Source organism: Amycolatopsis sp. NPDC003676 (genome assembly GCF_053587275.1).
In genome coordinates, this window is the sequence record NZ_JBSFNS010000072.1 from 1 (window position 1) to 42561 (window position 42561).

43 protein-coding genes and 1 pseudogene are annotated in these 42561 nt (G+C 70.7%); 10 read left to right on the forward strand and 34 right to left on the reverse strand.

What is annotated here, in order from left to right; translation table 11 throughout:
* Positions 1 to 126: 126 nt before the first annotated feature.
* The 12 genes from metK to pyrR all read right to left on the reverse strand — a co-directional run bounded on the left by metK (position 127) and on the right by pyrR (position 12594).
* On the reverse strand, positions 127 to 1329 hold the full coding sequence (gene metK, locus ACWDNU_RS31100; RefSeq protein WP_182890437.1) for a methionine adenosyltransferase: 1203 nt from the start codon (positions 1327 to 1329) through the stop codon (positions 127 to 129).
* 89 nt (positions 1330 to 1418) lie between these two features.
* Positions 1419 to 2651 carry a bifunctional phosphopantothenoylcysteine decarboxylase/phosphopantothenate--cysteine ligase CoaBC gene (gene coaBC, locus ACWDNU_RS31105; RefSeq protein WP_449671502.1) on the reverse strand — a complete coding sequence of 411 codons (1233 nt, stop codon included), beginning with the start codon at positions 2649 to 2651 and terminating at the stop codon, positions 1419 to 1421.
* The gene (gene rpoZ / locus ACWDNU_RS31110) at positions 2644 to 2913 is read right to left on the reverse strand and encodes a DNA-directed RNA polymerase subunit omega (RefSeq protein WP_020658117.1); all 270 of its coding nucleotides are present in this window, start codon (positions 2911 to 2913) and stop codon (positions 2644 to 2646) included. The genes coaBC and rpoZ overlap by 8 nt, the downstream gene beginning before the upstream one ends.
* Positions 2910 to 3581 carry a guanylate kinase gene (gmk, locus tag ACWDNU_RS31115; protein ID WP_370938768.1) on the reverse strand — a complete coding sequence of 224 codons (672 nt, stop codon included), beginning with the start codon at positions 3579 to 3581 and terminating at the stop codon, positions 2910 to 2912. The genes rpoZ and gmk overlap by 4 nt, the downstream gene beginning before the upstream one ends.
* Complete coding sequence (mihF, locus tag ACWDNU_RS31120; protein ID WP_003096398.1) at positions 3578 to 3895, reverse strand: integration host factor, actinobacterial type; 318 nt, start codon at positions 3893 to 3895, stop codon at positions 3578 to 3580. The genes gmk and mihF overlap by 4 nt, the downstream gene beginning before the upstream one ends.
* Before the next feature lie 107 nt (positions 3896 to 4002).
* On the reverse strand, positions 4003 to 4845 hold the full coding sequence (gene pyrF / locus ACWDNU_RS31125) for an orotidine-5'-phosphate decarboxylase (RefSeq protein ID WP_449671503.1): 843 nt from the start codon (positions 4843 to 4845) through the stop codon (positions 4003 to 4005).
* Positions 4842 to 8159, reverse strand: coding sequence for a carbamoyl-phosphate synthase large subunit (gene carB, locus ACWDNU_RS31130; protein ID WP_449671504.1), 3318 nt, complete (start codon positions 8157 to 8159; stop codon positions 4842 to 4844). Before carB ends, pyrF begins: the two co-directional genes overlap by 4 nt.
* Positions 8159 to 9331 carry a glutamine-hydrolyzing carbamoyl-phosphate synthase small subunit gene (carA, locus tag ACWDNU_RS31135; protein WP_370938772.1) on the reverse strand — a complete coding sequence of 391 codons (1173 nt, stop codon included), beginning with the start codon at positions 9329 to 9331 and terminating at the stop codon, positions 8159 to 8161. The genes carB and carA overlap by 1 nt, the downstream gene beginning before the upstream one ends.
* The gene (locus ACWDNU_RS31140; protein ID WP_370938773.1) at positions 9283 to 9786 is read right to left on the reverse strand and encodes a PH-like domain-containing protein; all 504 of its coding nucleotides are present in this window, start codon (positions 9784 to 9786) and stop codon (positions 9283 to 9285) included. The genes carA and ACWDNU_RS31140 overlap by 49 nt, the downstream gene beginning before the upstream one ends.
* Positions 9786 to 11072, reverse strand: a complete 1287-nt coding sequence (locus ACWDNU_RS31145; RefSeq protein WP_449671505.1) for a dihydroorotase — start codon at positions 11070 to 11072, stop codon at positions 9786 to 9788. The genes ACWDNU_RS31140 and ACWDNU_RS31145 overlap by 1 nt, the downstream gene beginning before the upstream one ends.
* Positions 11069 to 12001 (reverse strand): aspartate carbamoyltransferase catalytic subunit, encoded by a 933-nt coding sequence (locus ACWDNU_RS31150; protein ID WP_449671506.1) that lies wholly within the window; start codon positions 11999 to 12001, stop codon positions 11069 to 11071. Before ACWDNU_RS31150 ends, ACWDNU_RS31145 begins: the two co-directional genes overlap by 4 nt.
* A complete protein-coding gene (gene pyrR / locus ACWDNU_RS31155; RefSeq protein WP_101434583.1) occupies positions 11998 to 12594 on the reverse strand; it encodes a bifunctional pyr operon transcriptional regulator/uracil phosphoribosyltransferase PyrR in 597 nt (198 codons plus the stop codon). Before pyrR ends, ACWDNU_RS31150 begins: the two co-directional genes overlap by 4 nt.
* A 260-nt stretch (positions 12595 to 12854) precedes the next feature.
* Between pyrR and bldD the strand changes: the two genes are divergently transcribed.
* On the forward strand, positions 12855 to 13343 hold the full coding sequence (gene bldD, locus ACWDNU_RS31160) for a transcriptional regulator BldD (protein ID WP_003096372.1): 489 nt from the start codon (positions 12855 to 12857) through the stop codon (positions 13341 to 13343).
* 881 nt (positions 13344 to 14224) lie between these two features.
* Here bldD and nusB read toward each other — a convergent pair.
* Genes nusB through ACWDNU_RS31175 form a run of 3 tightly spaced genes read right to left on the reverse strand, consistent with a single transcriptional unit; the run spans position 14225 to position 16387 of the window.
* Positions 14225 to 14683: a transcription antitermination factor NusB gene (gene nusB, locus ACWDNU_RS31165; protein ID WP_344267335.1), complete on the reverse strand. Its 459-nt coding sequence runs from the start codon at positions 14681 to 14683 to the stop codon at positions 14225 to 14227.
* On the reverse strand, positions 14683 to 15246 hold the full coding sequence (gene efp / locus ACWDNU_RS31170) for an elongation factor P (RefSeq protein WP_370938777.1): 564 nt from the start codon (positions 15244 to 15246) through the stop codon (positions 14683 to 14685). The genes nusB and efp overlap by 1 nt, the downstream gene beginning before the upstream one ends.
* 43 nt (positions 15247 to 15289) lie before the next feature.
* Complete coding sequence (locus ACWDNU_RS31175) at positions 15290 to 16387, reverse strand: M24 family metallopeptidase (RefSeq protein WP_449671507.1); 1098 nt, start codon at positions 16385 to 16387, stop codon at positions 15290 to 15292.
* A gap of 94 nt (positions 16388 to 16481) precedes the next feature.
* Here ACWDNU_RS31175 and ACWDNU_RS31180 point away from each other — a divergent pair, with 94 nt between their 5' ends.
* Positions 16482 to 17087, forward strand: a complete 606-nt coding sequence (locus tag ACWDNU_RS31180) for a B-4DMT family transporter (protein WP_449671508.1) — start codon at positions 16482 to 16484, stop codon at positions 17085 to 17087.
* On the opposite strand, the gene ACWDNU_RS31185 is transcribed toward ACWDNU_RS31180, so the two are convergent.
* From ACWDNU_RS31185 to ACWDNU_RS31215, 7 genes are all read right to left on the reverse strand, one after another.
* Positions 17011 to 18501 carry a beta-xylosidase gene (locus ACWDNU_RS31185; protein WP_449671523.1) on the reverse strand — a complete coding sequence of 497 codons (1491 nt, stop codon included), beginning with the start codon at positions 18499 to 18501 and terminating at the stop codon, positions 17011 to 17013. The two genes, ACWDNU_RS31180 and ACWDNU_RS31185, sit on opposite strands and share 77 nt — an antisense overlap.
* 427 nt (positions 18502 to 18928) lie before the next feature.
* Entirely contained in the window at positions 18929 to 19360 is a 432-nt protein-coding gene (aroQ, locus tag ACWDNU_RS31190; protein ID WP_449671509.1) for a type II 3-dehydroquinate dehydratase, read from the reverse strand.
* Positions 19357 to 20472 carry a 3-dehydroquinate synthase gene (aroB, locus tag ACWDNU_RS31195; RefSeq protein WP_449671510.1) on the reverse strand — a complete coding sequence of 372 codons (1116 nt, stop codon included), beginning with the start codon at positions 20470 to 20472 and terminating at the stop codon, positions 19357 to 19359. Before aroB ends, aroQ begins: the two co-directional genes overlap by 4 nt.
* Positions 20473 to 20606: 134 nt before the next feature.
* A complete protein-coding gene (locus tag ACWDNU_RS31200) occupies positions 20607 to 21131 on the reverse strand; it encodes a shikimate kinase (RefSeq protein WP_370938782.1) in 525 nt (174 codons plus the stop codon).
* Positions 21128 to 22315, reverse strand: coding sequence for a chorismate synthase (gene aroC, locus ACWDNU_RS31205; protein WP_370938783.1), 1188 nt, complete (start codon positions 22313 to 22315; stop codon positions 21128 to 21130). The genes ACWDNU_RS31200 and aroC overlap by 4 nt, the downstream gene beginning before the upstream one ends.
* A 49-nt stretch (positions 22316 to 22364) precedes the next feature.
* On the reverse strand, positions 22365 to 23198 hold the full coding sequence (locus ACWDNU_RS31210) for a prepilin peptidase (protein WP_449671511.1): 834 nt from the start codon (positions 23196 to 23198) through the stop codon (positions 22365 to 22367).
* A 251-nt stretch (positions 23199 to 23449) separates the two neighbouring features.
* Positions 23450 to 24400 (reverse strand): AraC family transcriptional regulator, encoded by a 951-nt coding sequence (locus tag ACWDNU_RS31215; protein WP_449671512.1) that lies wholly within the window; start codon positions 24398 to 24400, stop codon positions 23450 to 23452.
* 82 nt (positions 24401 to 24482) lie between these two features.
* Here ACWDNU_RS31215 and ACWDNU_RS31220 point away from each other — a divergent pair, with 82 nt between their 5' ends.
* A complete protein-coding gene (locus ACWDNU_RS31220; RefSeq protein WP_449671513.1) occupies positions 24483 to 24899 on the forward strand; it encodes a pyridoxamine 5'-phosphate oxidase family protein in 417 nt (138 codons plus the stop codon).
* Here ACWDNU_RS31220 and ACWDNU_RS31225 read toward each other — a convergent pair.
* A complete protein-coding gene (locus ACWDNU_RS31225; protein WP_449671514.1) occupies positions 24887 to 25273 on the reverse strand; it encodes a hypothetical protein in 387 nt (128 codons plus the stop codon). The two genes, ACWDNU_RS31220 and ACWDNU_RS31225, sit on opposite strands and share 13 nt — an antisense overlap.
* 101 nt (positions 25274 to 25374) lie before the next feature.
* Between ACWDNU_RS31225 and ACWDNU_RS31230 the strand changes: the two genes are divergently transcribed.
* Positions 25375 to 25800, forward strand: a complete 426-nt coding sequence (locus tag ACWDNU_RS31230; RefSeq protein ID WP_449671515.1) for a Rieske (2Fe-2S) protein — start codon at positions 25375 to 25377, stop codon at positions 25798 to 25800.
* Between the two features lie 49 nt (positions 25801 to 25849).
* Here the strand turns inward: ACWDNU_RS31230 and ACWDNU_RS31235 are convergent, their stop codons facing one another.
* Together ACWDNU_RS31235 and ACWDNU_RS31240 are read right to left on the reverse strand one after the other, a co-directional pair.
* Positions 25850 to 26305 (reverse strand): PTS sugar transporter subunit IIA, encoded by a 456-nt coding sequence (locus ACWDNU_RS31235; protein ID WP_037818962.1) that lies wholly within the window; start codon positions 26303 to 26305, stop codon positions 25850 to 25852.
* Entirely contained in the window at positions 26302 to 26538 is a 237-nt protein-coding gene (locus ACWDNU_RS31240; RefSeq protein ID WP_344267364.1) for a PTS glucose/sucrose transporter subunit IIB, read from the reverse strand. Before ACWDNU_RS31240 ends, ACWDNU_RS31235 begins: the two co-directional genes overlap by 4 nt.
* Before the next feature lie 243 nt (positions 26539 to 26781).
* Here ACWDNU_RS31240 and ACWDNU_RS31245 point away from each other — a divergent pair, with 243 nt between their 5' ends.
* The 5 genes from ACWDNU_RS31245 (at position 26782) to ACWDNU_RS31265 (ending at position 31542) form a co-directional block, all read left to right on the forward strand.
* Positions 26782 to 27579: a GntR family transcriptional regulator gene (locus ACWDNU_RS31245; RefSeq protein ID WP_370938789.1), complete on the forward strand. Its 798-nt coding sequence runs from the start codon at positions 26782 to 26784 to the stop codon at positions 27577 to 27579.
* A complete protein-coding gene (locus tag ACWDNU_RS31250) occupies positions 27576 to 28814 on the forward strand; it encodes a PTS transporter subunit EIIC (protein ID WP_370938790.1) in 1239 nt (412 codons plus the stop codon). The genes ACWDNU_RS31245 and ACWDNU_RS31250 overlap by 4 nt, the downstream gene beginning before the upstream one ends.
* Positions 28815 to 28842: 28 nt before the next feature.
* Positions 28843 to 29112 carry an HPr family phosphocarrier protein gene (locus ACWDNU_RS31255; RefSeq protein ID WP_033291653.1) on the forward strand — a complete coding sequence of 90 codons (270 nt, stop codon included), beginning with the start codon at positions 28843 to 28845 and terminating at the stop codon, positions 29110 to 29112.
* A gap of 124 nt (positions 29113 to 29236) precedes the next feature.
* Positions 29237 to 30052, forward strand: a complete 816-nt coding sequence (locus tag ACWDNU_RS31260; RefSeq protein WP_449671516.1) for a serine hydrolase domain-containing protein — start codon at positions 29237 to 29239, stop codon at positions 30050 to 30052.
* On the forward strand, positions 30049 to 31542 hold the full coding sequence (locus ACWDNU_RS31265) for an alpha/beta hydrolase (RefSeq protein WP_449671517.1): 1494 nt from the start codon (positions 30049 to 30051) through the stop codon (positions 31540 to 31542). The genes ACWDNU_RS31260 and ACWDNU_RS31265 overlap by 4 nt, the downstream gene beginning before the upstream one ends.
* Here ACWDNU_RS31265 and ACWDNU_RS31270 read toward each other — a convergent pair.
* From ACWDNU_RS31270 to ACWDNU_RS31305, 8 genes and pseudogenes are all read right to left on the reverse strand, one after another.
* Entirely contained in the window at positions 31539 to 32480 is a 942-nt protein-coding gene (locus ACWDNU_RS31270) for a D-2-hydroxyacid dehydrogenase family protein (protein WP_449671518.1), read from the reverse strand. The genes ACWDNU_RS31265 and ACWDNU_RS31270 overlap by 4 nt on opposite strands.
* Before the next feature lie 25 nt (positions 32481 to 32505).
* Positions 32506 to 33069: pseudogene (locus ACWDNU_RS31275) on the reverse strand (GrpB family protein); the annotation flags it as partial.
* Positions 33070 to 33112: 43 nt separating this feature from the next.
* Positions 33113 to 33979, reverse strand: coding sequence for a shikimate dehydrogenase (locus tag ACWDNU_RS31280; protein WP_449671519.1), 867 nt, complete (start codon positions 33977 to 33979; stop codon positions 33113 to 33115).
* Positions 33966 to 36314: an endolytic transglycosylase MltG gene (mltG, locus tag ACWDNU_RS31285; RefSeq protein ID WP_449671520.1), complete on the reverse strand. Its 2349-nt coding sequence runs from the start codon at positions 36312 to 36314 to the stop codon at positions 33966 to 33968. The genes ACWDNU_RS31280 and mltG overlap by 14 nt, the downstream gene beginning before the upstream one ends.
* Entirely contained in the window at positions 36311 to 36811 is a 501-nt protein-coding gene (ruvX, locus tag ACWDNU_RS31290; protein ID WP_370938796.1) for a Holliday junction resolvase RuvX, read from the reverse strand. The genes mltG and ruvX overlap by 4 nt, the downstream gene beginning before the upstream one ends.
* A complete protein-coding gene (alaS, locus tag ACWDNU_RS31295) occupies positions 36801 to 39464 on the reverse strand; it encodes an alanine--tRNA ligase (protein ID WP_449671521.1) in 2664 nt (887 codons plus the stop codon). Before alaS ends, ruvX begins: the two co-directional genes overlap by 11 nt.
* Before the next feature lie 79 nt (positions 39465 to 39543).
* Complete coding sequence (locus tag ACWDNU_RS31300) at positions 39544 to 39846, reverse strand: hypothetical protein (RefSeq protein WP_370938798.1); 303 nt, start codon at positions 39844 to 39846, stop codon at positions 39544 to 39546.
* Positions 39843 to 40238, reverse strand: a complete 396-nt coding sequence (locus tag ACWDNU_RS31305; RefSeq protein ID WP_406629516.1) for a DUF948 domain-containing protein — start codon at positions 40236 to 40238, stop codon at positions 39843 to 39845. The genes ACWDNU_RS31300 and ACWDNU_RS31305 overlap by 4 nt, the downstream gene beginning before the upstream one ends.
* Positions 40239 to 40393: 155 nt before the next feature.
* On the opposite strand from ACWDNU_RS31305, the gene ACWDNU_RS31310 reads away from it, so the two are divergent.
* Positions 40394 to 41305, forward strand: coding sequence for a hypothetical protein (locus tag ACWDNU_RS31310; protein WP_370938800.1), 912 nt, complete (start codon positions 40394 to 40396; stop codon positions 41303 to 41305).
* On the opposite strand, the gene ACWDNU_RS31315 is transcribed toward ACWDNU_RS31310, so the two are convergent.
* On the reverse strand, positions 41289 to 42146 hold the full coding sequence (locus ACWDNU_RS31315) for an NAD(P)-dependent oxidoreductase (RefSeq protein ID WP_449671522.1): 858 nt from the start codon (positions 42144 to 42146) through the stop codon (positions 41289 to 41291). The genes ACWDNU_RS31310 and ACWDNU_RS31315 overlap by 17 nt on opposite strands.
* Between the last annotated feature and the right edge of the window lie 415 nt (positions 42147 to 42561).

Genomic DNA, 42561 nt, shown 5'->3' on the forward strand with positions numbered 1-42561 from the left:
AATCGGCCTGCGGGTCGATCAGACGCTGACCCAGGACGCCACGGGCACGCTCGTGATGCAGGAGCTGGAGGCGCCCTTCAGGGAATTAGATTCCCTCAAGGGGCCCTTCACGGACCAAAGAACGGATCAGGCGCCGGCCAGGGAGCGCAGGGCGTCCGCGCGGGCGGTGCTTTCCCAGGGGAGGTTCAGGTCCGGGCGGCCGAAGTGGCCATATGCCGCCGTCGGGGCGTAGATCGGGCGCAGGAGGTCCAGGTCGCGGATGATCGCGGCGGGACGCAGGTCGAAGACCTCGCTGATGGCCGACTGGATCTTGGTCGGGTCGACCGTTTCGGTGCCGAAGGTCTCGACGAACAGGCCCACGGGAGCGGCCTTGCCGATCGCGTACGCCACCTGCACCTCGACCCGTCCGGCAAGCCCGGCCGCGACCACGTTCTTGGCCACCCAGCGCATCGCGTACGCGGCGGAGCGGTCCACCTTGGACGGGTCCTTGCCGGAGAACGCGCCGCCGCCGTGGCGGGCCATGCCGCCGTAGGTGTCGACGATGATTTTGCGGCCGGTGAGGCCCGCGTCGCCCATCGGGCCGCCGATCACGAAGCGTCCGGTGGGGTTCACCAGGAGGCGGGTGCTGTCGGTGTCGAGGCCCAGTTCGGCCAGCTCCGGCTCGACGACGTGCTTCTTCACGTCGACGCCCAGCATTTGCTCCAGGTCGATGCCGTCCGCGTGCTGGGTGGAGACCACGACGGTGTCGAGCCGCACCGGCTGTTCGCCCGCGTACTCGATGGTGACCTGGGTCTTGCCGTCGGGACGCAGGTACGGCAGCACGCCGTCCTTGCGGACCGCGGTCAGCCGGCGCGAGAGGCGGTGTGCGAGGGCGATCGGGAGCGGCATCAGCTCGGGCGTGTCCGAGCAGGCGTAGCCGAACATCAGGCCCTGGTCGCCCGCGCCCTGGCGGTTGATCTCGTCCTCGTCCGATTCCACGCGCGACTCGTACGCCGTGTCGACGCCCTGGGCGATGTCGGGCGACTGCGACCCGATCGCCACGTTCACGCCGCAGGAGTTGCCGTCGAAGCCCTTGGCCGACGAGTCGTAGCCGATGCGCAGGATGACGTCCCGCACGATGGTGGGGATGTCCGCGTACGCCTCGGTCGTCACCTCGCCCGCGACGTGCACCTGGCCCGTCGTGATCAGGGTCTCGACGGCGACCCGGCTGCGCGGGTCCTTGGTCAGCAGGCCGTCGAGGATCGAGTCGCTGATGGCGTCACAGATCTTGTCGGGGTGGCCCTCAGTCACGGATTCCGACGTGAACAGCCTTTTCGTGGACGCAGACACGACCTCGTCACTTCCCTCGGTCAAGCGGTGGCGCCCCACCGGATTTCAGGCGCTCCTGGCACAGCCCACCCTACCCAGCGGGCCTGTAGCTAAAGTCGACGTTCGATCAACGCTGTTACGGCATCCCACAATGTGGCCGCCAGCCGGGCCTTGGCACCCTGCGGAATGACCTGCTCAGTGCCGTCCGACGCGAGCAGCCAGCCCGAATTGTCCTCGGTGCCGAAGGCTTTTCCGTCGCCGACCGCGTTGACCACGAGCAGATCCGCGCCCTTGCGGCGAAGCTTGGCGCGGGCGTGGTCGAGGACACTGCCGTTCTCGTCGCCGGTTTCCGCGGCGAAGCCCACGACGATCTGCCCGGAACGCCGTCCTCGCACCACTTCGGCGAGGATGTCGGCGTTGCGGTCGAGCGTGATGACCGGGTCCGGGCTGTCATCGGACTTCTTGATCTTGTGGTCGGCCAGCGTCGCGGGCCGGAAATCCGCGACCGCGGCGGCCATCACGACGACATCCGCGTCCGCAGCGGCGGAATGCACTGCTTTGCGCATTTCTTCCGCGGTAGACACGCGCTGCAGCGTCGCGCCCGCCGGGGCGGGAAGTTCGTCGGTGTGCCCAGCTACCAGCGTGACCTCGGCACCGCGTTGCGCGGCGACCCGGGCGAGGGCGAAGCCCTGTTTGCCCGACGAGCGGTTGCCGAGAAAACGGACCGGGTCGAGCGGTTCGCGGGTACCGCCCGCGGAGATCACCACGCGGAGGCCTTCGAGGTCTCGCGGCAACGCCTTCGGTTCGGCGAGCAGCAAGCGGGCCAGGTCGACGATCTCGGCCGGGTCGGCGAGCCGTCCCTTGCCGGTGTCGACGCCCGTGAGCCGACCCGCCGCCGGTTCGGTGACGACCATGCCGCGCGAGCGCAGCAGCGCCACGTTGTCGCGGGTGGCCGGGTGCTCCCACATCTCGGTGTGCATCGCCGGGAAGAAGGCGACCGGGCACCGGGCGGTGAGCAGGGTGTTCGTCAGAAGGTCGTCGGCGAGCCCGTGCGCGGCCTTGGCCAGCAGGTTCGCGGTCGCCGGGACGACCAGCACGAGGTCGGCCTCTTTGCCGACCCGCACGTGCTGCACCTCGGGCACCTCGGTGAAAACCCCGGTGTGCACCGGGTTCCCGGACAGCGCCTCGAAGGTCGCCGCGCCGACGAAGTTCAGCGCGGCCTCGGTGGGCACGACGCGGACGTCGTGCCCGGATTCGGTGAGGCCCCGCAGGACCTCGCACGCCTTGTAGGCGGCGATGCCGCCGCCCACGCCCAGGACGACCCTGGGCTTGGCGTCATTCACCCTCGGTGTGCTCGAGCAGCCCGCCGTGGATCTCGCGCAGCGCGATCGACAGCGGCTTCTCGCGGGGGCCGGGCTCGACCAGCGGGCCGACGTATTCCAGCAGGCCCTCGCCCAGCTGCGCGTAGTAGTCGTTGATCTGCCGGGCCCGCTTGGCCGAGTAGATCACCAGCGCGTACTTCGAGGAGACCTTTTCGAGCAGGTCGTCGATCGGCGGGTTGGTGATGCCTTCGAGCTCTTCCAGCGTCGCCTGTTGCACAGTCACTCGTGGTGCTCCGTATCGTCACATCGAGCGGCGGCAGAATCGCCACCGCCGGTAATCAAGTCTAGCAACCGCCGCGCGGCGACCTCGACGTCGGCGTTCACGACCCGCTCGTCGAACTCCCCCGCCGCGGCCAGTTCGCGTTCCGCCTCCGCCAGCCGGGCGGCCACGGCGGCCTCGGTCTCGGTGCCGCGTCCGGTGAGCCGGCCGACCAGTTCTTCCCAGGACGGCGGCATCAGCATGACCAGCCGCGCTTCCGGCATCGCGGCCCGGACCTGCCGGGCGCCCTGGAGTTCGATCTCCAGTACCGCCGGACGGCCGTCGGCCAACGCCTTCTCCACCGGCTCGCGCGGCGTGCCGTACCGGTTGCCCGCGAACTCGGCCCATTCCAGCAGCCGGTTCCCGGCCACCATCCGGTCGAATTCGGCGGAATCCACGAAGTGGTAATGGTTTCCGTCGACCTCGCCCGGCCGCGGCGCCCGCGTCGTCACCGAAACGCTGAAGTACAGGTTCGGCTCGAGCAGGCGCAGCTGTCCCACCACACTCGACTTCCCGACGCCGGAAGGGCCGGAGACGACCGTGAGCCGGGGGCGGGAGATGTCTCCTGCCACCGGCTCACTGCCGCGGTCGGCGCCCCGGGTCACCGGGTAGTCCTGACCGACGCCGCTCACTCGCCGCTGAACTCGGCCAGCAGCGCCTTGCGCTGCCGGTCGCCGAGCCCGCGGAGCCTGCGGCTGGGGGCGATCTCCAGTCGTTCCATCGTCTGCTGGGCGCGCACCTTGCCGACGCCGGGGAGCGCCTCGAGCAAGGCCGAAACCTTCATCTTGCCGAGGACTTCGTTCTCCTCGGCCTGCTTCAGCACGTCGACCAGAGTGGTACCGCCCCGCTTCAGCCGCTCCTTCAGCTCAGCACGGATGCGGCGGGCGGCGGCGGCCTTCTCCAGCGCCGCAGCACGCTGTTCCTCTGTCAGCTGGGGAAGTGCCACGTTTTCCTCCGGTAGTTCTCACATCTGGGTGGGTGACGCGACGGTACCCACCCCTGAGCAGGGGCCACAATGCGGGGGTGGCTGGTGGAGCGCGATTCCGGGGCCTGCTATTGGCCTTTTTCGCGGAGTCCCGCCAACCGGCCGTTCACCTCTTGGGCCGCACGGCGTAACGCCGCCGTGTCCGGGCCGTGGCGCAGCAGGTCGCGCGACGAGGCCGGGAGCAGGCCTGGGAGCCCCTCGCCGAAGACTGCCCGCAAATCCGCCTCAGTTGCCCCCTGCGCCCCGAAACCGGGTGCGAGCACCGGTCCGTTGAGCCGGCTCAGGTCGACTTCCCCAGGAGCCACAGTGGCCCCTACGACCACGCCGACGTCGCCGTACGGCTCAGCACCCGCATTGTGGTCCGCAGCAGCGTCTACGACGCTCTGAGCGACCGTACGGCCGTCTTCGAGCCGCGCGCGCTGCAACGCGTTCGCTTCCGGGTTGGACGTGCGCGCGAGAACGAAGAGCCCGTTGCCCGCTTCGCGCGCCGCCGCGACAGCCGCGTCGAGCGCGCCGAAGCCGAGGTACGGCGACACCGTGGCCGCGTCGGCGGTGAAAGCCGCCTTCTCGGCCACGTACGCCGCCGTGTAGGCCGCCATGGTGGAACCGATGTCCCCGCGCTTCACGTCCAGCAGGACGAGCGCTCCGGCGTCGTGGGCGACGTCCACGACGCGTTCGAGCACCGCCACTCCGGCGGGCCCGAACGCTTCGAAGAACGCCGACTGCGGCTTCACGATCGCCGCCACCTCGCCCAGCGCCTCCGCGGCGCTGAGCGCGAAGCGTTCGAGCCCGCTCGCGTCGAGCGGCAGGCCCCACGCCTCGATCAAGCCCGGATGCGGGTCGATCCCGGCGCACAGCGGCCCGCGCGCGGCCACCGCTTCGGCCAGCCGAGCCCCGAACCGCGCGGTCACGACGTCGCCTTCAAGGCCGCCTGGAGGTCCTGCAGGCTGCGCACGCCGATGTCGCCGCGGATAAGCGCTTCGATGCCGTGCACGGCCGCCGCGGCACCCTGAACCGTGGTGACACACGGAATATCGCGCGAAACCGCGGCAGTCCGGATTTCGTAACCGTCCACGCGCGGTCCGCTGTTTCCGTACGGCGTGTTGATCACCATGTTGACCTCGCCGGCGAGGATCACGTCGACGATGTTCGGCTCGCCGGTTCCCGGGTCCGGCTCGGAGTGCTTGCGCACGACCGAACAGGCAACCCCGTTGCGCCGCAACACTTCCGCGGTGCCGGAGGTGGCGAGGATTTCGAAGCCGAGGTCGGCCAGCCGCTTCACCGGGAACACGAGCGAACGCTTGTCGCGGTTGGCGACGGAGACGAAAACCCGTCCCGAGGTGGGAAGGGATCCGTAGGCGCCGCTTTGGGATTTCGCGAATGCTTTCCCGAAGGAGGTGTCGACGCCCATGACCTCGCCGGTGGATTTCATTTCCGGGCCGAGCAGCGAGTCGACGCCGTGTCCTTCCGGCGTGCGGAACCGGTGGAAGGGCAGCACGGCTTCCTTGACCGCGACCGGCGAGTCGGCGGGCATGCGGCCGCCGTCGCCCTCGGCGGGCAGGACGCCGCTGGCGCGCAGGTCCTTGATCGTCGAGCCGGTCATCACCAGCGCCGCGGCCTTCGCCAGCGGGACGGCGGTGGCCTTGGAGACGAACGGGACGGTGCGCGAGGCGCGCGGGTTGGCTTCCAGGACGTAGAGCACGTCGTCCTTGAGCGCGTACTGCACGTTGAGCAGGCCGCGGACGCCGACGCCGCGCGCGATGGCCTCGGTGGAGCGGCGGACCGCGTCGAGGTCCTGCGCGCCGAGGGTGATCGGCGGCAGGGCGCAGGAGGAGTCGCCGGAGTGGATCCCGGCTTCCTCGATGTGCTCCATGACGCCGCCGAGGTAGAGGTCCTCGCCGTCGAACAGCGCGTCGACGTCGATCTCGATGGCGTCGTCCAGGAACCGGTCCACGAGCACCGGGTGCTCGGGGGTGACCTCGGTGGCGCGGCGGATGTAGCCGGCGAGGGATTCCTCGTCGTAGACGATCTCCATGCCGCGCCCGCCCAGCACGTAGGAGGGGCGGACCAGCACCGGGTAGCCGATCTCGTCGGCGATCCGCTTCGCGCCCTCGAACGAGGTCGCCGTGCCGTACTTCGGCGCGGGCAGCCCGGCCTCGGTCAGCACCTCGCCGAACGCGCCGCGGTCCTCGGCCAGGTCGATCGCCTCCGGCGGCGTCCCGACGACCGGGACCCCGGCGTCGGCCAGCCGCTGCGCGAGGCCGAGCGGGGTCTGCCCGCCCAGCTGCACGATCACGCCGGCGACCGTGCCGGACTGCTGCTCGGCGTGCACGACCTCGAGCACGTCCTCGAACGACAGCGGCTCGAAGTACAGCCGGTCGCTCGTGTCGTAGTCCGTGGACACGGTTTCCGGGTTGCAGTTGACCATCACGGCCTCGAACCCGGCCTCGCGCAACGCGATCGCCGCGTGCACGCAGGAGTAGTCGAACTCGATGCCCTGCCCGATCCGGTTCGGCCCGGAGCCGAGGATCAGCACCTTCGGCTTGTCGCCCTGCGCCGCGACCTCGGAGACGGCCGCGGGGTCGGTCTCGTAGGCCGAGTAGTGGTAGGGCGTCTTCGCCGCGAACTCCGCCGCGCAGGTGTCGACCGTCTTGAACACCGGCCGCACGCCCAGCCGGTGCCGCAGCGCCCGCACGCCGTCCTCGCCCGCGAGTTCCGGGCGCAGCGCGGCGATCTGGCGGTCCGACAGGCCGGTGCGCTTCGCCCGCCGCAGCAGGTCGCCGTCGAGCACCGGGGCGTCGCGGACCTCGGCGCCGACCTCGCCGATCAGCGCGATCTGGTCGATGAACCACGGGTCGATGCCGGAAGCCTCGTGCACCTGCTCGACCGTCGCGCCGAGCCGCAGCGCCAGTTCCACCTCGTAGAGGCGGCCTTCGTGCGGCGTGCGCAGCGAGTCCAAAGTGGACTCGACGGTCGCGCCCTCGGGGTCGGGCAGCGTCCAGAACCCGGTCGCCTTCGTCTCGATCGACCGCATCGCCTTCCCGAGCGCCTCGGGGAAACTGCGGCCGAACGACATCGCCTCGCCGACGCTCTTCATCGTCGTGGTCAGCGTGGGGTCCGCGCCGGGGAACTTCTCGAACGCGAACCGCGGCACCTTCACCACGACGTAGTCCAGCGTCGGCTCGAACGCCGCCGGGGTCTCGCCGGTGATGTCGTTGCGGATCTCGTCCAGCGTGTAGCCGATGGCCAGCTTCGCCGCGATCTTCGCGATCGGGAAACCGGTCGCCTTCGACGCCAGCGCACTGCTTCGCGACACGCGCGGGTTCATCTCGATCACGACCATCCGGCCGTCGGCCGGGTTGAACGCGAACTGGATGTTGCAGCCGCCGGTGTCCACGCCGACCTCGCGCAGCACCGCGATGCCGACGTCGCGCATGACCTGGAACTCGCGGTCGGTCAGCGTCATCGTCGGGGCGACGGTGACCGAGTCGCCGGTGTGCACGCCCATCGCGTCCACGTTCTCGATCGAGCACACGACCACGACGTTGTCGTGCTTGTCGCGCATCAGCTCGAGCTCGTACTCCTTCCAGCCGAGCACGCTCTCCTCGATCAGCACCTCGGTGACCGGGGACTCGGTGAGCCCGGTCGAGGCCAGCCGCTCCAGGTCCTCGGGCGTGTGCGCCATGCCGGAGCCGAGGCCGCCCATCGTGAACGACGGCCGGATGACCACCGGCAGGCCCAGTTCCTCGACCGTCGCGCGGACCTCGTCCATGTCGTGGCACACCCGCGAGCGCGGCACGTCCGCGCCGACCGTGCGCACGATGTCCTTGAACTTCTGCCGGTCCTCGCCGCGCTGGATCGCGTCGATGTCCGCGCCGATCAGCTCGACGCCGTACTTTTCCAGCACGCCGCGCTCGTGCAGCGCCACCGCGCAGTTCAGCGCGGTCTGCCCGCCCAGCGTCGCCAGGATCGCGTCCGGGCGCTCCGCCGCGATGACCTTCTCCACGAAGTCCGGCGTCACCGGCTCGATGTAGGTCGCGTCCGCGAACTCCGGGTCCGTCATGATCGTCGCCGGGTTCGAGTTCACCAGGGACACGCGCAGACCCTCGCTGCGCAGCACCCGGCAGGCCTGCGTGCCCGAGTAGTCGAACTCGGCCGCCTGCCCGATCACGATCGGCCCGGAGCCGATCACCAGCACGTGCTGGATGTCAGTCCTCTTCGGCATCAGGCCTTCTTCTCCATCAAGTCAACGAATTCGTCGAACAGCGGCGCGGCGTCGTGCGGACCCGCTGCCGCTTCGGGGTGGTACTGCACGGAAAACGCGGGCACGTCGAACGCGCGCACGCCCTCGACGGTGTCGTCGTTCGGGCAGTAGTGGCTGATTTGCGCGGCCCCGTAAGGGGAATCGAAGCGCTGGCCCGGCTCGCCTTCGAGGGCGAAACCGTGGTTCTGCGCGGTGATCGCGACCCGGCCGGTCGCCACGTCGATCACCGGGATGTTGATGCCCCGGTGCCCGTAGCGCATCTTGTAGGTGCCCAAACCCAAGGCGCGGCCGAGGATCTGGTTGCCGAAACAAATCCCGAACAGCGGAATCCGCTGCTCCAGAACGGTTTTCGTCAACGCCGTCGCGTGCGCGGTCGTCGCCGGGTCGCCCGGGCCGTTGGACAGGAACACTCCGTCCGGCTCCAGCGCCAGCAGTTCCTCCGCGCTCGTGCTCGAGGGCAGCACGTGCACCTCGATGCCCCGCTGCGTCATCAGCCGCGGCGTGTTCGACTTGATCCCCAGGTCCAGCGCCGCGACCCGGAACCGCCGTTCGCCTTGCGCCGCAACGACATACGGGTTGTCCGTGGAGACCTCGCCCGCGAGGTCCGCGCCCTTCATCGGCGGGCTCGCCAGGACCTGTTCGACCATCTGCTCGTCGCTGCCCAGCGCGTCGCCGGAGAAGACGCCCGCGCGCATCGCGCCCTGCTCGCGCAGATGCCGCGTCAGCGTCCGGGTGTCCACTTCGGAAATCCCGACCACGCCCTGGCGGACCAGTTCGTCGTCCAGCGTGCGCTTCGCCCGCCAGCTCGACGGCGTGCGCGCGGGATCCCGCACCACGTAACCGGAAACCCAGATCCGGGCCGATTCGTCGTCCTCGTCGTTCCAGCCCGTGTTGCCGATCTGCGGCGCCGTCTGCACCACGATCTGGCGGTGGTAGGACGGATCCGTCAGCGTTTCCTGGTAACCCGTCATGCCGGTGCAGAACACCGCCTCGCCGAGGGTCCGCCCGCGCGCGCCGTACGCCGCGCCGCGGAACACCCGGCCGTCTTCGAGAACCAGGGCGGCGGGGCCGCGAGTGCCGGTGCTCACTGGGCACCTCCCTTGATGTCGTGATCGGAAAGTTCGTTGATCCATTGCGGATAGTCGTCCAGGTCGTCACCCCGGAATCCGGTGTCCAGCTCGACGTCGCCGAGCCGCCAGGTGATCACCAGCAGCACATCGGTGCCGGTGACCTTCCCGGCGAGCCGGGAGTCGCGGCGGATCCCGGTGATCGAGGAGCGCGGGATCCAGAAGTCCGGCAGCCCGCCGCGTTCCACCGCGATCCCGTCCGGGTGCAGCCGCCAGACCGCTCCGGAACGCGGGCCCGCGCCTCGCGTGACGACGCGGTCCTGCCAGTTGCCCGCGGTCGTGGTGCCCACGCACACGCCGACGGACTCCAGCTGGAACTCGCCGGGCTCGGCCGGGATCTCCGGGAACGGCGCGATCCGCGCGCTCTGCGAACGCGCCTTGCGCCGCCAGCCCATCCACATGCCCCACAGGCACAGCAGGAAGAAGACGACGATCCCCAGCGTCAGCAGCAGCCGCTCCATCAGCAGATCTTCCCCTCGCGCGCGGTGATCCGCCCGCGCAGCAGGGTCGCCGTCACCACGCCGGGCAACCGCATTCCCTCGTACGGGGTGTTGGCCGCGATGCTGGCCAGCTCGGCCCCGCGCACGGTCCATTCGGCGTCCGGGTCGACCAGCGTCAAGTTCGCCGGTTCGCCCACCTCGATCGGACGGCCGTGCCCGGCGAGGTTCCCGACCTCCGCGGGCCGCTCGCTCATGACGCGGGCGACGCCGCGCCAGTCGAGCAGGCCGGTCTTGACCATCGTCTCGACGACCACCGACAGCGCGGTCTGCAGGCCGAGCATGCCCGGCCGGGCCGCGGCCCATTCGGTGTCCTTGTCCTGCGGGGCGTGCGGCGCGTGGTCGGTCGCGACGCAGTCCACCACGCCCTCGGCCAGCGCGGCGCGCAGCTTCTCCGCGTCGCCGCCGGTGCGCAGCGGCGGGTTGACCTTATTGACCGGGTCGTAGGTCTCCAGCCGGTCGTCGGTCAGCAGCAGGTGGTGCGGCGTGACCTCGGCCGACACCTTCGTGCCGCGTTCCTTCGCCCAGCGCAGGACGTCGACGGTGCCTGCGGTGGAGACGTGGCAGACGTGCAGCCGCGCGTTCGCGTGCAGTGCCAGCAGGCAATCGCGCGCGACGATCGACTCCTCCGCCGACGCCGGCCAGCCCGGGTAACCGAGGCGCGACGCCTGCTCGCCCTCGTGCGCCTGCGCGCCGACGGTGAGCCGCGGTTCCTCGGCGTGCTGGGCGATCACGGCGTCGAGCGCGGTCGAGTACTCCAGCGCGCGGCGCATCAGCAGCGGATCCGCGACGCACACGCCGTCGTCGGAGAAGACCCGCACCGCCGCGGTGCCCTTCGCCATCGTGCCCAGTTCGGCGAGCTTCTCGCCCTTGAGCCCGACGGTGACCGCGCCGACCGGGTGGACGTCGACCAGGCCGACTTCCTGCCCGCGCCGCCACACGTGGTCGGTGACGAGTGCGTTGTCGGCGACCGGATCGGTGTTGGCCATGGCGAACACGGCGGTGTAGCCGCCCAGCGCGGCGGCGGCGGAACCGCTGTCGATGGTTTCGGTGTCTTCGCGGCCCGGCTCGCGCAGGTGCGTGTGCAGGTCGACGAACCCGGGCAGCAGGACCTGGCCCTCGGCGTCGAGTATCTCGGCGCCGTCGGGAACCCGAAACCCGCCGATCGCGGCAATCACACCGTCTTCGATCAGGATGTCGGCCGGCTCGCCCTCGCCGTACGGGCGGGCACCCTTGATCACGATGCTCACGCGGCAGCTCCTTCACTGGCCAGGAGGTGGTAGAGGACCGCCATGCGCACGTGGACGCCGTTGCGGACCTGTTCGGTAATGGCTGAGGAGGGGGAATCCGCGACCGCGGAGGCGATCTCCATGCCGCGCAGCATCGGACCGGGGTGCAGCACGACAGCGTGGTCTGGCAGCAGCGCCTGACGGCGCGCGGAGAGCCCGTAAGAGATCGAATATTCGCGCGCGGAAGGGAAGAACCCGCCGTGCATGCGTTCAGCTTGAACGCGGAGCATCATCACCGCGTCGACCGCGGGCAGCTCGGCGTCGAGGTCGTGCGACACCGTGACCGGCAGCTTCTCCACGCCGACCGGCAGCAGCGTCGGCGGCGCGACGAGCACCACCTCGGCGCCGAGAGTGCTGAGCAGGTGGATGTTCGACCGCGCGACCCGGCTGTGCAGGACGTCGCCGACGATCGCGATCCGCCGGTCCTTCAACGAACCGAGGCGCTCGCGCAAGGTCGCCGCGTCGAGCAGCGCCTGGGTCGGGTGCTCATGCGTGCCGTCGCCCGCGTTGACCACCGCGGTGCCCGGACCGGCGAGCCAGCCCGACAGCCGGTGCGCGGCGCCCGAAGCGGGGTGCCGGATGATCACGCAGTCGGCGCCCGCGGCGGCCAGGGTGAGCGCGGTGTCCCGCAGCGATTCGCCCTTGTTCACCGAGGAGCTGGACGCCGAGACGTTGATCACGTCCGCGCTCATCCACTTCCCGGCGATCTCGAACGACACCCGGGTGCGCGTGGAGTTTTCGTAGAACAGCGTGATGACGGTGCGGCCGCGCAGCGTCGGCAGCTTCTTCACCTCGCGGCCGAGCAGCGTGTGCTTCAGCTCGTCGGCGGTGTCGAGCACGGCGGTCGCGGTGTCCGCGTCGAGCCCGTCGGTGGCGAGCAGGTGCTTCACCGGGTTTCTCCTTCCGGCGCGCGCAGCAGCACCGCGTCCCGGCCGTCGGTTTCGGACAACAGCACGGAGACGCCCTCGGCGCGCGCGGTGGGCACGTTCTTGCCGACGTAGTCGGCGCGGATCGGCAGCTCGCGGTGGCCGCGGTCGACGAGCACGGCGAGCTGGACGGCACGCGGGCGGCCGTGGTCGCGCAAGGCGTCGAGGGCGGCGCGGATGGTGCGGCCGGAGAACAGGACGTCGTCGACGAGGATGACGACCCGGTTGTCGATCCCGTCCGGCGGCAGCTGCGTCTGCTCGAGAGCGCGCGGCGGACGGCGGCGGAGATCGTCGCGGTAAAGGGTGACGTCGAGGGCGCCGTGCGGGGGCGCGACCCCGGCGAACTCGCCGATCTTCTCGGCGAGGCGCGCGGCCAGCGGAGTGCCGCGCGTGGGGATGCCGAGCAGCACCGGGTACTGCTCCGGCGGACCGGCTCCGAGAGCGGTCTTCTCGATGACCTGGTGGGCCATCCTCGCGATCGTGCGCGCGACATCACCGGCGGACAGCAGCTCGCGCTCTCCCGCCGGCTCCGCCGCGCCACGCGGACGTGACGACAAGGCGGACCTCCTTCCCCGCCTCTCTGGACGGGTCCTTAAAGGACGTCGGCAACCGGCTGCTGCCGGAAACCGCACCGACAGTAGCAGGACCGGTCAATCAGTCTTCCGGGTGGTACGCGCACGGCCGCCACCTGCGCGGACCGACCTTCTGCTTGACCTGGTGACAACTATGCGTAACCATTACTCTGAGTATTCGACTCGAGGAGTCCCCGGCCCGGTCCTCCCGGCCGGCGCGGGGTGAGGAAACGGAGAACCACCAGATGGGCGATTACGCCAAGGCGCTCGGGGCCAAGCTCCGCGGGATCCGCCAGCAGCAAGGCCTGTCCCTGCACGGGGTCGAGCAGAAGTCCGGCGGCCGCTGGAAGGCCGTCGTGGTCGGCTCGTACGAGCGCGGCGACCGGGCGGTCACCGTCCAGAAGCTGGCCGAGCTGGCGGACTTCTACGGCGTCCCGGTGGTCGAACTGCTGCCGGAGGGCCGCGTCCCGTCCGGAGCCGAGCCCGCCACGAAGATCGTGATCAACCTGGAGCGGCTCCAGCAGCTGCCCGCGGAGAAGGTCGGCCCGCTCGCCCGGTACGCGGCCACCATCCAGAGCCAGCGCGGCGACTACAACGGCAAGGTGCTCTCCATCCGCACCGAGGACCTGCGCTCGCTCGCCATCATCTACGACATGACCCCCGGCGAGCTCACCGAGCAGCTCATCGACTGGGGCGTCCTCCCGCCGGAAGCCCGGCCGTCCAAAGAGGACTGAGGACCGATGGCGGCAGCGGCCGTGCACGACGCGGCGGGCTTCCCGCACCCGGGGAACCGGGAACGCCCGCCGCGCTTCGGGTGAGGCCGGAGCTGCCGATTTACCGGTTCCGGACCTGCTGAAGTTGCGGTTCCGGAGCCGCCGAAGTCCTGGTCCTGAAGCCACCACAGTTCCGGTTCTGGAGCTGGAGCCCCCGAAATCCCGTTTCTGAAGCCGCCGGGTCCCGGCTCTTCCGCCGCCGCGCTCGACCGGGTTGACCTCGGGTGATCCGAGCCGATCTCGACCGCGGCCGCGGTGACGTGCCTTGTTCGCCGTGCGGCGGACCCGCCTGAAGTTCTCCGTTTTCGCCGCCGGAAATCGAACCCGTCCACGTTTCCGGCGCGTTTTCCGTTCCGAGCCGCACCGCCGGGGACTGTTTCCTCGCCCCGGCCGCTCCCCCGCTCCGGATTTCTGGTTTCCGGGCGAATTCCCTGACGTGGCTTGCAGTTCGGCTTCGAACGCCGACTCGCCTCTTCGACCGCTTACCTCGCGCAGCGCGGAAAATCGGTGCGGCTTAGCGGTTTCCGCAGTTTCATTCCGCGATTCCCGTAGCACGGCACGGATTTCCCCGCCGGTCGCTGTCCGCGCCGGGCGACTGCTCACTCACCGCAGCGGATCCCGAAGACCACCGGCCGGAATTCACCGGATCGCCGCGAAACCGGCCGGGCCGGGCCGCCGCGAAGGGCGCCCGCCGACCGGTTCCGATTCCGCTCGGTGATCAATTTTCGCCGGAACGCCCCTCGCGCCGGCCGCCGCGGCCCGGCGGTGACCCGATCAGGCAGCGGCCATTCAGGTGGCCGCTTTCCCCCAGCCGGGTTACCTCTGACTACCGGGCCGCCGGGCTACAGCACCGCGCGCAGGCGGTCGGCGATCGTGCCGATGCGGCCGAGGACGCCGTTGATGAACCGCGGCGAGTCGTCCGTCGAAAGTTCCTTCGCGAGGCCGACCGCTTCGTCGATCGCGACCGCGTCGGGGACGTCGGCCGACCACAGCATCTCGTAGACGCCGACGCGCAGGACGGCCAGGTCGACCGGCGGCATCCGCTCGAGGGTCCAGCCCTGCGAGTGCTCCGCCAGGAGTTCGTCGATCCGCTCGCGGTGGGCCGTGACGCCCTCCACGACGGTGATCGTGTAGTCCGCGACCGGGTCGACCTCGACCGCGCCGACGCGGTCGGCCAGCAGCGTGACCGCGTCGGCGGACCGCTGGGCGGCCTCGTACAGCATCTCGACCGCGCGCCGGCGGGCCTGTCGCCTGCTGATCGCGCCGCCGCGGTTCGGGTGCGGGGGAAGCTTGTCCGCCATCAGCTGGAGACGCGGCCGAGGTAACGGCCGTCGCGGGTGTCGACCTTGATCTTCTCGCCGGTCGAGAGGAACAGCGGGACCTGGATCTCCGCGCCGGTCTCGAGCGTCGCCGGCTTCGTGCCGCCGGTGGAACGGTCGCCCTGCAGGCCCGGGTCGGTGTGCTGGATGACGATCTCGACCGAGGTCGGCAGCTCGACGTACAGCGGCTCGTTCTCGTGCACCGCGACCTGGACCTCGGTGTTCTCGAGCATGTAGTTCGCGTTGTCGCCGACGGTCTCGGCGGGCACGGTGATCTGGTCGTAGGTGTCGCCGTCCATGAAGACGAAGTCCGCGCCGTCCTTGTACAGGTACGTCATGTTCCGGCGGTCCACCGTGGCCGTCTCGACCTTCGTGCCCGCGTTGAAGGTCTTGTCGACGACCTTGCCGGTCAGCACGTGCTTCAGGGTGGTGCGCACGAACGCGCCGCCCTTGCCCGGCTTGACGTGCTGGAACGCGGTGACGCTCCACAGCTGGCCGTCCAGGTTGAGGACGAGTCCGTTCTTCAGGTCGTTGGTGGTGGCCACGAGTCTTCAGGTCTCCTGTGTTCGATCTCTTCGGCCGCGGCCGTCAGACGGCCACGAGGTCCTTGGTGCTCAGGGTGAGGAGTTCGGGTCCGGAGTCCCGCACGACGAGCGTGTCCTCGATGCGCACGCCACCGCGCCCCGCGAGGTACACGCCGGGCTCGACGGTGACCGCCATACCGGCGGACAGTGTACCGACGCCCGCGGCGGCGAGACTCGGTGCCTCATGCACTTCCAGCCCGACGCCGTGGCCGAGACCGTGCGCGAACTGCTCGCCGTACCCCGCGTCGGCGATCACCGAGCGCGCCGCGGCGTCCACTTCGGACACCACAGCGCCGGGGAGGACCGCCTCGCAGCCCGCCGCCTGCGCGCGGTGCACCAGGTCGTAGATCTCGCGCTGCCAGTCCGCGGGCTCGCCGATGACGACCATGCGCGTCATGTCCGAGTGGTAGCCGTCGACCGTGGCGCCGAAGTCGAACTTCACGAAATCGCCGCGGCTCAGTTCGGCCCCGGTCGGCCGGTGGTGCGGAATCGCCGAGTTCGGGCCGGCGGCGACGATGGATTCGAACGAGATTCCGGACGAACCGTGCTCCAGCATCCGGTTCTCCAGGTCGCGGGCCACTTCCAGCTCGGTCCGGCCCGGCCGCACTCCCCCGGCCTCGATCAGCCCGGCCAGCGCGCGGTCGGCGGCCGCGCACGCGGCGCGCAGGGCGGCGATCTCGACCTCGTCCTTGACCACCCGCAATTGCTCGGTCAGCCCCGGCGTGCGGATCAACTCGACCCGGTCGAAGGGCACCTTGAGGTTCTCGTGCTCCTCGACGCTCACGTGCTGGCTCTCGAACCCGGTCCGGCCGTAGTCCGCGAGCCGGCTGCCCGCGTGCGCCGCGAGCGCGCGGGCGCTGGCGCGGTCGAGCACGCGTTCCAGGTCCGGCACCTCCGACTCCGACTGGGTCGTGTAGCGCCCGTCGGTGCAGAACAGGGTCTTCGCGTCGCCGCCCGCGTGCACGAGCAGCGCGGCGTTCGACCCGGTGAACCCGGTCAGGTAGCGGATGTTGAGCAGATCGGTGACCAGCAGCGCGTCGACCCCGTTCTCGTGGAGCAGGGCGGCGAGCGCGGCGCGGCGGCGAGCGTGGATTTCCGGCACCCGACCAGCTTAACCAGCGGCTTCCGGCCGTCGCCCGGCCGCGGTTCGAGGGCGGCCTACTGGCGGTTAACTTCGGCGCGCCTACACTCCGTCCATGCTGGGTGCCTGGTTGACGCGCGGGCTGGTCATGGCGGTCGTGCACGCCGCCGCGATGACGCTGCTCGCCAAGTGGTCCGTGTTCCACCCGACCGGCCAGACGCTGTTCACGTCGCTCACCATCGCCGTACTGGTCGGCCTGGCGGCGCTGTGGAGCGCGATCGACGGCTGGCGCGGCCTGCGCGACAGAGGGCGCGCGTGGTTCATCGCCTCGCTGGTCGCGGGCGTGTGCTCGGGCATCCTGTACGTGATCGGGCGGGCGATTTTCGTCGACCAGACCGGGGTTTCCGAGCTGAGCGCCGCGCTCACCGGCGGGGCGGCGTTCTCCGCGCTGCTCGTGCTGGTGCCCGCCGGGCTGGGGCTGTTCGTCGGCGGCCGGATCCGGCGTCCGGCGGCGGACGAAGAATCCTCGGACTCGGCCGGCCCGGAGCTGGACGACGAGGACGAAGACGGCGCCGGCAGCCGCTCCGGCGAACTCGAACTGCCGCCGAGCCCGACCCCGAGGGCCGCACCGAAGCCTTCGCCGGTCAGCCGCCCAGCGGCAGCCCGCGGGCGGCGGCGTCCCACTGTTGCGGGTCGATCTCCTGCACCCCGGAACCGTTGAGCGACACGATCGTCGTGTCCGGCAGGCCGTAAAGCTGCCCGTCGAGCACCATGCCGTAGCCGCGGCCGTACGCGTGGACGACGGTCGCACCGGAGCGCAGGCGGGTCTTCACCGGCACCTCCGGCACCTGCGGCAGCGGCCGGTCGACCAGCTCTCCGGCGAGCACCGAGGCGACTGAACGCCGGTCGATCCGGATGCGCTCGCCGCGGCGGTAGAGGTCGATCATGCGGTCCGGCGACGGCATCGCGACGCCGTCGAAGGTGGCGGTGCTGCGCGTCGGGGTCGAGCAGCCGCCCGCGCCCTTAACGTCGAGCCCGAAGTGCTTCAACCCGCTCGGCGCGCCCGCCGGGCCGATCTCCGTGGCGCGCACGACGTCCAGCGAGACCAGGTCGCACGGATCGCTGACCGAGGTCGGCGCGTGCCCGTCCGGACGACGGACGAGGCCGGGGCCTTCCTTCCACGCGCCCGGGATCACGACAGGTTTGTACGGCTGCATCGTGAAATCGCGGTCCCAGAAGGTGATCGTGGTCCCGTCGGCGGTCTCGTGCGCGATGGCGAAGGCGTCGAGCGCGCCGACCCACTCCAGGTCCACGCTGAACGCGTCGACGACGGACCGGGTCCGCGGCGCGGCGGTCGTCGCGGTGGGCTCGAACCCCTTCTCCCCCAACGCTTCCACGCCCTCGCGGAACGCCGGGTCGTGCGCCCGGATCACGAACTGGCCCGCCCCGTTCCACCCCGCCGCGCGGCCGGTGGTGTCGGTGAACATCAGGTAGTACCAGCCGTCGAGGAAGACCACCGAGGGCTGGCCCGCGCCGTAAACGTTGGCGCGGTGGACGTCGTGGGACGCGCCGAGGATCGGTTTGCCGCCGTTCGACCGGGTCCAGTGGATGCCGTCCGGGCTTGTGGCCATGCCGATCGCGTTGCCGAGCGCGTGATCGCCCGCGGCACCGGTGTAGTACATGAAGTACGTGCCGCCGACGCGCAGCACCGACGGGTCGCAGGTGTGCATGCCGTCGAAGTTGCCCGGAGCGCCGGACAGGACTGCGGGCGGCGCACCGCCACCCGGTCCGGTGAAGGGTCCGTCGGCCGAGGAACCCTCGGCGTAGAGAATGTCGTCGCCTGGCGGCGGGGCGCTGCTGTATTGGCTGCACCACCAGATCCGGGTGCGGCCGTTCTCGACCATGACGGTGGGGCCGTAGTTGTAGGACGCGTCCACGGCCCCCGCGGCGACCACGCCCCCGCTCGCGCGACTGGCTCCGGCGCTGAGCGCGACATCCGCCGCACGAGGCGGATCCTTGGGAGTCTGCGGCCCCCCGCCCGCGATGCCGCCGTGGTCGGTGCCCTCGGCTTGCGGCTGGGCCATCGTCTGGCTGCACCCGGAAACGAGGGATCCGGCGATCAGCAGCGAGAGCAGCTGACGCACGGGTCGCCGACCCCCACGACGAAACGGGTGCATGATCGCCGAGTGTAGCGACAGCGGCACCGGATGGGTGAACCACGTCGCGCATCTGCTGGTCGGGAGGCGGGTTTACCTGGGGCTTGCTTTGCGCTGCTAGCCGCGGTGGAGTCGTTCGCTGCTCGCGGCTGGCGAGCATGGTGGGTGCGGGGCGGAAACGGCGCTGTGCCGCCGAAATCGCCCGGGCGCGGCTGGAGAAGAGCGCGAGTCTTTGCTCTTCGCCGCCAGGTCAGTCCTGTGCGCTGGCGATCCAACGCAACACGAGCGCGAACCGTCCACCTCGAGACCGGCGATCACCGAGGCCGCGACGTCCGAAACCACGCTGTGCCGCCGAAATCGTCCGGCCGCGGCAGGGCTCGCGGCAGGTTTCGCTGTCCGGCCGCCGTCAGGACGAGTGGGCGGCGATCCAGCGCAACGCGAGTGCGTAACCATCCACTCCGAGGCCGACGATCACCCCGGTCGCGATGTCCGAAAGCACGCTGTGGTGCCGGAATTCCTCCCGCTTGTGCACGTTGGTGATGTGCAGCTCGAGCAGCGGCGCGGTGAGCTGGGCGGCGGCGTCGCGGACGGCGATCGAGTAGTGCGTCCACGCTCCGGCGTTCAGCACGACCGGCGCGCCCGCGTCGGCGGCCTCGTGCAGCCAGCCGACCATTTCGCCCTCGTGGTCGGTCTGGCGCACCTCGACGTCGAGACCCAGTTCCTGGCCGGTCGCGACGCACAGTTGCGCGAGGTCGTCGTGCGTGGTGGAGCCGTAGACGGCCGGTTCGCGCTTGCCGAGGCGGCCGAGGTTGGGGCCGTTGAACACGAACGTCTTCACAGCAGCACGCTCCCGCCGTTTTCCGTGGCCTCGGCCGCGATCGCCGAGTACGCGGCGGCGAGCAGGGACGGGTCGGGGCCTTCCAGCCTGCCGGGTTTGCCCAGCCCGTCGAGGACGACGAACCGCAGCACGCCGGAGCGGGTTTTCTTGTCGCCCTTCATGGTTTCCAGCAGCTGGGGCAGCGCGTCCGCGTCGTACGCGGTGGGCAGGCCGATCAGCTTGAGCACGGAGGCGTGCCGGTCGGCGGTGGCGTCGTCGAGACGTCCGGCCAGGCGGGCCAGTTCCGCCGCGAAGACCAGGCCGACGCTGACCGCCGCGCCGTGGCGCCAGCGGTAGCGCTCGCGGCGTTCGATGGCGTGGCCGAGGGTGTGGCCGTAGTTGAGGATTTCGCGCAGGTCGGATTCGCGCAGGTCGGCGGCGACAACGTCGGCTTTCACCTGGATCGAGCGGCGGACCAGTTCGGCGAGCACGTCGCCCGCCGGGTCGAGCGCCTGTGCCGGGTCGGCCTCGATCAGCTCGAGGATCCGCGGGTCGGCGATGAAGCCGGTCTTGACGATCTCGGCCATTCCGGCGACGAGTTCGTTGCGCGGCAAGGATTCCAGCGTCGCGAGGTCGACCAGGACGGCGGAGGGCTCGTGGAAGACGCCGACGAGGTTCTTGCCCGCTTCGGTGTTGATCCCGGTCTTCCCGCCGACCGCCGCGTCGACCATGCCGAGCAGCGTCGTCGGCACGTTCACCAGCCGGACGCCGCGCATCCAGGTGCCCGCGACGAACCCGGCGAGGTCGGTGACCGCGCCGCCGCCGAGCGCGACGACCACGCCGCGCCGGTCCAGCCCGATCCGGCCCAGGACCTCCCAGCAGAAGCTGGCGACGGAGAACGCTTTGCCGTCCTCCGCGTCGGGAATCTCGACGCGGTGCGCGTCGAGCCCGGCCGCGGCCAGCTCGTCGCGGACGGCCTCGGCGGTGGCGGTGAGCGTCGGCGGGTGGATCAGCGCGACCTTCGACGCGTCGGCGAGCTGCTCGGTGAGTTCGCCGAGCAGGCCGCGGCCCACGAGCACGTCGTACGGCTGCGCGGTGGCGACCCGGATCCGGACGGGCTGGGTGGCGGACACGGTTCTCCTCACTGCTCCCGGACCCCGGTGGCCCTGGAGCGGGGTGTGCGGTCCGTGAGGGGAACCCTGAGGAACTCAGAGTCCCTCGGGGTTCCCCTCACAGACTTGAGCGGGCGCGGGCGGCCGGCGGCGGGTCACGGTTCGCGGACCCGGTCGGGTTCGAGGGCGGCGACGGCGGCCGCGACGACCTCTTCGGGCGTTCGCTTGTCGGTCTCGATCTCGACGGTCGCCACCTCGCGGTACACCGGCAGCCGCCGGTCGAGCAGGGCTTTGAAGGTCGCGCGCGGGTTGATGCCGGCGAGCAGCGGGCGGGCGCTGGACATCCCGGTGCGCTGGACGCCCGCGGCGAGGCCGACGTTCAGGAAGACCACCGTGTGGTCCTGGAGCCGTGCGCGGGTGCCCGGGGTGAGCGGGGCGCCGCCGCCGAGGGAGAGCACGCCGTCGTGTTCGGCGAGGGCCGTGGCGACCGCTTCTTCCTCGATCGCGCGGAACGCCGGCTCGCCGTCGTCGGCGAAGATGTCCGAGATGGCGCGTCCGGCGCGGGCGACGATGTCGTCGTCGGTGTCGCGGAAGGTCACGCCGAGCGCGGCGGCCAGCAGCGGGCCGACCGTGCTCTTGCCGGAGCCCGGCGGCCCGACGACGACCGCGCGCGGGCTCACCAGCGCTCCTCGAGCGCCTTCAAGTACGCCTGCGCGTTGCGCCGGGACTCGGCCAGCGAGTCGCCGCCGAACTTCTCCAGCGCCGCGTCCGCGACGACCAGCGCCACGACCGACTCCAGCACCACGCCGGCGCGCGGCACGGCGCACACGTCGGAGCGCTGGTGGATCGCGACGGCGGGCTCGCCGGTCCGGACGTCCACTGTGGACAGTGCCTTGGGCACGGTCGAGATCGGCTTCATCGCGACGCGCACCCGCAGCGGCTCGCCGTTGGTGATGCCGCCTTCGAGCCCGCCCGCGCGGTTCGACCGGCGCGTGACGCCGACCGGTCCGGTGCCGCGGTCGATCTCGTCGTGCGCCTGGCTGCCCCAGCGGCGGGCGGTGGTGAAGCCGTCGCCGACCTCGACGCCCTTCATCGCCTGCACGCCCATGAGCGCGCCGGCGAGCCGCGCGTCGAGACGCCGGTCCCAGTGCACGTGCGAGCCGAGGCCCGGCGGCAGGCCGTAGACGATCACCTCGATCACGCCGCCGACGGTGTCGCCGGCCTTCCGCACCGCGTCGACCTCGGCGATCATCGCCTCGGTCCCCTCGGCCGAGAACGCCCGCACCGGGCTCTCGTCGATCGCCGCGAGGTCGCCCGGCTGCGGAAGCGGGCCGTCGGGCGCGTCGGCGCCGCCGATCGAGACGACGTGGCTCAGCACCTCGGCCCCGAGCAACTGCCGCAGGAAGTTCCGCGCGACAGTGCCGAGCGCGGTCCGCGAAGCCGTCTCGCGGGCGCTGGCGCGCTCGAGGACGGGACGGGCCTCGTCGAAGCCGTACTTCTGCATGCCGGGCAGGTCGGCGTGCCCCGGGCGGGGCCGGGTCAGCGGCTCGTTGCGGGCGAGCCCGGCGAGCTCGGCCTCGTCGACCGGGTCGGCCGCCATGACCTTCTCCCACTTGGGCCACTCGGCGTTCTCGATCTGGACGGCGATCGGGCCGCCCTGGCTGACCCCGTGCCGGACCCCGCCGAGGAACTGGACCTGGTCGGTCTCGAAGCCCATCCGCGGGCTGCGGCCGAACCCGAGCCGGCGCCGCGCGAGCTGCGCGGAGAGGTCCGAGGTCGTCACCTCCACCCCGGCAGGCAGCCCCTCGAGCACAGCGGCGAGGGCGGGTCCGTGCGATTCTCCAGCGGTGATCCAGCGCAGCACCTGACAATCCTGTCACGGCCTGTCCAGCGGCCTGGCAGAGCCCCTGGCCTCAGGTGATGCCCGTTCCAGCGGCTGGGAAAACCGCGCACGCCCAGGTGGCCAGAACCAGGCCCGGGCCGTAGGGGACGCGGAGGGGGCCGGCGCGGATTCGGGAGCTGGCGGGGTCGGTCGATGGAGTTGGGGCGGGGTCGGTTGCTGATGAGGCAGCTGCTGTTGGCCTGGGCGACTGGGCGGGATCAGTCGCCCGAGGCGGGATGTCGAGTTGGTTCGGGGTGGGCATCTTCGGGCCGGGTTGATGGGATGGTGGGCGGGTAGAAGCCCGAGACTCTCGGAATTGGCGGATCCGGCGCATCAGCCACATCGGCGCCACGGCCGCCAAGCTCACCATTGCCGCGAGGACGGCCGCCACAGCCGGGGCCAGTCCGCCGACCGCGCCCAGTACGGCGCCGAAAGATCCGGCCAGTTTGACGTCTCCGGGACCGAGACCGCCCGCTGACAAGCGGTGGACGATCAGGTGTGTGCCGCCGAACAGCAGGCATCCCAGGGCGGCTCCGGCGGCCAACCGCCATCCTCCGCCGCTGAGGGTGGCGAGCGTGATTGTCAGGGCGACAGCGGGATAAGCGGGCAGGGTGAGGATGTCCGGGAGGCGGCGGTGCCGGGCATCGGCTAGCGCGAGGGGTACGCCTAGCACCGAAACCAGCCACGCGACTGGCAGCCACCAAGCCGGGAGTGCGCCTGCGTCGGCACGTGCGGCGGCCACTGTGGCTGCCGCGGCGGCGACCGTCAACGCGAGCACGGCGGGTATCGGGGCGTCGGCTTTCTTCATCATCACCAGCAGCACGGGGACCACCGCCCCGGCTGCCAGCACTGCTGTCAGGACCATGCGGCCAAGCCTGCTGCCGGGGCTTGGACCAGGGCAAACAGATCGGGGTGCGAGGGGACCCCTCGTGCGCGACACGCCGGAAGGTTCACTCGACGGAGGCAAAAACGGCGCAGTGCTCGGATTCGTCGGCGACGCTGCGCCGACCGGCCCGACCGGCCCGACCGGCCCGACCGGCCCGACCGGCCGACGTGCTGCGGTGCTGCCGTGCTGCCGTGCTGCGGAGGCAGCTTCAGCGTCGAGCAGAAGCCGCTTCAGCCGCGAGAAGAAGCCAGAACCCCGTCCTCAGCAAGAAAAGCCCGGCGGTGCTCAGTCGGATTGACCCCGCGCACCCGCTTGAATGCCGAGCTGAACCCGAACGCGTCCGAGTACCCCACCAAGCGGGCCACCTCCGCGATCGGCATCGAGGGCTGTTCCGTCAGGAGGTCCGCGGCGAGGGTCATCCGCCAGCGGGTCAGGTACGTCATCGGCGGCTCCCCCACCAGATCCGCGAAGCGCTTGGCCAAAGTGGACCGCGACACCCCGGTCCGGGCGGCCAGCGTGACGACCGTCCACGGCGCTGCCGGATCCGCGTGCAGCAAGCGCAAACACGCGCCCACCACCGGGTCCCGTTGCGCCGCCCACCAACGCGGAGGCGAGCCGCCGGGACGGTCGAACCAGTCGCGCAGGATGCAGACCAGCATCCAGTCCAGGAGGCGGTCCAGGACGATCTGCTGTCCGGGCGCGTCGACGGCCAGTTCGGCTGCCAGGTGGTGCAGGACGGGGTCTTCCTCGGCCGAGGAAGGCGGCCGGACGACTACCGGCAGCGCGTCCAGCAAAGCGGACATCCGGCCGCGGCTCCGGACCGGGTACGCGCCGACGATCAGGTTGGTTTCGCCGTGGAACGGATCGTTCCAGCCGAGGTGGTGCTGGGTGCCGCCTTGGTCGGGAGTGGCGCAGAACTCGCCGCATTCGACCGGGGTGGCGGAGGTGTCCAGGCTGTCCACGAAGGAGAACGGGCCGCGCACCAGGATGGTCTCGCGGGCGCGCAGCAGCTCCGGCGGATGGCCTTCCGGCACGATCCAGCCTTCGCCGTTCAGCAGCGTGCACAGGGTCAGCGGGGCACTGTCCACGAAGCGCAGCGACCACGGCGCCGACAGGGCCGTGCAGCCGAACAACGAGCCGTGCGCCCGGACCCCGCGGATCAAATCGCTGAACGCGTCCACTCACCCGAGGTTAGACGAATGGACAGGCGATCCGGCTTCTCACCTATGGGATCGTCCGAGCGAGCCCGGTTGAATCCCTGTCATGAGCACCCTCACCGACCACGATCTCGAGTTCCTCCGCCGTCCTCTGCACGGCTTCCTGACCGTCGCCGCCGGGCCGCAGCCGCCGCAGCCTCGGCCGGTGTGGTTCGAGGCCACCGGCGAAGGCACGATCCAGCTGTTCACCGCCCCGGACTCGGCCAAGATCCGCCAGCTCGACGAGGACCCGCGCGCGTCGATCGTCGTCGCGGCGCCGGTCGGGGAACCGGAACGCTGGGTGTCTGTCGCCGGGCGAGTCACGATCGAGGCCGACGGCGGGCACGAGCTCGCGCGCAGGCTCGCTGACCGGTATTGGGACCTCAGCACCCCGGAAGGCCAGGCCGGCGCGAAAATCCTGCAGGACCTCCCCCAGGTCCGGGTCGTCATCCACCCGGAGAAGGTGCACCGCTACGCGTTCTGAGCCGTCCGCCGCGCGCGGATCGCCTGCACCAGCAGCACCAGGCCGCAGATCACGCACACCGCTTCGGTGATCACGCCCCAGTACTCGTACTGGCTGTTGAACTGGTCGTGCACGCCGTAGAAGCCCACCGTCACCGACAGCAGGTAGGCCAGCAGCGTCACGCCGCCGAAGCCCAGCGTGAAGAACGCGGGCAGCCAGTGCCGCCAGGCGAGAAGCGCGACGGCGATCGCCAAACCGGCGATGCCGTTCACCAGGAAGAGCGGCCCGACCACCGGGATGTCCGCGTAGCCGCTGCCCCAGTACAGGTAGAAGTGGATCGCTGCCGAGCCGGCCAGGCCCGCCGCGCCCAGCACTCGCATCCAGGTGGTCAACATGGGCGTCTCCTTCCGTGCGGAATGCCGGATACGGACTACACGCACGGGCGACCGCGACGGTTCACCGGCACCCTGAGCCGTCCCGATTCGTTGCACAGGGCATGACTGCCGAACTTCACTCCCGCCGCTCCGTACTCGTCTCCGGGGCGGCCGTCGCAGGGACCGCCGCCGTCGCTCTCACCGCTTGCTCGAGCGGCGACAGCGGGACCGGACAGGCCGCGCCGAAGGCGGGCGGGAAGGTGATCTCGCTGGCGGAAGTGCCGGTGGGCCAAGCGAAATCCGCGAAAACGCCGGACGGGCAGGAGGTGCTCGTGGCACAGCCGTCGGCGGGGACGGTCGCGTGTTTCAGCGCCGTCTGCACGCACCAGGGCTGCACGGTGAACCCGCCGCAGAACGGCCAGGCGGCCTGTCCGTGCCACGGTTCGGTGTTCGACGCGCTGACCGGCGCGGTGAAGCAGGGGCCGGCGAGCCAGCCGCTGTCCAAAGTGGCCGTGAAGATCGAGAACAGCGAGATCGTCACCGCGTGACCGGGATCGCCCTTTGTGGACATTCACTGTCCACAAAGGGCTCCGGTGATCAATCGTTCCAGGTGAAAAGCTCGTCGCCGGCGGCGACCGTGCGCCCGCCTTCGAGGCCGGCGAGCACGTCCGCGGACGCGTCGAGGCCGACGACCGGGACGATCGGCGAGTAGCCCTTCGCGGCGACCGCCTCGGGGTCCCAGCCCACGATCGGCTGGCCCGCCCGCACCTTCTCGCCCTTGACGACGTGCAGGGTGAACCCCTCGCCCTTTTCCTTGACGGTGTCGATGCCGAGATGCACGAGCACCGCGCGGCCGTCCTCAGTGGCCACGACGTACGCGTGCGGGTGCAGCGTCACCACGGTCCCGTCCACCGGGGCGACCGCGTCGGCGCGACCGCCGGACGGCTTCACCGCGATGCCAGGGCCCACCATCGCCTCGGCGAACACCGGGTCGGGCACCTCGGTGATCGCGACGACCTCGCCCGCGACCGGGCTCAGGATCGGCAGGCTCACATCAAGTCCTCGATGTCGCTGGCGATGGTGTCCGCCTCCGGCCCGACGATGACCTGGACCGCCGAGCCCATCTTCACGACGCCCATCGCACCGGCCGACTTCAGCGCGGGTTCGTCCACGAGGGACATGTCCTCGAGCTCGCACCGCAGCCGCGTGATGCAGCCCTCGATCTCGATGACGTTGTCCGCGCCGCCGAGCGCCGCGAGAATCTTTTCCGGCCTGTCATCCGCCATCGCGGCCTCCTCGTATCCCGTTGGTTTTCCACTCGGAACAGGTGCGCTCCGCCACCATTACTACGCCGTTTGCCGCCTTGCCGAGCGAGCCCGGCCACGAACGGATAACGGTGGTTGACACCTGCTCGCGCTGCGGAGCATCCTGCCCCATCAGATCATTGGTCTAGACCGGAACGTACCAATCTTCCGGCGCGGACGCGAGCACCGGCCCCGGTGCGCGAAGCGAGGGAGGGTGACACCGAGATGAGTGCGGCCGCGCACATTCCGCCGTCCGACCCCGCCGAGCGCGTGGTGAACGGGCCGACCCCGAAGCACGCCCAGCTGCGGGAGATCCTGCGCCGCCTGGTGGAGCGCGAGCTCCCGCCGGGCTCGCCGATCCCGTCCGAGCGCGAGCTCGCCCAGCACTACGGCGTTTCGAGGCTCACCGTCCGCTCGGCGATCGGGAAGCTCGTCGAGGAAGGACTGCTGGCCCGGGTCAGGGGCAAGGGCACCTTCACCGCCGCCCGGCGGATGGAACTGCAGGTGTACCTGATGTCGTTCACCGACGACATGCGCCGGCGCGGGCTCACCCCGACCACCGAAGTGATCTCGACCTCGACCGAGGTCCCGCCGGTGACTTCGGCGCACGCACTCGGCCTGTCCGAGGGCGTGGCGGCGCACCGGCTCGTGCGGCTGCGGCGCGCCGACGGCGTTCCGCTGGCCGTGGAACGCGGCTGGTACCACGCGGGCCGGACCCCCGGCCTGCTCGACCTCGACCTGACCCGTTCGCTGTACGCCCAGCTCGCCGACGCGTTCTCGCGCCGGCCGGACCAGGCGTACCAGACGGTGTGGGCCGAATCCGCGGACCGCGAGACGGCGCGCTTGCTCGGCATGCGCACCGGCAGTCCGCTCCTGGTGTTCCGCCGGGTCTCCAGCTCCGGCGGCGAACCGGTCGAGGACATGACGTCCTGGTACCGGGGCGACCACTACCAGGTGACCATGCAGCTGGACCGGAACTCCCCGGGTTCCGGCGACCAACCCCACAATGGAGGTATCCGATGAGCGCCACCACCGCGGCTGGGGCCAGCGGGAAGAAGAAGGGCGGCGGCCTTGCCGGGCTGCAGCGCTTCGGCCGCAGCCTCATGCTGCCGATCGCGACCCTGCCCGCAGCAGGCATCCTGAACCGCCTCGGCCAGGACGACGTCCTCGGCAAGGACGGCCTCAACTGGGGCAAGGCCGCCGACGTGATCGGCGCGGCGGGCGGCGGCATCTTCGACTGGCTGCCGCTGATCTTCGCGATCGGCATCGCGGTCGGCTTCGCCCGCAAGGGCGACGGGTCGACCGCCGTCGCCGCGGTCATCGGCTGGGTCGTGTTCAACAAGGTGATCCAGGCGATCGCCCCGATCAGCGACCAGCAGGGCTACAAGAAGGGCTGGGACCTCGCGCCGATCCACTGGCCCTACAGCGTGCTGACCGGCATCGTGACCGGCATCGTGGCCGCGCTGCTCTGGCAGCGCTACCACCGGATCAAGCTGCCGTCCTGGCTGGCCTTCTTCGGCGGCCGCCGGTTCGTGCCGATCATCACCTCGCTCGCGATGATCATCCTCGGCGTCATTTTCGGCCTGCTGTTCAAGTACGTCGACCAGGGCATCACCTCCGCCGGCAAGGCGGTCATGGGCTCGCCGGAGATCGGCAGCGGCGTCTACGGCCTGCTGAACCGCCTGCTCATCCCGGTCGGCCTGCACCAGCTGCTGAACGTCCCGGTGTGGTTCATCTTCGGCGGCGGCGACCTGAACAACTTCTTCCACCACGTGGACGGCTCGGGCGCGTTCATGACCGGTTTCTTCCCGATCATGATGTTCGCGCTGCCCGCCGCGGCGTTCGCCATCGTGCACACCGCGCGTCCCGCGCAGCGCAAGCTGGTCGCCTCCATCATGATCTCGGCGGCGCTGACCGCGTTCATCACCGGTGTCACCGAGCCGATCGAGTTCGCGTTCATGTTCGTCGCGTGGCCGCTGTACATCTTCCACGCGGTGATGACCGGCATCTCGCTGGCGGTCTGCAGCGCGCTGGGCATTCGCCTCGGCTTCTCGTTCTCCGGCGGCGCGATCGACTTCGCGCTGAACTCGTCGCTGGACACCGCGCACAAGGCGTGGCTGCTGATCCCGATCGGCCTCGTGTTCGCCGTGATCTACTACGTCGTGTTCCGCGTCGTGATCACCAAGTTCAACCTGCGCACGCCGGGCCGCGAGGACGACTCGATCGAGGGCGACCTCGAGCGCACGGCCGCGAAGTAACACCCGAGAAAAGCAAGAGAGGTACACCATGCCGGAGAAACGCGTCACCGTGGCCAGCAAGGTGGGGCTGCACGCCCGCCCGGCCGCACTGGTCGCCAAGGCGGCCGCGGCCCAGCCCGTGGCGGTGCAGATCGCCAAGGACGGCGGCGAACCGGTGGCCGCCGGCAGCGTCCTCAACCTGATGACCCTCGCCGCCGCGTACGGCGACGAGGTCGTCATCAGCGCCGAGGGCGACGGTGCCGAGGCGGCGGTCGAGGCCGTCGCCGAGCTGGTCGCCACCGACCTCGACGCTCAGTAGCGATACCGCTCCACGGGGAAAACACGAACCGTGCGGGGCGCCGGAACTTCCGGCGCCCCGCACGGTTCGTTGCGTCAGGGCACTCGGAAACAGCCGTCGAGCAGGTCCTATTACGCTGGCGGGCATGGAGAGTCTGCGCCTGATCGACGAATGGCCCGTGGACAACGCCGCGGCCGGGGTGGTCTCCGCTTCCGGCGAGGTGCGCGGGCGCCACGGCGACCCGGCCCGGCCGTTCCGGCTCGCGTCGGTCACGAAGCTGCTCACCGCCTACACCGCGCACATCGCGATCGAAGAGGGCGTCGTCGAACTGGACACGCCTGCCGGACCGGAGGGATCCACCGTCGCGCATCTGCTCGCGCACACCTCCGGGCTCGCCTTCGACGCGCACAAGGCGATGGCCGAACCCGGCACGCGCCGGCTGTACTCCAACGCCGGGTTCGAGGAACTCGCCGACGCGCTGGCCGAGCACTCCGGCATCGAGTTCGCCGAGTATCAGCGTGAAGGGCTGTTCGAGCCGCTCGGCATGACGTCGACCCACCTCGACGGCTCCCCTGCCGCAGGTGCGGTGTCTACATTGGACGATCTGTTGCGGTTCGCCGCGGAGCTGCAGGCGCCTAAGCTGCTCGCGCCGGAAACCCTCAGCGCGGCCACCGAAATCGCATTCCCCGGGCTGAACGGCGTCCTGCCGGGCTTCGGGCACCAGAAGCCGAACGACTGGGGTCTCGGCTTCGAAATTCGCGACCACAAGAGCCCGCACTGGACGGGCGCGAACAGCTCGCCGCGCACGTTCGGCCACTTCGGGCAGTCCGGGACTTTCCTGTGGGTGGACCCGGAGGCGGGCCACGCCTGCGTCGGGCTCGCCGACCGGTCGTTCGGTCCGTGGGCCGCGCAGGTCTGGCCGCCGTTCACCGACGCCGTGCTGGCGGAACTCTCCGCGTGAGACTCTGGCCAGCGCTAGCTGCTCTCCTGCTCGTCGCGAGTTGTTCCGCACCGGCCGCGCAAACCCAAGCGCCGCAAGCATTGCCCGCGCCGGACGCTCCGCTTCCGTTGGGCACCAACGGCGCCACGGCGCCCAAGCTCGGCTGGGCGCCGTGCCACGGCGGTTTCCAATGCGCGACCGCGCCGGTTCCGTTGAGCTATCGCGAGCCGGGCGGCGCGAAGCTGAATCTCTCGGTGATTCGCATGCCTGCCACCGATCCCGCGCACCGCGTCGGGTCGCTGGTCATCAACTTCGGCGGCCCGGGCACCGACGGCGTCGGCGAGCTGATGCGGTTCGGTCCGCGGTATCCGGACGAGCTGCGAGCCAAGTTCGATCTGGTGAGCTTCGACCCGCGCGGGATCGGCGGCAGCGCCCCGGTGCAGTGCCCGGGAACGCCGCCCGTGGCCGGTTCTCCGTTGCGCGACAGCGCCGCGTTCTGGGCTGCGAGCGCGGCCGTCGGCAAGGCGTGTGCGGCGACGGGTGCCGAGCTGTCGCATCTGTCGACCGCGAATGTCGCACGGGACATGGATTTGCTTCGGCAGTCGCTCGGCGAGCAGCAATTGAACTTCTACGGCTATTCGTACGGCACGTATCTCGGCGGCACCTACGCGAACCTGTTCCCCGGCAAGCTGCGCGCGATGGTCCTCGACGGGACGCTCGACCTCGTCGCGAACGCCACCGGACAGCCTGGTCAGCAGCACAAACCGGTCGACGTGCGCGCCGACGTCGCGACGGCTCAGCAGCAGGAACTCGAAGCGTTCTTCGCCGCCTGCGACGCGGCAGGCCCGGGCAAATGCGCGTTCGCGGGCGGCGATCTGAAACAGAAATTCGCCTCGGTCTTCGCCCGGCTGACGCACGGTCCGGTCGGCGGAATGACGGTGTCGTCGCTGATGGAGACCATCGACCGGGCGCTGTATCAATCGTCCCGGTGGCCGCGGCTGGCGAAGACGCTCGCCGGGCTCGTGCCGTCGACGCCGGTCTCCCCCGCGCCGGTGCTCGACCCGCGCGTACCGACGCATTCGCCCGGCTTTCTCGCCGTGCAGTGCCTGGACAGCGAACTCCCGCAGGACACCGCCTCGTACCCCGAACTCGCTGCGGCTGAAGCGAAACGCCAGCCGTACTTCGGGGCGGCACCGGTGTTTTCGATGGCGCAGTGCGTCGGCTGGCCCGCGCGGGACGAGGACCGCTACCTCGGACCGTGGAACCGGTCGCGGCAGCATCCGATCCTGATCCTGGCCAACCGGAACGACCCGGTCACCCCGCTCGCCAACGCACAAGCCACCGCACGGGAACTCGGCGACGGCCGCGTCGTCGTGGTGGACGGCGCCGGGCACACGACGCTCGACGTGCCCAGCACGGCCGCTTCCGCCGCGATGGCACGGTATTTCACGGATCTGACCGCGCCTCCGGACGGGACGGTCTACCCGCCGCAGGTCCGGCCGTTCCCCTAGTTCAGCACGTTGATCGGCTCGCCCGCCTGGAACGCGGCGATGTCCTCCACCGCGCCGCCGTAGAAGATCTCGTACGTCTCCCGGCTCACGTAACCGATGTGCGGAGTCAGGATCGCGTTGTCCAGCGCCCGCAGCGGATGGTCCGAGGGCAGCGGTTCGACGTCGTAGACATCCAGCGCGGCCGCGGCGATCTTACTGCTGCGCAACGCATCCAGCAGCGCCGTCTCGTCCACGATCGGCCCGCGCGAGGTGTTCACCAACAACGCGGACGGCTTCATCGCGGCGAATTCGGCCGCACCGACCAGACCCCGGGTGCGCTCGGACAGGACCAAGTGGACCGACAACACATCCGCCCTCGCGAACAAGTCCTCTTTGGACACCGCCGTCACGCCGTGCTCCGCAGCCCGCTCCGGGGTGAGATTCTGGCTCCACGCAATCGGTTTCATCCCGAACGCCTGGCCGATCCGCGCGACCTCGGCACCCAGCCTGCCGAGCCCGAGCAGGCCGAGCGTCTTGTCCCGCAACGCCGTCCCGAGCCCGACCTGCCAGCCGCCCTCGCGCATCGACCGGAACTCCAAGGGCAGATTGCGCGCACCGGCCAGGATGAGCGCCCACGCGTGTTCCACCGTCGGTGCGGCCAGCGCTCCGGTCGCGGAAACGACGACGCCGCACCGCTTCGCCGCGTCCAGATCGATCGCCGCGTTCCGCCGACCGGTGCTGACCAGCAGTTTCAGCGCGGGCAGCCGGTCGAACACCGCGGCCGGGAACGGCGTGCGCTCGCGCATCGCGACCACGACGTCGAACCCGGCCAGCCGCTCGACCGTCTCGTCCGGCCCGGCGAACGGCGCGCTGAACACCTCGATCTCCGCCCCGAGCGGCTCCCAATCAGCGCACTGGAGAGCCACGTTCTGATAGTCGTCGAGGATCGCGATCTTCATGCCGCCCACCGTAACCCGAGGGTCAGGCGTTGCGCGCCCGCTCGATGATCTCGTCGATCACATCGTTTTTCGCGTCGGCGTAATTCTGCACGTACTCCCACACCTGTGCGGCGAGTTCGCGTTTCTTCGCCAGGTACAGCGCCAGCTCCTCGGGATGGCTGCGCAGCCGGTCGCGGAAAAGCAGATACCGCTCGGTCTGCCCGTTGCCCGGCGAATGGACGTGCAGGTTGACGTTCGTGTCCGGGCCCTTGAAGCAGCGGTGCTTCTCCCACTCCGGTTCGCGGATCACCAGCCGGTAGCCCGCCGCTTCGAGGTCGGGCACATACGCCGCCTCGTCGTCCGAATCGGGCACTTCGAGCAGAATGTCGACGATCGGCTTCGCGGCGAGCCCCGGCACCGAGGTGGAGCCGACGTGTTCGAGCAGCAGCACGCGTTCCCCGAGCGCGGCGCGGATCCGCGCCGCCTCGATGTCGTAGAGCCGCGGCCATTCCGGGTCGTACTCGGCGAGGGTGACGGTGGTGCCGAGTTTCGGCGCCTCGCCGACCCACGCCGCCTGGATTTCGTCCTCGCCGAACTGTTGCCTGGTCACAGTGAATCCCCCTGATGCTGGTGGAAAACAGCCCACCAGGATATCAGGAAATCGGCAGCGGCAGAATGTTTCCGCTCGCCTCGCGCAGCGCCGCCCGCATTTCCTCGCGCGGAGCCGGTTGCCCGGTGAACTGCTCCGCTTGCCCGAATGCCTGGTGCAGCAACATGTCCAGCCCGGTCGCGAGCCGTCCCCCGCGTCGTTCGACGGCTTCGGCCAGCGGCGTCGGCCACGGGTGGTAGATCACGTCGAGCACGCCGCCGATCCGGGACAGCTCCGCGACGTGCGGCGCGACCGCGTCCGGCGGAACCGTGTTGACCAGCACCGCCGTGGTGTCCGCCAGCTCCGCGAAGTCCACTTCGGACCATCGCAGCACGTCCGCGGTCAAGCCCGCGCGCTTCGCCGCGTCCACGGTTTCCGCAGCCCGTGCCGGTTCCCGCACCACCAGCCGCACCGTCGTGACGCCCAGTGCGGCCAATCCGACCACTGCGGCCGCAGCCGTCCCGCCCGCGCCGAGCACCACCGCCTGGTCGCTCGGAGAAGGCGAGTAACCACCGGCGTAGCGCAGCGCTCCGGTTACCCCGTCGACGTCCGTGCAGTCGGCGAGCCAGCCGTCCGGCCGGCGCACGAGCGTGTTCGCCGCACCGACCGCGGCCGCGCGCGGGGTGACCTCGGCGGCGTGGTCGAGCGCGGCCCGTTTGCCCGGCATGGTGACCGAAAGGCCGACCCACTCCGGGCCGAGACCGTCGACGAAACCGGGCAGCCCGGCGGCGTCTGTCTCGACCCGGTCGTATGTCCAGCCGTCCAGGCCCAGCGCCGCGAACGCCGCGCGGTGCAGCACCGGCGACAGCGAATGCGCCACCGGCTTGCCCAGCACCGCCGCGCGGCGCGGCCGGTCACTAGATGACGCCACGCTGCTCTGCCAAGTGCCTGTTCTCGTTGTGCTGGTCGTTCGTGACCGCGAAGCAGGAATGCCCGTCCTTCTCGCATTTCACGAAGTACGCCCAGTCGCCGGGAGTCGGGCTGACCGCGGCCTTGATCGCGTCCATGCTGGGCACCGCGATCGGCGTCGGCGGGAGACCGTAGTTGGCGTAGGTGTTGTACGGTCCCGCCTTCGCCCGGTCCTCGGGTTTGGTGAGCAGCGTCGGGCGGTCCAGCACGTAGTTGACCGTGGAGTCCAGCTGCAGCCGGATGCGCTGCGCGATCCGGTTGTAGATCACCCGCGAGATCTTGCCGAAGTCCGGCTTGATCGCCTCGCGCTCGATGAGCGACGCGATGATCAGCGTCTGGTACGGCGACATTCCCGGCCCGGTGTTCTGCGCGGTGAGCCCGGCCGCCTGGATCGAATCGGCCGACTGCTTCACCAGGTCGGTGATCAGCTCGGTCGCGCTCCAGCCGGGTTTCACGTCGTAGACGCCGGGCGCGATCAGGCCTTCCAGGCGTTTGTCCTTGCTCAGCGCCTTGCCCGCGTCGGCCAGCGCCCACTCGGGCGCGCCGAGTGCCTTGAGGTCGGCGTCGGCGACGGTCTTGCGCAGCTGATCGACCGGAATGCAGGTGCTCTTGCCGCTCAAGGTCGCGCATGAGGCCTTCGACATCAGGCTGTACACCCCCGGCGTGACCTTGCCGTCGGGCTGCGTGATGTCGTCGAACTGCGTGTACGGCCGGATTTCCAGCCGCCCGACGCGCGCGGCCGGCGAGGTGATGAGGTCGACCGCTTCCTCGCCTGACATGTGCTGACGCAGCAGGTAGTAGCCCTGCTGGATCTTGCTGAGCGCGGTGTTCTCCGCGCCCGCCTTCACGAACGCCCGGGAACTCGCGACCACGCCCGCGTCGGTGAGCTTCGCGCCGATCGCGGACGTCGTGTCGCCCTGTTCGACCTGCACGAGCGCGTCGCCTTCGCCGGAACCGTCGAAGTCCGCGTAGCCGAAGATCTTCTGGTACCCGAAATAGGCGCCGCCGCTGAGCAGGACGAGCACGAGCACCGCGGCGATCCAGCCGATCGCGCGCTTGCGCTTCCTCTTGCGCGGCTTCTTCGCGGGCGGCTCCTCGACCGGCGGCTCGGCCGCGTCTTCGGGGTAGCCGTCCTCGTCGTAGCCGTCGTATTCCTCGTCGTAGTCCTCGTACTCGCCGTATTCGTCGTACTCGTCCTCGAAGAGGCCGTCGATCGGCTGCTGGTCGTCCGGGTGCTCCGGCTCGTGCGCGGCGGGCACGGTCGGGATCACTTCGGTGGGCTGCTCGACCGGCTGCCGGCGCGGCGGCTGGTTGCGCGGATCGCGCGGCATCGACGCGTCCGCGAAACGCGGGTCGCGCGGCATGGACGCCTCGGCGAACCGGGGATCCGGCGGCATCGACGCGTCGGCGAACCGGGGATCGCGCGGCATCGAGGCCTCGGCGAAGCGCGGGTCCGGCGGCATCGAGGTGTCCGCGAACCTCGGATCGCGCGGCATGGAGCCGTCCGGCGGCGGAGCGGGCGCGCGCCGGGCCGGAGGCGGGGGTGGCAGGTCCGGCGCCCGGCGACGGCCAGGCGCGACGGCTTCCACCGGCACGTCGACGTCATCCCGGCGACGGCGGCCGGACGGAGGTTCGACCTCGACCGGTGGCGGAACGTCCTCGCGACGACGGCGACGCCCAGCGGGCGGCTCGGCAGGAGGCGGCGCGTCCTCGAGACGGCGACGGCCTGCCGGAGGCTCGGCGTCGACCGGCGGAACGTCCTCGCGGCGACGCCGTCGACCGGCTGGCGGCTCGGCGTCCGCCGGCGAAACTTCGTTCCCGCTCACCGGTGCATCGCCCGGAGCTATCCGGCGCGGACGGGCCCGCGGAAGGTCGTCGGCCGCGTGCGGCGGCAGATCCCAGTTCTCCGTAGACCGCTTCGGCGGCGGGGCCGGACGCCGCCGCCGGGCCGGCGGCGCATCAGCGGCCGGGCGACGCGGCGGCTCGGCGGGAGGCATCGCATCGGGCGCGACCCGACGGGTCGCTTCGCCGGCCGGACGAGGCGCACCCTCGGGCGCGCGTCGGCGGCCTTCCGGAGCGGGAGGACGCTGAGGCCGTCGTCGTTCGCCGGACGGCGGCATGCCCTCCGGCACCTCGCCGCGCGCACGGCGAGGAGGTAGTTCGTCTTCAGGCTCGCGCCGCCTGCGCCGCCCGCCCGGAGCGCCGGAACCCGCCGCGGGGTCCGGGAAATCCGGGGTGTCGGGGTTGCGCAGCCGACGGCGGCCGCCCGGGTCGCCGGGGCCGCGGGGGTCGGTCATGAGTCGCCTTTCCGGGCGCGGTGCGCGGCGGCGGCGTCGAGCCAGGCTTGCAGGATCTCGACTGCCGCTGCCTGGTCGACCACGGCGCGCTGCTTGCGTCCCTTGACCCCCCGCTGGGACAGCATTCGCGACGCGGTGACCGTCGTCAACCGCTCGTCTGCCAGCCGCACGGGCACGTCCCCCACGCGCCCGGCGAGCTGCTCCGCATACGCGATCGCGATGTCCGCGGCCGCGCCCTGCCGGTTCGCCAGCGTCCTCGGCAAGCCCACGATCACCTCGACCACCTCGTGTTCGGTGACGAGATCGGCAAGCCGGTCCAGATCGCTGTCGTCCTTCGCATCACGGGAGAGGGTAACGAGCGGGCTCGCGAGCACGGGGGCGGGATCGCTCAGCGCGACCCCCACCCGGACAGACCCGACATCGACCGCGAGCCGCCTGCCCCGCCCCGGATCGGACTCGCCGGGCCGATCCGGGCCTCTCCTGGAGTTAGCGGCCAAGGTTCGCGACCGCCGCGCGCAGGGCCGTGACGGCCTGCTCCGCGCCGGCCGGGTTGCTGCCGCCGCCTTGGGCCATGTCCGGCTTGCCGCCGCCGCGTCCGCCGATCGCCTCGGCGAACGACGGCACGAGCTTGCCCGCCGCGATTCCCTTGTCGCGCGCCGCGGAGGTCGTGGCGACCACGAAGGCCACCTTCTCCCCCGACGGCGCGAACAGCGCGACCACACCGGCGCGTTCGCCGAGGCGGCCGCGGATGTCGGAGGCGAGCGCGCGCAGGCCGTTGCCGTCGACGTCCGGCACGACCTCGGCGACCACCGAGACGCCGGAGACGTCCTGCGCCTTGTCCAGCAGCGCGCCCGCCGAGCCGAGCACCTGCTGCGTGCGCAGCTGCTCGATCTCCTTCTCGGCGTTCTTCAGCCGGGACAGCACGTCCTCGATCCGGCCGGGCAGTTCGTCCGACGGCACCTTGAACGTGTTCGCCAGCTGCGAAACGAGCAGCTGCTCCTTGCGCACGTGCTTGAGCGCGTCCGGGCCAACCAGCGCCTCGACGCGGTGCACGCCGGAGCCGACCGACGCGTCCGACACCAGCTTGACCAGGCCGAGCTGGCCGATCCGGCCGACGTGCGTGCCGCCGCACAGCTCGCGCGAGTACTCGCCCATGTCGACGACGCGGACGTCGTTGCCGTACTTCTCGCCGAACAGCGCGACCGCGCCCAGCTCGAGCGCCTTGTCCTTGGTCGTGGTGTAGCTCTGCACCTCGACGTCGGTCTGCAGGTAGTCGTTCACTTCCTGCTCGACCTCGGTGAGGATGTCGGCCGACACCGCGCCCGGCGTGGTGAAGTCGAACCGCATCCGGCCCGGCGCGTTGAGCGAACCGGCCTGCGCCGCGCGCTTGCCGTACGCGCCGCGGACCGCCGCGTGCACCAGGTGCGTGGCCGAGTGCGAGCGCTCGATCGACAGGCGGCGGTTCGCGTCCACCGATCCGGTGAGCCGGGTGTCGAGCGCGACCTCGCCCTCGGTGACCTCGACGCGGTGCACGAACAGGCCCGGCACGATCTTCTGCACGTCGAGCACCTTCAGCTCGACGCCGTCGCCGACCAGCACGCCGGTGTCGGCGATCTGCCCGCCGCTCTCGGCGTAGAACGGGGTGCGGTCGAGCACCAGCTCGGCCTTGCGGCCCGCGGCGACGCTGCGCACCGGCAGGCCGTCCTCGAGCAGGCCGACGACCTTCGCGTCCGCCTGCAGCTCGGTGTAGCCGAGGAACTGGGTTTCGCCGTGCTGTTCGAGCACCTTGCGGTACTCGGACAGGTCGCCGTGGCCGCTCTTGCGCGACGCCGCGTCCGCCTTCGCGCGCTTGCGCTGCTCCTCCATGAGGGTGCGGAACCCGGCCTCGTCCACCGTCAGGCCCTGTTCGGCGGCCATCTCCAGCGTCAGGTCGATCGGGAAGCCGTAGGTGTCGTGCAGCTGGAACGCCTTGTCGCCGGCGAGGACGTCGCCGCCGCCCTTCTTCGTCTCGGCCGCGGCCAGGTCGAAGATGCGCGAGCCGCTGGTGAGGGTGGCGAGGAACGCCTCCTCCTCGACGCGCACGACCTCGGAGATCCGGTCGAAGCCGCTGACCAGCTCGGGGTAGGTCGGGCCCATGGTCTTGCTGACGACCTTCGCGAACTCCTGCAGCACCGGCTCCTGCACGCCCAGCAGGCGCGTGGAGCGCACGATGCGGCGCAGCAGCCGGCGCAGCACGTAGCCGCGGCCGTCGTTGCCGGGGGTGACGCCGTCGCCGATCAGCAGCACGCCGGTGCGCGCGTGGTCGGCGATGACGCGGAAGCGCACGTCGTCGGCGTGGTTGGCGCCGTAGCGGCGGCCCGAAAACTCCTCGGCGCGGCCGATCACCGGGCGCACCAGGTCGGTCTCGTACACGTTCTCGACGCCCTGCAGGATCGTCGCGACGCGCTCGACGCCCATGCCGGTGTCGATGTTCTTCTTCGGCAGCTCGCCGATCGGCGGGTGGCCCAGCTTCGGGCTCTGGTCGCCGCGGACGTCCTGCATGAAGACGAGGTTCCAGATCTCGATGTAGCGGTCCTCGTCGGCGACCGGGCCGCCTTCACGGCCGTACGCCGGACCGCGGTCGTAGTAGATCTCCGAGCACGGGCCGCCGGGACCGGGCACGCCCATGTCCCAGTAGTTGTCCTTGCCGTCGCGGACCTGGATGCGCTCGCCGGGCAGGCCGGTGAGCTTGCGCCACAGCCCGGCCGCCTCGCTGTCCTTCTCGTAGACGGTCGCCCAGATCCGGTCCGGGTCGAGCCCGAAGCCGCCGTCGTCCTGGGACTTGGTGATCAGCTCCCAGGCGTTCTCGATCGCGCCTTCCTTGAAGTAGTCGCCGAACGAGAAGTTGCCCGCCATCTGGAAGAACGTGTTGTGCCGGGTGGTCTTGCCGACCTCGTCGATGTCCGGCGTGCGCACGCACTTCTGCACCGAGGTCGCGCGCGGGTACGGCGGCGGGGCCTCGCCGAGGAAGTAGGGCTTGAACTGGACCATGCCGGCGTTGACGAACAGCAGGTTCGGGTCGTCGAGGATCAGCGGGGCGCTCGGCACGCGCGTGTGGCCCCGGCTTTCGAAGTGGCGCAGGAAACGGTCGGTGATCTCGTGTGTGTCCACGGGTACGTCCTTGTGCTGAAGACCCGGCTTCGGCCGGGGAAGTAAACGGGGGTCGGAGGCGGCGGAAGGCGCGCGGAGATCAGCCCTCCGCCCGGCGAGCTCGCCGGGCGGGGCGACGTGCGGCGTGCCGGCCCGCGCCCGAAGGCGGCGTGACGGCGGCGGTCCGCTCCTCGACCATGTCGTGCAGCTCCTGTTCCCGTTCGTTCATCCCGGCGCGCACCTCGGCGCCGAACGAACCGACGGCGCCCGCGAGTTCCCGCACGGCGTCGCCCAAGTTCGATGCTAACCCGGCAGGCGTGGCCTGACGAGCGGTTTCGCTCGCCTTGCGGCTCAGCGCGACTCCCGCGACGACCCCGACCCCGAGCCAGAACAGCCGCTTCACTTCTTCCCCCGGCGGGCCGGGCGCTGCGCCTTCGCTTCCTGCTTCTTGCGGCGCGCGCGGATCGCCTTGCTGATCCCGTACGACAGCGCGGCGGTCTTCACCAGCGGGCCGCCGAGCGTCGCGGTGAACACCGACGAGAGCGCGGAAACGTTGCCGCTCACCGCCTGCGCGTTCGCGGTGATCCCGTCGACGCGCTCGAGCTGGGTGTTGACGTGCGTGATCGTCTCGTTGGCCCCGATCAGGATCGGGTCGCTGTTCTCGTGCGCCTTGCGGATCGCGATCGTCGCCTCGTCCAGCGTGCGGCCGAGCTTGAGCAGCGGGATCGCCAGCAGCAAGACCAGCAGTACGAAAGCTCCTGCGGCGATCAGCGCGGCGATCTGCCCTGCCGACACGGGCCCTCCTCGGGTGGTGCGGGGTCTTAGGTGGTGTGAGGTTACCGCCTGCGGAGCTTCTCGGCGGGGACCCCCCGCCGCAGTGGTCACCCAGCGCAGTCGCCGCTGCCGGAAAACAGTTCGCGAAGCCGGGCCCGGGCTGGTCTCCTCAGGTGATGGCCTCCTCGAACGGACGCGGTCCGCTCCCCCGCGTGCTCGCCGGACCCGGCGGGCGAGCCGCCGACGTGCTCACCGAGCTTCCCGGCGCGGACCTGACGACGCTGCAACTGGAAGTAGCCCGGCGGCGAGCCGCGAAACTGCGCGGACCGGATGTGTTGCGCCGCTACCGCGCGGACCGGTTCACCACGCCCGCGCCACTGCCTTTCGACGCGCTCCGCCGGGTCGAAGACGCCCTGCTTTCCGCTGCCCCGCCGGAATTCGACCGGGTCACGCTCTCCCCGGTGACCCCGCTCGGCACTCACTCCACAGTGGCCGGACTAGCCCAGCACCGCGTCGTCCCGACCGGCCGCGGCACGGAAGTCGCCGCGGACCCGACGAACGGTCTGGCGCTGGAAGCCGCAGTCCGCCGCACCGGTTCCTCGCCAGTGCGGCTCACCACCGTGCAACGCGTCGTCCGGGCCCAACCTCCGGGCCCTGGACTCTTCGCCCACTTCTCCCTGTTCGCCGCCGTCACCGCCGGTCGCGACCGCGGCAGCCTGGCCTTCGAACGCGAACACCTGGTGGAACACGCCCGATTCCTCACCACCGCGGTACGCGCCGCCGGTGCCCACGCCGCCGGCTTCCAAGTGACCACAATGGACAACCGCTTCGCTGACTTCGCCGCTTCAGTGCAAGACGCATTGCCGGACGTCGAGGTCTCCGACGCCTCAGACCGTGCCATCGGCCGCGATTACTACTTCGGCCTCTGCTTCACCGTCACCGCGGACTTCGGCACCGGCCCAGCCGAAGTAGGCGATGGCGGCTTCACCCCGTGGACCGCACGATTGCTGGGAAACGCGAAGGAACGCTTGCTCGTCTCCGGCATCGGCGTGGACCGAGTCGCGTCGCTGCTCAATGCCCCTTCTTGACGATCCCCTCGTACACCGCCGCCATGTCGTCCTCGCCATGCCCCGCTTCGACCGCGCTCTCGAGATGCGCCAACGCGGCCGCCGCCCCGCCGACGTCGATCGCGTGTCCCGCAGCCTCCACCACGAGCCGCGCGTCCTTCGCCGCGAGCGAGGCCGGGAAGCTCGCCGGGTACTCGCCGGACAGCATCATCGGCCCCTTCGCCCGCGCGTAAGGAACGTCGAACCCCGTGCCGCTCATGACGTCGAAGAACAACTGCGGGTCCACCCCGAGCACGCGGGCCAGAGCGAGGCTCTCGCCGGTGCCGTTGGTGAGCGCGAGAATCCAAGCGTTCATCACCAGCTTGAGCCGCGTCGCCGTGCCGGGTTCAGTGCCGAGCCAGCGAGTCTTCGAACCGATCGCGTCGAAGACCTCCGCAGCCCCTTCGTGCACGTTGTCCGGCCCAGCCGCGAGCACCTGCAGTTGCCCTTGCTCAGCGGGCCCCTTCGTCCCCATCACCGGACAATCGACGAACGGAACCCCAGCCGCGACGGACGCCTCCGCAAGCCGATCAGCCCACTCGACCCCGACGGTGCTGGTCTGCAACCAAATCGTCCCCGGCTCCAGCGAAAGCCCGCGAAACACCTCCGCGACCGCAGGCCCGTCCGCGAGCATGGTGACCAGAAAGTCGGCGCCCTTCACCGCTTCGCCAGGTGTCTCGACAACCGTGACGCCCTCCGCGGCAAGCGGCTCAGCCTTCGCGAGCGTGCGGTTCCAAGCGCGCACGCTCACCCCAGCGCGAGCAAGATTGGCGGCCATCGGACGGCCCATGATTCCGGTGCCGAGGAATGCGACTGTGGTCATCCGGCCATCGTGCCGCCAGCCACGCGGATCGGCAGGATCAGCGCCTCCGCACTGCCCCCGTTGACTTGCCACGATCAGCGACCAACACGGCGAACCGGACCAATCCCGCCGCCAGCCCGCTCCCCCTGTCCGTGAGGGCCACCCTCAGGGAATCTGATTCCCTCAGGGTGGCCCTCACGACCCGTCGCAGGTCGTGAGGGACCCTTTCACGGAATCAGATTCCCTCAAGGAGCCCTTCACAGACCGCCCACCCCGCCGCGACGCGCCCCAATGCGGCATTGGGTGCGTCGCATGCACCCAATGCGGCATTCGGTGCGTCACATGCACCCAATGCGGCATTCGGTGCGTCACATGCACCCAATGCGGCATTCGGTGCGTCACATGCACCCAATGCGGCATTCGGTGCGTCACATGC

What these genes read in the sequence shown, in the direction of transcription:
- carB (WP_449671504.1), bottom strand. Translation starts at nt 8,159, where the DNA reads ATGCCGAAGAGGACTGACATCCAGCACGTGCTGGTGATCGGCTCCGGG.
- carA (WP_370938772.1), bottom strand. Translation starts at nt 9,331, where the DNA reads ATGGATCAACGAACTTTCCGATCACGACATCAAGGGAGGTGCCCAGTG.
- ACWDNU_RS31140 (WP_370938773.1), bottom strand. Translation starts at nt 9,786, where the DNA reads ATGGAGCGGCTGCTGCTGACGCTGGGGATCGTCGTCTTCTTCCTGCTG.
- bldD (WP_003096372.1), top strand. Translation starts at nt 12,855, where the DNA reads ATGGGCGATTACGCCAAGGCGCTCGGGGCCAAGCTCCGCGGGATCCGC.
- nusB (WP_344267335.1), bottom strand. Translation starts at nt 14,683, where the DNA reads ATGGCGGACAAGCTTCCCCCGCACCCGAACCGCGGCGGCGCGATCAGC.
- ACWDNU_RS31180 (WP_449671508.1), top strand. Translation starts at nt 16,482, where the DNA reads ATGCTGGGTGCCTGGTTGACGCGCGGGCTGGTCATGGCGGTCGTGCAC.
- ACWDNU_RS31210 (WP_449671511.1), bottom strand. Translation starts at nt 23,198, where the DNA reads ATGGTCCTGACAGCAGTGCTGGCAGCCGGGGCGGTGGTCCCCGTGCTG.
- ACWDNU_RS31220 (WP_449671513.1), top strand. Translation starts at nt 24,483, where the DNA reads ATGAGCACCCTCACCGACCACGATCTCGAGTTCCTCCGCCGTCCTCTG.
- ACWDNU_RS31225 (WP_449671514.1), bottom strand. Translation starts at nt 25,273, where the DNA reads ATGTTGACCACCTGGATGCGAGTGCTGGGCGCGGCGGGCCTGGCCGGC.
- ACWDNU_RS31230 (WP_449671515.1), top strand. Translation starts at nt 25,375, where the DNA reads ATGACTGCCGAACTTCACTCCCGCCGCTCCGTACTCGTCTCCGGGGCG.
- ACWDNU_RS31240 (WP_344267364.1), bottom strand. Translation starts at nt 26,538, where the DNA reads ATGGCGGATGACAGGCCGGAAAAGATTCTCGCGGCGCTCGGCGGCGCG.
- ACWDNU_RS31245 (WP_370938789.1), top strand. Translation starts at nt 26,782, where the DNA reads ATGAGTGCGGCCGCGCACATTCCGCCGTCCGACCCCGCCGAGCGCGTG.
- ACWDNU_RS31250 (WP_370938790.1), top strand. Translation starts at nt 27,576, where the DNA reads ATGAGCGCCACCACCGCGGCTGGGGCCAGCGGGAAGAAGAAGGGCGGC.
- ACWDNU_RS31255 (WP_033291653.1), top strand. Translation starts at nt 28,843, where the DNA reads ATGCCGGAGAAACGCGTCACCGTGGCCAGCAAGGTGGGGCTGCACGCC.
- ACWDNU_RS31260 (WP_449671516.1), top strand. Translation starts at nt 29,237, where the DNA reads ATGGAGAGTCTGCGCCTGATCGACGAATGGCCCGTGGACAACGCCGCG.
- ACWDNU_RS31270 (WP_449671518.1), bottom strand. Translation starts at nt 32,480, where the DNA reads ATGAAGATCGCGATCCTCGACGACTATCAGAACGTGGCTCTCCAGTGC.
- mltG (WP_449671520.1), bottom strand. Translation starts at nt 36,314, where the DNA reads ATGACCGACCCCCGCGGCCCCGGCGACCCGGGCGGCCGCCGTCGGCTG.
- ACWDNU_RS31310 (WP_370938800.1), top strand. Translation starts at nt 40,394, where the DNA reads ATGGCCTCCTCGAACGGACGCGGTCCGCTCCCCCGCGTGCTCGCCGGA.
- ACWDNU_RS31315 (WP_449671522.1), bottom strand. Translation starts at nt 42,146, where the DNA reads ATGACCACAGTCGCATTCCTCGGCACCGGAATCATGGGCCGTCCGATG.